This window comes from Bradyrhizobium sp. WSM4873 (assembly GCF_055811355.1).
Genome location: NZ_JBVVPS010000011.1, coordinates 57,672 through 107,841, shown reverse-complemented (window position 1 = coordinate 107,841; position 50,170 = coordinate 57,672). Strand labels below are relative to the sequence as shown.

Sequence of the window (50,170 nt, the reverse complement as noted above, 5' to 3'; positions counted from 1 at the left end):
TTTTTCAATCCCCCCAAGCACTTCCTTAACAACAGGCGGTTTTAAAATTCCTGGTTTAACCGCGGCTCTTAACTGAAAACCTACGCGCCCCCGTTTTTGCGGGGCGCGCTGTCGTGTCTTTTTTCGCCTCCGTCATTGCGAGGAGCTCTTGCGACGAAGCAATCCAGGCTGTCACCGCGGATGCACTTCTGGATTGCTTCGCTTCCGGCTTCGCTCTTCGAGCACGCCGGACAAGTCGCTCGCAACGATCGAGAGTATCCCTAGTTCCCCTTCACCAGCGGGCAGCCGCCCTTGTCGAGCGGGCGGAAGGCCTCGTCGCCGGGCACGGTGGCGATCAGCTTGTAGAGGTCCCACTCGCCCTTGGATTCCTCGGGCTTCTTGACCTCGAACAGATACATGTCGTGGACCATGCGGCCGTCGATGCGGATCTTGCCGTTCTTGGCGAAGAAGTCGTTGACCGGCGTCTTGCGCATCTGCTCCATCACTTTCGGTGCCTCGTCGGTCTTGATGGCGTCGATCGCCTTCAGATAGTGCATGGTCGCCGAATAGAGCCCCGCCTGGATCATGGTCGGCATGTGGCCGACCTTCTCGTTGAAGCGCTTGGAGAAGGCGCGCGTCTCCTCGTTGGTGTCCCAGTAGAACGCATCGGTGATGATCAGGCCTTGCGTCGACTTGATGCCGAGCGAATGAACGTCGGTGATCTCCATGAGCAAGGCGATCATCTTCTGGCCGCCCTGCGTCAGGCCGAACTCGGCCGCCTGTTTCAGCGCATTGGTAGTGTCGCCGCCGGCATTGGCCAGCGCGACCACCTTGGCTTTGGAGGCCTGGGCCTGGAGCAGGAAGGAGGAGAAGTCCGACGAGTTGAGCGGATGCCGGACCTCGCCGAGCACCTTGCCGCCGCTCTCCTTGACCACGTTGGCGGCGTCGCGCTGCAGCGCCATGCCGAAGGCGTAGTCGGCGGTGACGAAGAACCAGGTGTCCTCGCCGCGCTTGACCATCGCCTTGCCGGCGACGTTCGACAGCGCATAGGTGTCGTAGGTCCAGTGCACCGTGTTGGGCGAGCAGGCGACGCCCGTGATATCGGACGAGCCGCCGCCGGAATTGATGTGGATCTTGTTCTTCTCGCGCGTCAGCGCCGAGATCGGCAGCGCCACCGACGAGGTTGGCACGTCGAAGATCGCGTCGACCTTGTCGTTGTCGTACCAGTTGCGGGCGATGTTGACGCCGACGTCGGGCTTGTTCTGGTGGTCGGCGGAGACCACTGCGACAGGCTTGCCCGCGACCTTGGCGCCGTAATCGGCGACCGCCATCTCGACGGCGGCGAGCGAGCCCTTGCCGGTCGCGTCCGCATAGAGGCTCGACATGTCCGTGAGCACGCCGATCTTGACGACGTCGTCGGAAATCTGCGCCTGCGCGGCGCCTGACGTGGCGGCGAGAGCGAGGCCGGCCGCGATCGCGGCGATGAGTTTTTGCATTTGTTTTTCTCCCTCAGCATTGTTGTTTGGGGTTTTGTTGCGGGGACCGTTCTAACGACAATCGGTCGCGGGAGCAAAGCCCGGAATGCGCGAGGAGGGTTGAGAAATAAGCAGGGCGCTGCGGTGTTTTTGCCCCTCTCCCCTTGCGGGAGAGGGTGGCTAGCCGCGAAGCGGCGAGACGGGTGAGGGGTTCTCTCCGCGCGTACATCTCATGCATTTGAACTCGCTGAAGCAACCCCTCATCCGGCGCTTCGCGCCACCTTCTCCCGCAAGGGGAGAAGGAAGAAAGTCACGCGCTGCCCCTCAGCCGTTCATTGCGCCGGCGCAGGCCTTCCAGTGTGGCGAGCAGGATGACCGAGACCGTCGTCAGGATCACCGCCGCTGCCGTGATGGTCGGGCTGATGTTCTCGCGGATGCCGCTGAACATCTCGCGCGGCAGGGTGCGCTGCTCCGGACCTGCCATGAACAGCACGATCACCACCTCATCGAAGCTCGTCGCGAAGGCGAACAGGGCCCCCGACGCCACGCCGGGCAGGATCAGCGGCAGGATCACGCGGCGGAACGCCTCAAGCGGCGAAGCACCGAGCGAGGCGGCGGCGCGGGCCAGATTGGTGTCGAAGCTCTGCAGCGTTGCACCGACCGTGATCACCACGAAGGGCGTCGCCAGCGCGGTGTGGGCCAGAATCAAGCCGAGATAACTGCCGGTCAGCCCGATCGGCGCGAAGAAGAAATACAGACCGACTGCGGTGATGACCCCGGGCACGACAACCGGCGACAGCACGAAGGCCAGCACGAGCGGCTTGAACCGGCTCTTCCACTGCGCCAGCCCCAGCGCCGCCAGCGTGCCAAGCATCATCGACAGCAGGGTCGATGCCACACCGATGATCATGCTGTTCTTCAGCGAATTCATCCAGCGCGGCGAATTGACGAAGTCGTCGTACCAGCGGAGCGAGAGGCCCGGCAGCGGATAGGTGAGGTACGAGCCCGAGCTGAAGGACAGCGGCATGATCGCGAGGATCGGCGCGATCAGGAAGATGAACACCAGCGTGGAGATCACGATGGTCGCGGTCCACGCGATGCGCTGGCTCGGCGTGCGGATGGAGGAATTGTCGCTCAATTCTTCATCCCTCCCGTCACCTGCTGTCCCTGCACCAGCTTTCCGTAAACGAGCGCGAGCAGAACAGTGGCGAGCAGCAGCACCGCACCCAGTGCCGACGCAAGGCCCCAATTGGCGGTCTCGGTCGTGTAGAGCGCGATGAAGTAGCTGATCATCTGGTCGGCGGCGCCGCCGACGAGTGCTGGCGTGATGTAATAGCCGAGCGCCAGGATGAAGACGAGCAGGCTTCCCGCGCCGATGCCGGGCAGCGTCTGAGGCAGGTAGATCCGCAGGAAGGCGGTGAGGGGTGGCGCACCGAGCGAGGCGGCGGCACGCATGTAAGCCGGTGAGATCGCCTTCATGCTGCTGTACAGCGGCAGGATCATGAACGGCAGGAGAACGTGGGTCATGGCCACGCAGACACCGAAGCGATTGTAGATCAGGCGCAACGGCGCATCGATGATGCCAAGCCAGAGCAGGCTGTCGTTCACGACGCCTTTGCTCTGCAACAGAACGATCCAGGCGCAGGTGCGGACCAGCAGCGATGTCCAGAACGGCAGCAGGACGAAGATCATCAGCAGGTTCGACCGGCCGGGCGGCAGCGCGGCCAGCAAGTAAGCGACCGGGAAGCCGAGGATCAGGCAGAGTACCGTGACGCTGAAGCTGATGATGAAGGTGCGGGCGAAAACGTCGCGGTAGATGGCCTGATCCGGCGGGGCTGCGATAATCGCGCCGTCTGCGTTCCGCGTCAGATCGAGCGCCGACAAAAGATAGAAGCCGGTTATGGGACCGCTGGCGTCCTTGATCGTGGTCCAGGTGGCGCGCTCGCGCCAGGCCGGGTTGATCTTGCCCAGCGTCTCCTTCGCCGTGCCGGGCTCGGGCACGGTCTTCAGATTGCGTGCGGTGCTGGTCAGGATCGTGCGAAAGCCGTTCTGGGCGTAGTTGAGCCGCTTGGCCGCGATCGCGATCGTTCCGGAAGCGCGCGCGGCCAGGATGTCGCCCGCCAGCGCCGCGTAGGCCTTTTCGTCCGGCAGATTCCTGCCGTCCCAACTGGCGAGAGCCGCGATGGTCTGAGGCAGAACCAGACGCACCTCCCGGTCATCGACGGCACGCCACAGCATGCCGGCGATGGGCCCAGCGAAGGTGAAGAGCAGGAAGACGAGAAGCGGCAGAACCAGCGCCAATGCTTTGACCTGGCGTGCTCGCTCCGCCCGCCGCAATCGGCGCTTGAGCGGCACCTCGGTCGACGCATCGGCGCCGATCAAGAGCGCATCCGTCATTGGTGTTACCTTCGGTCGAGCCCTGCGGAGCGCGCTACTTCGCGGCCCATTTGTTGAAGCGCTCGGTCAGGCGGTCGATGTTCTCGAGCCAGAAGGCAACGTTGATCTCGACCGCATTCTTGATGTTGTCGGGCGCTGTCGGCAGGTCCTTCAGAACGGCAGGCGCGAGCAGGGCGGCTGCGTCCTTGTTCGAGGTGCCATAAGCAATGTTCTCCGACAGTTTCGATTGGTTCTCCGCCTTGCCCGCGAAGTCCAGGAACTTGTAGGCCGCGTCCTTGTTCGGGCTACCTTTCAGGATCACCCAGGTGTCGAGGGTGAAGAGGGCTCCGTCCCACACCATGCCGAAATTCTTCTTCTCGTTCTTGTTCGCGGTGTCGATGCGGCCATTGTAGACCGAGGTCATCGCCACCTCGCCCGAGGCGAGCAATTGCGGCGGCTGAGCGCCGGCCTTCCACCAGACGATGTCGCCCTTGATGGTGTCCAGCTTCTTGAACGCGCGCTCGACGCCTTCGTCGGTCGCCAGCACCTTGTAGACGTCCTTTGGCGCGACGCCGTCGGCCATGAGGGCGATCTCGAGCGTGGTCTTCGGTCCCTGACGCAAGGCACGCTTGCCCGGGATCTTTTTGGTGTCGAAGAAGTCGGCCCAGCCCTTCGGGGCCTCCTTGAGCTTGTCCTTGTCGTAGCCGAGAACGAAATCGTAGAGGATGGCGCCAACGCCGCAAGCGTTGACCGACGGTGGGATATAGGCGGCCTCGCCGCCGATCTTCGAATAATCCAGCTTCTCGAACAGGCCTTCTTCGCAGCCGACCGCCAGTTCGTCGCTCTCGACCTGGACGACGTCCCAGGTGGCGGCGCCACCCTGCACCTTGGCGCGCAGCACGCCGACTCCGCCGTCCCAGGACTCGTCGTTCATGGGCACACCGGCCGCTTTCTTGAACGGCTCGAAATAGACCTTCTTCTGGGCATCCTGATACGCGCCGCCCCACGACACGACGGTGAGGTCACGCGCCTGCGCGACCGTGGCCAGCGCCGCGCTGGCGGTGAGTGCCGCGGCGAAACCCAGGACAATCTTGCGCTTCAGCATGGTCTTTGTTCCTTCTTCTTCACGTGACTTGCGTTGAGCTTGGTCGGTGCAGGTCCGCCCGCGTTGGAGCGATGCTGCATGGTTGGTTCAGACGGGATCGAGGGCCAGGCAGTCCTCCGGGCGGAAGGTGATGAACACGTCATCGCCAGGTGTTAGGCTGCCAGCTCTCAGGCTGCCATGTGTCAGGCTGTCATGCGCCCCCGGCTGAAGCTTGACCATGAACTCCTTGTTGTCGGCGACATCGAGCACGGCCAGCGCGTGGTCGCCGAGATAGATGGTGTTCTGCACCTTTGCCGGCAGTCGGTTCGGTTCGTCGCCGGAGGTGCCATCCGGGATAATGGCGATCCGCTCCGGCCGCACCGACAGCGAGGTCGATGCGCCCGCGCCTGATACGTTGACCGCTCGTGCGGTCACGGCGCCGCCGCCAGCCAGCGCAACGCGGCAATATTCATTTTCAACCGTCTCGACGGTGCCGGACAAAACATTGTTCTCGCCGATGAAATGGGCGACGAAGCTGTTCACCGGATGCTCATACAGCGCGTCGGGCCTGTCGATCTGCTGCACGATGCCGTCGTTGAATACGGCGATGCGGTCCGACATGGTGAGCGCTTCACTCTGATCGTGGGTGACGTAGACGACGGTGATGCCCATCGTCTCGTGCAGTTGCTTGATCTCCAGCTGCATCTGCTCCCGAAGGCGCTTGTCCAGGGCGCCGAGCGGCTCGTCCATCAGCACGAGTTGTGGATTGAAAACCAGGGCGCGGGCCAGCGCCACGCGTTGCTGCTGACCGCCGGACAGTTGCCCGGGCCGGCGCTGCGCCAGGGTTTCCATCTTGATCATGCGCAATGCCGCTTTGACGCGATCCTGCGCTTCGGCCTTGTTCGTGTTGCGAACCGAGAGCGGGAAGGCGATATTTTCCGCAATCGTCAGGTGCTGAAACAGGGCATAGTTCTGGAACACCATGCCGATGTCGCGCTTGTGTGGCGGCACGTTCTTGATCGGCCGGTCCGCGAGGTAGATCTCGCCATGGGTCGGAACCTCGAAGCCGGCCAGCATCATCAGCGTAGTCGTCTTGCCGGAGCCCGACGGACCAAGCAGGGTGACGAACTCACCCTTCCTGATGTCGAGATCGAGGTTCTTCACCACGAGGTGCTCGCCATCGTAGGTCTTCTGAATGCCGGAAAAGCGCACCAGCGCCGGCGCAGGCGTGACCATGCCGGCTTCCATGTCGTCCTCGCGTTGTCAGCACCAGTGCTGTCAGCACCTCGTCCCCGGGGTGCGAGGAATAGCTTAGCATCCTCCGACCAGATTGCCAGCGGCGCAAACGACGACGCGCACGGAGCCGTCGGGAAAAGGCGCGCGCTACATTCCCGACAATTTCGTCACGGACACATTCAGCGAGCCCCCGGCTTCCGCGATCACGCGCAGCGTCTTGGAGTCGAAGGCGATGTCGGCCAGCGTCAGGCTGTCGATCTTTGCATCGACCCTGACGCCGTCCTCGCTCTTCTGGAAGTCGGCGATCGCGGCGGCGATTTTCTCGCGTGCATTGGCGGCAATCGGCTTTAGATCGATTGTCGCTTTCTGCACCAGCGCCTGCTGCATCTGCGGCACCACCGCGCGCGCCGCGGCACCCAGCAGGCCGAAGGCCGCCTCGGACTCTACCGCGAGCTGGATGTCGGCGAGCCGCAGCGTCTGCTGCGCCTGGTCGAGCATCGGCCGGCCCCAGATGTGCACGGTCGCTTCGGCGCCGAGACCAAGCCAGCTCTTCTTCTCCTTGGCGCGCACCAGCAGCGAGATCAGGAGGCGCTCGCCCGACGGGATCACGTTGACGCTCTTGACGGTGACGTCCACGGGACCGGAGCCGTCCTCGGGATAGGTGTGGCCGACCATCTGCGCGGCGATCAGCTTGTTGATCTCGGTGAAAGGCACGTCGATCGGGACGCCGATGTTCACACCGGTGCCGGTCGGCGGCACGATCGAGATCTTGTCGGGGAACGGGCAGTCGGGCTTGGTCGGCGTGGAGGTGACGCGCGTCTCCGCTTCCAGGCCCATCAGCAGGGTCACGGCCTGCGCGTCGACGCGCGGCTGCGCCGCGATGGCGCGGATCGGCTTCATCTCCAGCCAGAGCGGCGGCAGCGCGGCCGAGGAGCCCGAGCCTTGCAGCGGGATCGAGCGGCAGGCCTTGGCCCATTGCAGCTTCGCGTTCTCCCGCAAGGTCGGATCGTTGCGCATCCGTTCGGAAACGGCGTTGATCTGTTCGCCGACGGTCTTGTCGATCAGCGGCTTCACCTGTGCAGGTACGTTGACCTTGGCGCCGGAGATGTTGAGGTTGGTATCGCCGAGATTGACCTGGGCGCCGAGATTGGGCTCGAGATGCCAGTTGGCCGCGAGCTTCGGCCGCGAGGTGACGACGACGTTGCCCTTGATCTCGGCGCTGGCGTTCAGATTCTTGATGTTGACCGCGCCGATCTGTTTCGCGGCATTGCCGCCGAGCACGCTACCGAGCGCCTCGCCGAGCGCGCCGGTGGCTTTCGACGACAGCGAGCCCGTCACGTTCAGCTTGCCCGTGAGCGGCGTCGAGATCGTCAGCACGTCCTTGTCGCCGGCAGCTGCCATCGGCCCGCGCACGGCGGACCAGCCGATGTCGGCGTTCTCCAGGATTTGCGAAATCGGGTTCTCGGCCTTGCCGGCGAAATTGCGCGGGGCGGCCTTCTCGGCCTGCTCGCGAATCGCCGACAGCGCGATGGCGACCGGCGCCACCACGATCGAGCTCTTCGCGACCGGCGGCAGCGGCGGCAGTTGCGCGACCGGCGGTGCGGAATTCGTAGCCCGCGGCGACAGCCAGTCCATCGCCTTCAGGCTGATGAAAAACGACGCCGCGAGCACCGCGACGGCGATCAGGACAGTTTTCAAGTTCAGCGTCAGTCGCATCAATCCCCCAGGCCGCCCGGGCAGAAGTCTACAGGGCAGGCGAGGAGGGCGCTAGAGCCCACCGATGGGGTGGAATTGGGGCAAACATATTAACGGCCGCGAACGCACCGTTACCGCGCATTTGTCCTTGCGTACCTAGCCGCGCTTCGGACGGCGCACCGCTCTCACATTGCCGCGATCTCCGCCCCCGCAGAAGAAGCGGTCGCCGCCATCGGACTCCAATCCTGACACCATGGTCCCGGCGGGCAGGTCGAGCTGCTCCAGCACCTTGCCCGTCTCGGGATCGATCCGCCTGATGTCGCTGTCCTCGCCTTCCCAGGTGCCGTGCCAGAGCTCGCCGTCGACCCACGTCACCCCGGTGACGAAGCGCTTGCTTTCGATGGTGCGGAGAATTTTTCCCGTCTGGGGATCGACCTGATGGATCTTGCGCTCCCGATATTGTCCGACCCAGAGCGAGCCCTCGGCCCAGGCCAATCCAGAGTCGCCGCCGCCGCCGGGCGCGGGGATGGTGGCGAGCACCTCGCCGGTCGCAGCGTCAATCTTCTGGATGCGGTCCTCGGCGATCTGGAACAGGTGGCGGCCGTCGAACGCCGTTCCCGCATGCGCGGCGACATCGATGGAGCGAGCGATCTTGCCATCGGTCGGATCGACCGCGTTCAATTTGTCGCCGGACGCGAACCACACATGGGCGCCGTCATAGGTGACGCCGTGCACGGCTTCGACGCCTGCAAAGGGCCCGTATTCCCTGACGATCTCGGCGGCTGAACGTTTCATCTGCTCGGTCCCTGTGGTGTGAATCCCATCTTAGGTCTTCATGAGCGGTCCGGGGAGTAACAAGCCTGTCGGGAAACCCGGCACGGGCGGCGTCATCCAGCGCCGCGCCCGTCCGTGTCCGAAGGACTGCACCTTGTTCGATCGCGCCAGCTCTTCGAGGGCCCGCTGCACGGTGCGCGCGCTCGTTCCCAGCGCCAGCGCGAGCGCCGAGCTCGACCAGGGCTCGCCGTCGGAGAGGAAGGCCAGCACATTGGCGTGCTTCTCCTCGACGGGCCGCGCCAGCACGAGAACCTGCCGCGTGTTGCGCGGCGTCAGCGCAAAACCTTGCCGGGTCGCGCGGATATCGGTGAGAGGCTCGAGCTTGGTGCGGAGCCGTCCGATTTCGACGCGCAGCCGGGCGCGATGCGATTCATCGACGTGCCTTGCCTGAAACGCGCCGGTGATCAACGCTTCGCGCGAGACATCGGCGGGCCAGGCCTGCGCCAGGATGCGGGCGAGCGCGAACAGCACCGGCCGCCTTCCGAGCGGCACGAGGATGCCTCGCCTGCGAACCGCGTGATGGAACGTGTCCACCACGAGCGCCTCCGATGTCGCGAGGTCCTCGACCTCCTCGAGCAGCAACGGCCGTTCGTGCCCGCGCGTGATCAGGCGCGCTGCGGGCGTGTCGAGCACGCGGCTCGTGCCTTCGACCTCGGCCGCAAGCGCGGCAATGCCGGCCTGCCGTGCTGCGCTCGCCGCGCGCCCGAGCGCCGCGCGCGCCTCTTTCGTTCTGAGCCGCCTGATGGCAATGCCGGCAATCACGAGCTCGCGGGCGACCTGCGCAGCAGGGGGCAATGGCGTGGTCTTGGTCTCGGCCAGCGTGCGCTCGGCCTCGTCGAGGCATCCGAGCAGGAGAAGTCGGCGCGCCTCAATGTGACCCGCATGGGCGGCGTTGGCGAGGTCACCGTGGCTTGCGAGCGTCGCCCGCGCGGCCGCGAGCGTGTTGGCCGGCCAGTTCAGGTCGCGCGAGACGAGTGCGATCTCGGCTTCCGCCACCACGCATCTTGCGCGCGCGACTGCCTCTCTCGGACCGAAGGCGCGTGCGGCGCTGCGCAGCAATGTCTTCGCCTTGGCGAGATCGCCGAGCTGCGCCATCGCGATGCCGCGCAGCGCCAGCGAAGGTGCATCGTTGCGCAGCGCAACGCGGTTTAGCGCGCCGAGCGGATCGCCGGCTTGGAGCGCGCGGGCCGCGGCCGTGATCAGCGACTCCATTCAAATCCCGCCACACTTGTTACTCCCACTACGCAACCGTCCGGTGCGAGAGATCGTTGACGGCCGACAATGTGCGGCGAGGGACGAGCGGTTCCGCATCTTCCATCGCGAGATCCGGAACGGCCGCCCGGGAAAAGTTGGAGACCCATGATGACATCAGCTGACAACGCAGGGAATAACGGACAGGCCGCCATGCAAACACCGCCGGTGGTGTCGCCGCAGGACTGGGAGGCCGCCCGTCAGCAACTGCTCGTGAAGGAAAAGGCGCATACCCGTGCCCGCGACGCGCTGGCCGCCGAGCGCCGGCGCATGCCGTGGATGGAAGTCACCAAAACCTATGCGTTCGAGGGGCCCTGCGGCAAGGTCAGTCTGCACGACCTGTTCCAGGGCCGGCGGCAGCTGATCGTCTACCGCGCCTTCTTCGAGCCGGGCGTGTTCGGCTGGCCCGATCATGCCTGCCGGGGCTGCTCCATGGTCGCCGACCAGATCGCCCATGTCGCGCATCTCAATGCCCGCGACACCACACTGGTGTTCGCCTCGCGCGCGCCGCAGGCCGATATCAGCAGGCTGAAGCAGCGGATGGGCTGGACCATGCCGTGGGTCACCGTCACCGACAGTTTCGATGCGGATTTCGGCGTCGACGAGTGGCACGGGACCAACGTGTTCTACCGGGACGGGACGCGCATCTTCCGCACCTACTTCGTCAAGAGCCGCGGCGACGAGCAGATGGGCGGCACCTGGAATTACCTCGACATCACGCCGCTGGGACGGCAGGAGGTCTGGGAGGATTCGCCGAAGGGTTATCCGCAAACGCCGACCTACAAATGGTGGAATTGGCACGACAGCTACACCGAAGGTGCCGCGCCCGACCAGAAATGGGTCGAGATCTCGACCGCCGGCGAGAAGGCTTTTCGCGAGGAGGCCGCTGAAGGACGTGACTAGTCCCATGAGCGCAACTGCCGGCGCGAGCCGCAACGGTATGGCGGCCGCGCGCCACCTCGCCAGATGGCTGGCGTTGGCGGCGACGCCGACCTTCGCGATCATGGCCGTGCTGACGGTCGCGCTCGATGGCCCCGCGGACATGCTGTGCGGCGCCGGACATGGGGCGATGCTCGAAGGGATGGTGCCGATGTATCTCTTAATGAGCGCGTTTCATTCGGCGGCGTGGCTGAGGTTGATTGCGGAGCGGTGAAGTCGGTAGCTCTACCGCGAAGCCGCCTGCAAATAAGCAACGATCTTGCCCGCTTCCTCCGCCGAGACGCCGCCATAGGGCTGCATCTTGTTGCCGGATACGATTTCGTCCGGCTTGACCATGAAGCGGGTGAGTTTGTCCTGGTCCCAGACGAAGCCGGCTTCTTTCATCGAGGAGGAATAATTGTAGTTCGGCAGCGAGCCGGCCTTGCGTCCGACGATTTTATTGAGGTTGGGGCCCAGACGATTGTCGCCCTCTTTCACCGAGTGGCAGGTGCGGCAGGAATTGTTGAAGGCCTGTTGGGCTGCGTCGTCGCTCGGCGGCTGCTGTGCGAGCGAGGCGGGCGCGGTCAACAGCAGTGCCAATGCGCCGGCTCCGGCGATCGCGCGCAGCCATGTGCCTTGCGGCGTTTGCGGACGTGATTGCATTCGCGCCTCCATCGGGGATCGCGCCGCAGCACGCGCGCGTCGGGATGCCGAGGGCAAACGAAAACGGCCCCGGTGGGTTCCGGGGCCGTTTGCGTCACAATGTCCTGTCGCTTACCGCGTCGCGGCGCCGAGGTCGGCGCGGCGTTCCGTCATCGGCAGCACGATGACCTTCGTGCCGACGTTGACGCGGGAGTAGAGGTCCGCGACATCGTCGTTGGTCAGGCGGATGCAGCCGGAGGAGACGTGCTTGCCGATGGTGTCGGGGGCGTTGGTGCCATGGATGCGGTAGATGGTGCCGCCGAGATACATGGCGCGCGCGCCGAGCGGGTTGCCGGGGCCGCCGGCCATGTGGCGCGGCAGATAAGGCTGGCGGGCGATCATTTCCGGCGGCGGGGTCCAATCCGGCCACTCCGCCTTCTTGGTCACCGACTGGGTGCCGGACCAGGTGAAGCCGTCGCGGCCGACGCCGATGCCGTAGCGCATCGCCTGGCCGTTGCCGAGCACGAGATAGAGGTAGGTGTTGGGCGTATCGATGATGATGGTGCCCGGCGCCTCACGCGTCGCATAGGTGACGGTCTGGCGACGGAAGCGGGCCGGGGTTTCGACGGCGTCCTGATCCTCGGACGGCGCGGCCTGATAGGGCGTGGCTTGATAAGGCTGATACGGCTGCGGCGCCGCGATCGGCGGCTGGAAGAAGGGGAAGAGCTGCACGGGCGCGGCTTTCACCGGACCGGCGAACGCGATCGCGGTGACAGCCACTGCGCCAAACGCAACGGCGCGCGAATAAGTCCTCAACGTCTCCAGATTGATCATTGGTCGCCCCTGTTGCGCGGTGTTTCTTGGTCACCCCGGCACCGTTTCGGTGCTCTGTTGGCTAGATCACTAACGGAAAGAAGTTTCGGGACGTTTGCGCGGAAAACCGAAAACGGCTTCATGGCGGCAAGGATTGTTTCATGACGGTTTCGTGGCTGCGCGGACCCGTTAACGAACAAAACAGCGGGCCGACACTTCCATGACGTCACACGCCTGAAATATCCGTGGTTGATGGTCCAAAGCCGAGAATCATAAAAATCTCGGGATTTCCCCATGCGGGTATTAATCGCGACTGACGCCTGGCATCCTCAGGTCAACGGTGTGGTGCGGACGTTGACCTCGCTGGCCGGCGCTGCCAAGACGTTGGATGTCGAGATCGACTTCCTGACGCCGGACGGTTTTCGGTCGTGGCCGTTGCCGACCTATCCGGGGCTGCGCATTGCGCTGCCGAGCGGCAAGGAGATTGCGCGGCGGATCGAGAGGGCGGCGCCGGAAGCGCTGCACATCGCGACCGAAGGGCCGATCGGCTGGGCGGCGCGGGCCTATTGCCGTCGCAACCGGCTCGCCTTCACCACCTCCTACACCACGCGCTTTCCCGAATACGTTTCGGTGCGGACCGGCATTCCCGCGAGCGTCGGCTATGCCGTGCTGCGCCACTTCCACGATGCCGCCGCCATGACGATGGTCGCAACGCCCTCGCTGCGGCAGGAGCTCTCCGAGCGCGGCTTCAAGCGGCTCGGCTTCTGGACCCGCGGCGTCAATACCGAGCTGTTCCATCCGGACTCTCCGGCCAAGCTCGATCTGCCCGGGCCGATCTTCATGACGATGGGCCGCGTGGCGGTGGAGAAGAACCTCGAAGCGTTCCTCTCACTCGACCTGCCCGGCACCAAGGTCGTCATCGGGGACGGCCCGCAGAAAGCTGCGCTCGAAAAGAAATATCCCGACGCCGTCTTCCTTGGCGAGAAGAAGGGCGCCGATCTCACCGCGCATCTTGCCGCCGCCGACGTGTTCGTGTTTCCGAGCCTGACCGATACGTTCGGCGTGGTGCAGCTCGAGGCGCTCGCCTGCGGCACCCCGGTTGCGGCGTTTCCGGTGACGGGTCCGAAGGACGTCATCGCCGACCATCCGATCGGCGCGATCGACCACGATCTGCGCGCCGCGTGTCTGCGCGCGCTCACCATGTCGCGCCAGACCTGCCGCAACTTCGCGCTGGAGCGCTCCTGGGAAAACAGCGCGCGCCAGTTCGTCGGCAACCTCACCTCACTTCAGCCCAGCCGTGCCTTGCGCGCCTCGCCTCGCATGGCGCGGCGGCCGGTGCGTGGTTGACCCAATGTTTCGAACCACAGCGAGAACCTCATCGATGGCTAAGATCATGAACCTTGACGGCACCCAGCAGCTCGACCTCACTCGTGGCACGGTCGAGCAGGCCTATGACCGCTGGGCACCAGTCTACGACCTCGTGTTCGGAGGCGTGTTCGCCAAGGGCCGGCGGGCCGCGATCGCGGCCACCAACAAGATCGGCGGCCGGGTGCTCGAGGTCGGCGTCGGCACCGGCATTTCGCTGCCGCTCTACGCGCCGCATCTGCGCATCTTCGGCACCGACATCTCGGAGGCGATGCTCGACAAGGCGCGCCAGCGCGTCACCGAGGGCAAGCTGAACAACGTCGAAGGCCTCGCGGTGATGGATGCCGAGAAGCTCGAATTCCCCGACGACTCCTTCGACGTCGTGATGGCGCAATACGTCGTCACCGCCGTGCCGAATCCGGAAGTCGCGCTGGACGAATTCGCCCGCGTGCTGCGCCCGGGCGGCGAGCTCATCATCCTCACCCGCGTCAGCGCCGATACCGGCATGCGCCGCTTCATCGAGCAGAAGCTGCAGCCGGTGGTGCGTCCGCTCGGCTTCCGCACCGCCGAGTTCGCTTGGTCGCGCTATGCCAAATGGCTCGCCGGCGCCAACGGCATCGAGCTTGCCGAGCGCCGCCTGATTCCGCCGCTCGGTCATTTCTCGCTGGTGCGCTTCCGCAAGGTCGACGTCGCCAAGGCAGCGTAACCCAAGCTCACGCGTCGCGTGCGTCACCGCGCCGCTGCACATCGTCACATGACAAAATGATGATGTCACACGGCCTACATCGAATCTCTGTAAATCCTGAACCCGAAAGCATTTGGGGGAGAGCATGATCAAGAATTATCTCGAGCAGCTGCGGATCCAGCGCTGGGACGACCATCGCTACTATCACCACAGCCGCATCAATCAGAGCCTGCACTTCGTCAGCGCGCTGAGCTTCCTGTTCGCCTATGTCTGGCTGTTCGTCGACCCCATGATCTCGGCGCTGGTCGGCTGGCTGGTCTCGATGACCTCGCGCCAGGCGGGCCACTTCTTCTTCGAGCCGCACGGCTACGACCAGATCAACCAGGCGACGCACGAGCACAAGGAAGAGATCAAGGTCGGCTACAATCTTCAGCGCAAGGTCGTGCTGATGTCGATCTGGGCGCTGTCGCCACTGGTGCTGTTGGTCGATCCCACGCTGTTTGGACTGTTCACGCCCTGGGCGGGCGCGACCGACTTCATGCGGCAGGTCGCCAAGATCTGGCTCGTGGTCGGCGGCGGCGGTCTCATGTTCCGCACGGTGCACCTGTTCTTCATCCGCGACGTCGAGACCGGCCTCGTCTGGATGACGAAGATCCTGACCGACCCCTTCCACGATCTGATGCTCTACCGCAACGCGCCGCTGGCGCTGATGCGCGGCGAGCTGATGGACCCCGGCCTGCACCTCAACCCCGAGCACACCCTGGGCCTCATCGGCGAGCCCACGCTCGAAGAGCAGCACGCCTGAGCGCGCCGTTCTCACAAGATACTCCGATGTCGATTGGCTACGTCATGCCCGGGCTTGTCCCGGGCATCCACGTCTTGGGAGCCGCGAACGCGGTGCTTCCTTCACCTCTCCCCGCGTGCGGGGAGAGGTCGGATTTGCGTGTCGCGCAAATCCGGGTGAGGGGGGCTCTCCGCGAGTCCAGCTCTCACCGTGATTGCGGAAGCAGCCCCTCACCCCAACCCTCTCCCCGCGAAGAGCGGGGAGAGGGAGAGGAGAGGCTGTGCCCCGGACTGACCGTGGTGGAAGGAAGAACCTCAGCGCCCGAAGCGCTTGGCCAGCATCTCTTTCAGGATCTGCCGCTTGATGGTCTTGTTGGTGAGGACGCCATCGTGCCACCAGAAGCCGTCGGCCTTCATTTTCTCGGCGGCGCGAACGAAACGCTCGGCGACCTCGGTGAAATCGGCGTCGGTGTAGTTCAGGCTGAAGATCAGCCGGCCGGTGCCGACCCAGCTCAGGGACAGGCCTTCGGCGCGCAGATAGTACTGCAGCATCCAGTTGTAGCGGGACGGTGTGGTGTATTTCACCGTCCAGATCGACGAGAAGTTCGCGAACCGCACCGGCAGGTCGGCGTCGGTCATCATCCCGTTGAGCCTTTCCGCGCGCTCATTCCAAGTCTCGTCCAGTCCGTCATAGACGGCGCGGAAGTTCGGGCTGGCGAGCCGGCTCAGGAACTCGTCCATCGCCGTCATGACATAGGGGTGCGAGTTGAAGGTGCCGCGGGCGAAGCAGACGTCGGCGGGACGATCGTCGCGGAAGCGGCGCATCAGCTCGCGTTTGCCGCAGACCACGCCGACCGGCAGGCCGCCGGCGAGGCTCTTGCCGTAGGTCACCATGTCGGCCTTGATGCCAAAGTATTCCTGGGCGCCGCCGGCAGCGAGACGGAAGCCGACGAAGACCTCGTCGAAGATCAGCACGATGCCCCGCTCCGTGCAGACGTCGCGCAGCTTCTTGAGCCATTCGGTGTAGGCCGCGCGGTCGAAATTGCCGCCGCGGGAGGAATCAACCAACGAGGAGTCGCCGGGCGCGTTGCTATTCGGATGCAGCCCCTGCAGCGGATTGACCAGCACGCAGGCGATGTCCTTGCGCGTCCGCAGCACGTGCAGCGTCTTCTCCGACATCTCGGCGAGGGTGTAGGTCTCGTGCGCGGTGATCGGATTGCCGACGCCGGGCTGCACGTCGCCCCACCAGCCGTGATAGGCGCCGGCGAAGCGGACCAGATGGGTGCGCCTGGTGTGGTAGCGCGCGAGCCGCACCGCCTGCATCACGGCTTCGGTGCCGGACATGTGAAAGGACACTTCGTCGAGGCCCGAGATCTGGCACAGCCGCGCTACGTTATCGAGGATGACGGGGTGGTAGGGGCCGAGCACCGGTCCGAGCAAGTGCGCCCGCTTCTCGGAGCCCTCGATGCACTCCTTGTAGAAGTCGTTGCCGAAGATGTTGACGCCGTAGGACCCCGTGAGGTCGTAGGAGGTGTTGCCGTCGACATCGGTGACGGTGACGGCGCGCGACGACTCCACGAAGGTCGAGGTGCCCAAATGCTCGCGAACGAGACGCGAGAACTGGAACGGCACGCGGTAAGTTTCGGTGAAGTGCAGGTCGGAGATCTTTTCCGCCGCTTCCTTCGTCATCGCGCGGCCCTTGGGGTAGCGCTCGGCGTAGAGACGCGCGAGACGGAAGAAGCCGTCCTTGCGCTGGGCCACGATGTTTGGGGGCGCGCCGTCGCAGGCGAAGTATGCATCGCCTTCGAATTCGTAGAACGGGAGCAGCCTCGCCACCCGGCGGGACATCTTGGAATGTCCGGCGAGCGAGCGGTGCTTGGCGCGGGACAATTCGATCCGCGCCTTGATCTTCGGGAAGGCGGCGGCAGCGGACGCTGCGGCGGCCACGGACAAAGAAAGAATCGGGAGTGTCGTTTCCATGACAACAAGCGCTAATACTGCGAGCTGACAGATTCATGACAGTCAAAGCCCTCATCGCCTCTTTCACCCAGCAGGAAGACCTCAACTTCCTGTTGACCAACCGCATCCCCCGCGCCGCGCTAACCCGCTTCATGGGCTGGTTCTCCAAGATCGAGAACCCGCTGGTCCGGGACGGCTCCGTCGCGCTGTGGAAGCTGTTCTCCGACCTCGATCTGTCGGAGGCGCGCAAGACTCATTTCAGGAGTCTGCACGAGTGCTTCACCCGGGAGCTCAAGCCGGGCCTGCGGCCCTTTGATCCGGACCCCTCCATTGTCGCAAGTCCGTCCGACGGCATCGTCGGCGCTCATGGCCGGATCGCGGACACCGAGCTGTTCCAGGTCAAGGGCGCGCCGTACTCGCTGCTCGATTTGCTCGGCGATTCCGTGCTGGTCGACCAGCACCGCAACGGCTCCTTCGTCACGCTGCGGCTGACCTCGAGCATGTATCATCGCTTCCATGCGCCCTTTGACGCGCATATCGAGCGCGTCACGCTGATCCATGGCGATGTCTGGAACGTCAACCCGATCGCGCTGAAGCGGGTCGAGCGTCTGTTTTGCAAGAACGAGCGCGCGGTGATCCGCACGCGTTTGCCGACGGGCGAAGCCGTGACGCTGGTGCCGGTGGCCGCGATCCTGGTCGCGAGCATCCGTCTGCATTTCCTCGATATGGTGCTGAATGCGCAGACGAGGGGGCCGGTCAATTTTCCCTGCGACGTCAACGTGAGCAAGGGCGAGGAGCTCGGCTGGTTCGAGCATGGCTCGACCATCATCATTCTCGCGCCCGGCGATTTCACTTTCTGCGACGGCATCGCCGAAGGCACGCGCATTCGCGCGGGTCAAGCGCTGCTGAGAAAAAACTAGCCTTCAATCAGCCGCGTCGGCCGCCTATATCGTCCCTGGGGACGTTTCTGCGACGACGGATTTGGTGATGGCACGGGCGCCGGTCATGGCGGCGGGTGGTATTGTGCTGCGGCGAGGTGCGCCGCCGCTGGTTGCCGTCGTGCGCCAGCGCAAGCGCAACGAATGGGTTTTGCCCAAGGGCAAGCTCGACGACGGCGAAACGCCGAAGCAGGCCGCGCATCGCGAAGTGCTGGAAGAGACCGGCCACGACGTCGCCATCCACGAATTTCTGGGCACGCTCGTCTATCAGTCCGGCGGGCGCTCCAAGGTCGTGCATTTCTGGCGCATGGAGGCAGGGGACGGTCCGGTCCGCAAGCTGATGAACGACATCAAGGCGGTCGACTGGCTGACGCTGGAAGACGCGCTCGCGCGCCTGTCGCGCGAGTACGAGCGCGTGTTTCTGACCCAGGTCGGCCCGATCGCGCTTGCGGCGGCGGGGCTTGCATCGTCGTCTGCGCCCGAGCCGACGCTGGCAACCGACGACGTCGATGCAGCTTTGCAGACACTGACACCGGCTGAAGCGGCCTCGGTGGGCGAGTTGCGGCACGGTCTGTTGCAGAAGATGAAAGCCTGGCTGCGCGGCGAGGTGTGAGTTCTCTTCACCTCGCCCCGCTTGCGGGGAGAGGTCGGAATTCAAGCACAGCTTGAATTCCGGGTGAGGGGGATTCTCCGCGAGTCTCTCTGTCACTATTTTCGCGGAGGCAGCCCCTCACCCCAACCCTCTCCCCGCAAGGGCGGGGCGAGGGAGCGCACGGACATCGTCGGCGCACTTTGCGTTCTATCGCCGCTCCTTATCCTTCGGAGCCGGCGCCGGCCTTCGCGGCGCTGTGGGGCGTTGCGTGGCGGGGAGGCGCTGCTGGAATCCGCTCGGTCGCTGCATGCCTGGCTGTTGAGCGGCGGGCGGCTGGCCGGGCTGCATGCCGGTGCGCGGAAGTTGCGGCTGCACGTGGGGCTGCTGCTGCGTTCCGCCCGGCTGCGGCGGTACGACTCCGCCGGGCTGCGTCGGAATCTGTCCACCGCGCTGCGGCTGGTTTTGTGGCCTGCCGTTAGGCTGCGTGCCTTGACCGGCGCGCGGTAGGCCTGCCGGACGTCCCGCGCCTTGCTTCTGGCCTTGTTGCTGCTGATCCTGACCCGCGCGCGGCGCGGGCTGCACGGCGCCGCCTTGGCCCGGCGCTTGACCCTGCCGCTGCGGCGGCTGCGCGCCTTGGCGACCTGGCGCGCCCGGCTGCTGCTGGCCTGGACGGTTGTTCTGACCGGGCTGTCCGTTCGGCCGCTGCGGCTGTTGCGGCTGTTGTCCTGGCGCCGTGTTCGGCCGCAATTGTTGCTGTTGCGGCGGCTGGAACGGCCGCGGAATGCGCGGGCTCGCGGTCGGATTGGCCCGGCGGAAGTCGCGCTGCTCGGTGACGATCTGCCGGCCCGTGGTCTGCGCCAAATGCACCTGGCTGACGAAGCCGCGGTCGCGCGCGATCTGTTGTGGTGCCATCGTGATCGGCACCGCGGCAAACCGCATGACGCCGGCAGCGGCTGCGCCCGGGCGGATCGCAAAACCGCTCGCGCCTTGCGTCAGAGCGCCGAGCCGCGTCCCGCTCGTGCGGTCGTCGACGTCGATGTGTCCGACCCGGCCGTCGGCGTCGGGATAGAGCTTGATGTTGACATTGTTGGCGTTGTTCGCGGCCGCGCCTTCCGGCACGTCGACGACGCCCGTGGTGCCGCGGATGCCTAGCGTTGCCGTCGGCGTCGTGATCTTCATGTCGCCGGTCTTTGCCACCGCCGCCGCAACGAAGGCGACCGTGCCCTTGCCGATGTCGAAGATTCCTGCGTTGTGCTTGCCGCCGTCTTCATAGACGTAAGTGTCGATAGTGATCTTCGTGCTGGCGGAGAGATTGAACGTGGTCGCGTCGTCAAAGGTGATGCCGAGCGAGGAGTTCGACGAAGTCTGCACGACGTCGTTGAGATAGATGTCGTCGCGCACCCGCAGCGGATAGGAATTTTTGTCCCGGATCACGGTCGCGATGCCCGTCACCGTCGCGACGTTGCCGATCGGCTCGACGGCGGCGGGCTGCGCCTCGGCCGCAGGAGCGGGTGAAGTCGATGGCGTCGGAGAGGGGGCGGGCGACGGCTGCGCTTGTGGCTGCGCCTGCGCAAACTCGATCGCATCGGATGCGAACGCAACGCTCGCGCCAGCCGGCGGCAACGCCAGCAGCACAAGCGCGAACATGAAGCGGCGCCAGGCCACGATAAATGTCACGAAGAGTCCCGGTGAGAAAGGCGAGGTGAGATCGACCGATATCATCCTGATACAGGTGAATGGCGGATGAATGTCTATCGCACGGCGGCGGTGAACGTTCAAACGGTACGCGATGCTAGCTCATGGCCAAGCCTCTCCACCGTCATGGCCGGGCTTGTCCCGGCCATCCACGCCTTGAAGCGCGGGACCAAGAACGTGGATGCCCGGGACAAGCCCGGGCATGACGAAGAGTGGTGTATACTGTGTGACTGCGTCAGCTTCAGCTCACGCGCTTCCAGGTCTGGCCGCCGCAGAACATGCCGCCGAAGGCGCAACCCTGCACGCGCATCGCATTCGGGCCCTTCATCGCGATCGTCGAGTCGTAGTTGCGGCCGGAGTCGGGATCGTGGATGCGGCCGCTCCACTTCGCGCCGTCGGGCTTCATGTTGATCAGGATGCGCTCGTTGGTCTTCGCGGCGTAGCCGCAGAGATTGACGCCGCACTGTTCGACGCGAACATTGCCCTTGTTCTCTTCGGTGGCCCAGACGCCGATCGGCGTGTTGGCAGCCGCGACAGGCGCGGCGGGCACCGGGGCCGGAGCAACCGCGACGGGCGCGGGCGCAGCAGCGGGAGCGGGAGCCGCAACGGGCGCGGTCTGCGTCGTGGCGTCGTAGCCGGCGGACGGAGCAGCGGCAACCGTCGTTGCTGGAGCCGTGATGGCGGGCGCTGCCGGTGCGGTCGCCTGCACGGGGGCCTGCTGCACGGGCTGCTGCTGCTGCACCGGAGCCGGCGCGGGCTGCGCGGTCGTGGCCGGAGCCGGGGTGGTGTCGATGTCATCGTCTTTGGAGCCAAGGCCCTTGAGGTTGATGTTGTTCAGCTTGATCGGCTTGTCCGACAGGCCCGGCGCCACGATGGTCACGCAATTGAGCGAGGCGCAGTTGCGCGGCGTCTCGATGCGGATGTGCTGGCCTTCGATCTGGAACGAGAGCGAATTGCCGGCATGCGCGGCGGCGGTGGACGCGAGGAAGAGGGCGGTGGCGGCGATGGTGAGCTTGTTCATGACAACCTCCGAAAGATGTTGCGGTCCCGATATGGACTGAAGTCGCGGGTGGATGAAGCGTGGTTCGACCCTACGCCGGCCTGGTCGGACCTTCTGTGATAGACGTCACAACGGCTCGCCGCCGCTCGGTGACGCAGCGCACATTCAGCCGCGATTGCATCTGCGTAACGTCGTCGCCACAGAGAGGGAGGCGCCGATGATGCGGCTTGTGACTTCGCTTGGCACATTGATCGCGCTGATGGCGATTGCGCCCGCAGCGGAAGCCGGCTCGTACGCGTTCTCGATCGGCGGTCATCGATTCCGGGTCGAGTCGCCCAGGAATTGCCGATCGGCTTCCTGTGTCTCGGTTTCCTCCCATCGCAGCTTTCGGCCGGACGGCGATACGACACCGGCGCCGGTGCTTCCGCCGCCGCAACCGCTCTATCCCGTGGCTCCGGTCAGGCCGGCGCCAGCCATTGCGGTCGCGCCTGCGCCTGTGCCGATGGCTCCTGTCCTTGCCTCGACGACGTCGCAACCTGTTATTCTGCCGCCGGCGCCAAGCTCCAATCCGCCTCGGGTCGAGCTACCGCGGACGGGTCCGCCGAAGACCGTCGCGCTCGATCCGCCGCGCATGGAGGCACCCGTCGTCGCGCCGAGGCCGGAGCTCGAGCAGGCCGTGACCAGCCCAGAGCGCGGCGACGACGAACTCGCCTATTTACCGCTCGGCGAGTGGGAGAGCGCAGGCGCCAAGGGCACGGTCCGCATCGAACGCTGTGGACCGGCCCTGTGCGGCTTCGCGCTGACGGAAGCATCGACCCGGGGCGAGAGCGTGCTCGTCAACATGAAGCCGAAAACGCACGACGTCTGGACCGGCAACATCTACAGCCGCTCCAGCGGCAGCACCTATTATGCGACGATGACGCTGAAGAGCTCCGGCAAGCTTCACGTTGAAGCCTGCGCAGTCGGCCATTTCTGGTGTTCCGGAAACGACTGGACGCGAGCCGAAGAGCGGCCGGAGAAGCTGATCACGACGTCGCGGCAGTGGAGCGCGCGGTCGTAGGGGAAGCGTTCGATAGCTTCGACTGAAGCCGCTAGATCATGCCGAGCACGATGGCACCAACAAAGGCCATGGCGAGGTACGCGGTGATAACGCTCAGTCTCCCGGCGAAAGTCATGATGTCGCTCCCGCTGTCGCGCCGCCTTGCGCGAGAGCGTCATGGTTAACAGAAAGTCGCTTTTCGAAAAAGTCAGCCTTGCTGTCACTCGTCACCGGCAGGGGCTCCTGCTGGCGCGGGCTGACATGGTTAAAGAACACTGAAATCAACACGTTGAAGAGTCTTTAAGTAAATTCACCGAACGTGCGTGCATGACGCGCGGAGTTCGTTTGTATCTCGTCGGCTCCATCGTCCTTGTTTCGTTAGCGGGTTGCGGACGCGGCGTCTTCCAGGCCGAACGTGAACCGTGGCGGGCCGAGGCCGAAGCCGCATGCCTGAAATCAGGCGCGGTGAAAGAGGGGCCGGATCTCGTCCGCATCGACCCGATCTCCGGGCCGGGCATGTGCGGAGCCGAGTTTCCGCTCAAGGTCGCCGCCCTCGGCGAAGCCTCGAGCAGTTACGGCTTTGCCGACGAGGAATTGCGTCCGCCCGGGAGCATCGGCAGTCAGCCGCGCTGGCCGGTGACGCAGCCGCGATCGAATTACCCGCAAGGCCAGAACTACCCGGCATCTTCCTATCCGCAACGCTCAAACTATCCCGAGACCGCGGTGCGCCAGCCGTCCGGCTATGGCGCTCCGCCCGGCCCAATGCCGTTGAATGCGCCCGGCGTGGCGCAACAGGAAGACGAGATCGACCTGCCGCCCGAGGGCACCGATGCCGCGGGCGCCTCGCGCTACATGAATGCGCCGAGCTATCCGGCACGGCCGGCGCCCTACTCGCAGGCGCCCGCGCAGCAACCGCTGCCGCGGCTCGGTCCGGCGCAGGGCAATCCCGTCACCGCCGTCGGCCCCGTTGCGATCAAGCCGGTTGCGACGCTGGCCTGTCCGATCGTCTCCGAACTCGACCGCTGGCTCGCCGACACCGTGCAGCCCTCGGCGATGCGCTGGTTCGGCACCCGCGTCGCGGAGATCAAGCAGATCTCGGCCTATTCCTGCCGCGGCATGAACGGCAATTCGCATGCCCATATCTCCGAGCACGCCTTCGGCAATGCGCTCGACATCGCCGCCTTCGTGCTCGCCGACGGCCGCCGCGTCACCGTGAAGGATGGCTGGCGCGGCATGCCGGAAGAGCAGGGGTTCCTGCGCGACGTGCAGTCGGGCGCGTGTGTGCATTTCACCACGGTGCTGGCGCCGGGCTCGAACGTCTATCATTACGATCACATCCACGTCGATCTGATGCGCCGCGCCAGCCGTCGCCTGATCTGCCAGCCCGCCGCCGTCTCCGGCGAAGAGGTCGCCGCGCGGGCGGGCGGGCGCAATCCCTATGCGAATGCACGCGATCCCTCCGTGACCGGCTCGCTGGGTACGCGCAAGAGCATGGCGCGCAAACACGAAGAGGACGAGTACGCCGACGATTGAGGATTGCGCATGATCCGTAGCCTGGATGGAGCGAAGCGCAGTCCCGGAAAGGCGTTCCCGCATTCCGCTTCGCTCCATGCGGGCTACGACCCCACGCCGGCCGGGCTCGCGCTGAGCCTTACCTGTTCAGCTGACACCGCGTCTTCGGCAGAGCGCATCTCGGGCGCAAAAATTTGCGCACGCGCAAATCTCACCTAAGTCATTGAAGTCAGAAAGACAATTGTGCTGCCGCGGGCTTTTTCGGCGGTTGGCACGGTCGCTGCAATGAGGAGGCTGCCACGAAGCGGCGCTGCCGGCGCCGTGAGCCAGCGGATCCCGTCATGCAGATGCCTGTCACCCCTCCTTATTCGGATCTCGAACAGCGCGTGCTGTCGCGCATCACGGAGGAGCGCTGGCTTGAACTCGCATCCGAGCTGATCCGCACCGGCCAGCCCCGTTCCGGCAATCCGCTGGATCCCGATTTGCCCCCTGCCGAGGAAGAGGCGATCTCGATGCTGGTCGCGGGCAAGCTCGAGGCGCTCGGCATGGAGGTCACCAAGCACAGCGCGCAGCCGCACCGGCCGAACGTGCTCGGCGTGCTCAAGGGACGCGACGGCGCGCCCTCGCTCATTCTCAACGATCACCTCGACACCTATCCGGCCGTCGAGCCCGAGAAATGGCACATGACGGATTTCGATCCGTTCAAGGCGACGCGCCACGGCGATCTGCTCTATGCGCGCGGCACGTCCGACACGCGCGGAAACCTCGCTGCATCGTTGCTCGCAGTGCAGGCCCTGACCGAAGCGGGTGTGAAGTTCGATGGCACCTTGATGTGCTGCTACACCGTCGATGAGGAGCGGAATGGCACCGAAGGCTCCATCTACATGCTGAACAAGGTCGGCCTGACCGCCGACTACGAGATCACCGCCGAGCCGACCGCCTGGGGTGACGTCAACACGGACTGGGGCATGAACCTGTCGGTGGCCAATTCCGGCCACTGCCTGATCGAGCTCTCCGTTCACGGGATCAAGTCGCACATCTGGCGACCGGACATCAGCGTCAACGCCATCATGGAAGCGGCAAAGCTGTTGCCGAAACTGAAGGACATGGCGTTCACGCATGTCCCCAGCAAGTTCATGGGACATACGCCGCCCTGCTGCGCCGTGGTGCGGATTCGGTCCGGCCTGCCCGGCGAGATGCAGTTCTCGCCGGATGCCTGCACCATCACGCTCGCCGTGGTCGGCATCGTGCCCGGCATGACGCTATCGAGCGTGATTGCGGATATCGAGCGCCTCGGACGGGACACTTTTGCGGGCGTGAACGACGTCAGGGTCGAGGTGCGCCAGGTGCCGGGCTCGCTGTTCGTCAACGCGACCGAACCGGTGCCGGTCGAGGAGGAGCCCTGCCGCTCCTTGCGCGCGGTTTACCGGCGTCTGATGGGCCGCGAGCCCGGGGTCAACCGCAAGAACGCCTTCAACGACACGATCCGCTTCCGCGAAGCCGGCATCAATGCGGTGACCTTCGGTCCCGGAGAAGACGGCTGGGCCGTCGACAATGAGAACATCTCGATCACCAAGTCGGTGATGGCGACGCGGATCTACGCGCTGACCATCATGCAGATCCTGGGAGTGCGGACATGAGCGTCGAGGCGACCCACATGACGATTCCAATCTCGCCGGATCGCACGCGACGCGGCAGCTTGCGGCTGCGGCTTCCGAAGGTCTCGCGATCGGTGCTGCTCTCGACGCTGACCGTGGCCATGCTGCTGGCCGGCTGGGCCATCGTCACGGAGATGGGCTGGGCCAACGAGCTGTTCCTGCCGAAGCCGCAGGCAGTCTGGGCCGCGTTCGTGAAGACGATGACGAAGGGATATCAGGGCGCGACCCTGCTTCAGCATCTCGGCGCAAGCCTCTATCGTATCCTCACCGCCTTTACGCTGGCCTGCCTGATCGGCATCCCGCTCGGCGTCCTCATGGGCGTGTCGCGCAACGCTCGCGCGCTGCTCAATCCGTTGATCGAGTTCTACCGGCCGCTGCCGCCGCTCGGCCTTTATACGCTGCTGGTGATGTGGCTCGGCATCGGTGAGAGCTCGAAGCTGTCGCTGCTGTTTCTTGCCGGTCTGCCGGGCATCGTCATCTCGACGATCCAGGCCGTCACCAGCGTGGACCCGGTCTATGTGCGCGCCGCCCAGTCGCTCGGCGCGACCCGGCGACACCTGCTGTTTCACGTCTATTTGCCGGCGGCGGGACCACTGATTCTCGCCGGCATGCGCATCTCGCTCGGATTCACCTACACCGTTCTCGTCGCCGCCGAAATCGTCGCGGCATCCGCCGGCATCGGCTGGATGATCTGGGACGCCGCGAAATTCCTGCTCTCCGACGTCGTGATCATGGGGCTGATCGTGCTCGGCCTCACCGGCGTCGTGCTCGATCTCATGATGCGCGGCATCGCCAAACTGATGATGCCGTGGGCCTGAATCCAATCCTGATCCTAGGGGAGACCTCCATGATGAAGAGACTGATTGCGACGCTCGCGGTTACCACGTTGGCGCTCACGGCCGCAGTCCGCGCCGAGGACAAGCCGGCGAAGGTGACCGTCGGCTATCTGAACCTCGTCAACGCGCAGCTGGTCACCAAGCATCTTGGCCTGCTTGCCAAGGAGATGCCGGGCGTCGACATCAAATACGTCAAAATCGGCGGGGGTGGCGACATGCTGCGCGCGATCGCCGGCAACGACGTCGATTTCGGCGGCCTCGGCAACCCGCCGACCGCGATCGGCGCGACGCGCGCCCTGCCGATCAAGGGCATCCTGGTGATCAACATGCTCGACTACGTCGAGTCGATGGTGGTTCGCGCCGACAAGAACATCACCTCGCTCAAGGACCTCAAGGGCAAGACAGTGGCGGCGCCGTTCGGCTCCACGACACACTACCTCCTGCTCCAGGCGCTCAAGGACGAGGGTGTCGATCCCGCCTCGATGAAGATTCTGGACCTCGCGCCGTCGGACATCGCGGCGGCCTGGCTTCGCGGCGACATCGACGCGGCCTGGTTCTGGGAGCCGAATCTCGGCAAGGCCGTGAAGAACGGCGGCAAGATCCTCGTCACCTCGGGCGAGATGGCCAAGCGCGGCTACCCGACCTGGGACATCGGCGTCGTCATGAACGCGTTCGCGGAGAAATATCCGTCCTATGTCGACAAGTTCATCAAGGCCGAATGCGAAGGCATCGATTTCTGGCTGAAGAACCCGGAGAAGACCGCGGAGATCATCGCGGAAGAGCTTTCGCTGCCGATCGAGGACGCGCAGCGAATGATGAAGGGCACCGGGATGATTCCCTGCAACAAGCAGCTCACGGAGGAATATCTCGGCACATCCGCGAAAAAAGGCAAATTCGTCGACACGCTGATCTCGACCGCCGATTTCCTGGTGAAGCAGGAGCGCCTGCCGAAGCTGCTGCCGCGCGCCGACTTCGAAGCCTTCATCCAGCCCGCCTATCTGGAGAAGGTGATCGGCCGCTAGGATCGGTGCCGGCGGGCTTGTCTCGCCGGCACATCGCCAATTCCCGCAAGCACGTGACCGACATGAATCTCGCACCTCGCCACCTCCGCGCCGCCTATCGCCGCGGTGAGTTCAAGCCGTCCGATGTCGCCGCTTATGTGTTGTCGCGCCTTGATCACGCCGACCAGAGCGGCGTCTGGATCTCGACGGCAGATCCCGAAAGCGTCATGGCAAAGGCGCGCGCGCTCGATGCCCGCATTGGCGAGATCGGCGAGCTGCCGCTCTACGGCCTCGTGTTCTCGGTCAAGGATTGTATCGACGTGGCCGGTGAGCAGACCACCTCGGCCTGCCCGGAATTCGCCTACACCGCCAAAGACACGAGCCCGGTTGTCGCCGACGCCATCGCGGCCGGCGCGATCTATCTCGGCAAGACCAATATGGATCAGTTCGCGACCGGCCTCGTCGGCGTGCGCTCGCCCTATGGGATCGCCCGCAACCCGCACAATCCGGACTACATCCCCGGCGGCTCCAGTTCGGGCGCCGCGGTATCGGTCGCGACGGGCACATCGTCCTTTGCGTTCGGCACCGATACCGGCGGATCGGGCAGGGTGCCGGCGTCCTATTGCGGCGTGACCGGCTTCAAGCCGGCGCCCGGCGCCTTCAGTCAGCGCGGCATGGTCTACGCGTGCCGTAGTTTTGATACCATCTCGCTCTACACGCGCGACCCCCGCGATGGCCACGAGATCTATCGCGTGTTGGCGCGGCGCGATGTCGAGGACTGTTTTTCGCCGGAAGCTTTCGCCGGATGGACGGAGCAGGCTCCTCCAGCGCGGCCGCTCAACATCGCGACGCCGCGTCCGGATCAGCTCAGGTTCTTTGGCAATGCGGAGACCGAGGCGCTGTTCGGCGTTGGGCTGCGCAAGCTGCGGCAACTCGATCTGTCGGTCGCATCGGTCGATTTCTCGCCCTTCATTTCGGTCAACGATCTGATGTTTTTCGGACCGTTCCTCGCCGAGCGGGACGTCTCGGTCGGCGCATTCCTCGACGCCAAGCCGGACGCGGGTGTGAAGATCGTCCGCGACCTCGTCATCGGCAGCCGGAAGTTCACGGCTGCCGACGCCTATCGTGCGCTCTACAAGGTCAAGGAGGTCCAGCGATCGCTGCGCGATTTCTGGCAAGATCACGATGCGCTGGTCGTGCCGACGGTCGGCACCGTGCTGAGCATCGATGACGTCGCGCGCGATCCGCTGACGGCCAACTTCAACAACGGCTATTATACCAACTATGCCAACCCGCTGGGCCTGGCCGCGATCGCCGTTCCGAACGCCGTCACCGCAGCCGGCGTGCCCTATGGCGTCACGTTCCTGGCGCCGGCCGGCCGGGAACGCCTGCTCACCGATCTGGCCTGCGCTTTCGTGGAGGCTTCAGCCGAGACCGAACTTCTGCGCCGCGTTGCAATCTGAGCGGAGACCTCCTAGCCTTCGAGCCGTCACTCGAAGGGAGACCGATCGTGGAGCGCAGCGATGCGCATGAGGTGGCCGATCCAGCTGAGCCGCGCGCCGAACTGCCACGGCCCGGGACCGGACGTTATGTGCTGAAGGCGTTGGACAAGCCCGATCTGGAGCTGGTGATGCGAACCGGCAGGCTCGCGACCTACCAGAACCGCGAATATCTGCTGCGGGAGGGCGAGCCCGCAAATGGCGTCCACATCATCCTGAACGGGATCGTCGAAAGCACCCATGCCGGCACGCAGGGGCGCGAATTGATGCTGTCCACCTGGGAGACCGGCGATTTCGTCGGCGCGCCCTATATCCTCGGCGATCACCGCCACAGCTGGTCGGCCCGCGCGCTCGGGCGGGTCGAAGCACTGCATCTCGACCAGGATGCGGTCCGCCGGTTGATCGCGCAGTCGCCGTCGTTCGCAGTCGCGCTGATCGAGTGTCTCGGCTTCAAGGGCGAGACCTATTCGATGCTGGCGCAGACGCTGGCGGGACAGAAGGCGGCGGAACGGTTGGTGCTGCTCCTGGTCAAGCTGTGCGAGAACGCGGCCCAGGACGAGAGCGGCCCGATCTCGCTCGGCCGCATCACGCAGGCCAATCTCGCGCGCATGATCGGCGCGACGCGCCAGTCGATCAGCCTGATCCTCAGCCGCCTCCAGGACGACGGCATCATCTGGACCGGCCCGACCAAGATGGTCGTCAACGATCTCGCCGCGCTCCGCAAGCAGGTGACCGACTAGGCGTGTACTCATACGATACCAGGCCGGCGCAATCGGCTAGATCGGCGCCAGGCTTTTGCTCGGCACTTGCGACAGTGCTGCATCAATGGCGGTTTGCAACTCTGCCAACAAGCAAGGCTTTGTCACAACTGGAGTGCCCCTGAATGCATCCGGCACTCCCGACGATCCGTATCCGCTCACGAAGAAAAAGGGCTTGCCTCGTCCCGCAAGTGCCGAGGCGATTGGCTCGATGGTGTCGCCGCCGAGATTGATGTCCAGGATCGCGAGATCGAACTCAGCATCCGTCGCTAGAACGGCACCTTTGGTGACGTTACCCGCTTCCGCAACAACTGAATGACCCGCCTCTTCAATCATCTCAACCAACATCATTCGGATGAGGGCTTCATCTTCGATGAGGAGAACTGAAGCAGACACCGATCTCGCCGTCTCTCAGGCGGGGCCCGTCTGCTGCGAGGCCGCGTTCAGGAGCTGAGAAACAGCCGAAACGACTTGCGCAGGCGCAAATGGTTTCTGAAGCAGAATGCTGTTTGGTACACCGAGTACCGGCCACTTATCGGCCGCGCCGCCTGTCATGTAAACCACGGGAAAGTGCGGGTCGATCTCACGGGCGGCTCTCGCGACTTCCCAGCCGTCAAGGCGACCCAGCAGATTGACGTCGGTGACGAGAGCTCGGTAAGGCTGACCACCCTTCAGAAGCGTGACGGCTTCCTCGCCCGTTTTCACGGTCGCGATTTGAAAGCCTCCCTCCGAGAGAGCCTCTTCGACGATAAGTTGGATCGTATCCTCGTCTTCGATCAACAGAATGGATGGAAGTTCCGTGGTGTTCACATCTTCCCCCTGCTTCACCCGCAACGTTACAAAGTGCACACAAGGGTCTTTGTTCCATTCACGGAACGCGAAAAGCGAACCAATTCAAGCGACACCCGGCACTCAGACTAGTACGTGCCATTCCGCCTGCGGCACCAATTCCTCTTCGAAATTTAATGCAGGAACATTCCTGCCATTGCCAAGTTTTCCCGATACCCTTCCCCAAGGGTGACCCCAATGGCCCCAGCTCATGCCCCCCAAGCCCCCCCGCGAGCTGGGGCCTATTTTTCCCTGCACTTGAGCTGATGCCGGGAAGAGCAGCCACTTCTTAAGTTGAGGATTATTCGCGCCCACGCCTCGACGACGTGTTGCCGACACACGGAGGACCTCAGCTGGTCTAGCCCCGAGTTGTGGTCCTTTTATCAGGCTCGTGCACTGTTATACCGAACTCGGAACGAATATTCGGCGCTTGAATCATTCCAAGTCAGCTAAGTGTCGGATGCCCCATCGTGTCGCGCTTCAACCAGCAGCTCACTGAGTGCACGCCCAAGCGCCGGGCACCGTAGCAAATCATTCTCACGCCGACTTGGACGGTGCTGGCACCAGCCCCATGCACAGCTGCACCTCGGCCGGGACATTGTAGGTTCGCATGATGTGCCGGCTGTCGCGCAGGCCGGTCGCCTCACGTTGCACCACGAACATCCAGAGCGCGTGGCCGGCTTCCATCACCAGCTTGCGCCTGGCTGGCTGCATCGAGGCCGGCACCTCGGGGAGGGCGTGGGCGGCGTCGAACTCGCGCAGGCGCGTCAGCGCCTGTTCGAGCGTGCGGCCCATCCGTCCGAGCGCGGAGGCCTGTTCCTGGACAATCTCGTAATGGAGGATATCGACCGGCGGGCGGAGATCACGGGACATGAGCTCAAATATAATGCTGCCGGAACGGCCTGCAACGCAGGCCCGGCTTGCCGCTACTTCGCCCGATACGCCGCCAGGAACATCCGCGTCGCGCTGTCGACGACTTCGCTCATGCGCTCTTCTGACGGCGCAGGTGCGGCTTGGAAGACGAAGGGCAGGAACAGCGAGGCCTTGCAAAGTTCCATGAACTGCGAGGCCGCCAGATCGCAATCGTCGATCGCGAGATCGCCGGAGGCGACGTGGGCTTTGAGATAGTCGGAGAGGCGGTTGATGGACTTGTCCAGCACGCGCGCATAGTAGCGGCGGCCGAGATCGGGCATGCGCTCGGCGATCGCCATTACGGTGCGGATCGCCGATCCGCCGCCGGGCCGGCACAGCAGACGGTTGTAGGCCCGGCCGAAATCCTTCAGCGTGGTTTCAACATCACGCGCGGGATCGAAATTGAACGCGACCTGCCCGTGCTGGAGCGCCTCCTGCTCGAGGATGGCTTCGAACAGAGCGCATTTGTCCGCGAAGTAGACGTAAAGCGTCCCCTTCGAGACCTGCGCCGCCCGGGCGATCTCGCCCATGCTGGCACCGTCAAACCCGAGATCCATGAACACCTTGCGGGCCCCGTCCAGGATCTGGCGGCGTTTGGAGCTGTCCTCCTCCTGGATGACGTGCACATGTTCGCGGCCGGCTACAACCATTGGTTCAGTGTCTCGGAAGGTTTTTGCATCGGTCCAGGATCATGAAACCGAAATAAAGGATTCGGGCCAGTAGGGTCCAACCGGGAATATTATCTATATTGACCGAACCGTTCGGTCAATGATATTTGGGATAGGGGAGAGGGAACCGGCCGTACGGCGGTTGTCCCTCTTCGCGCTTTTTTTGGGGAGGCCTTCATGGCCGTAGTGAGAGACCAGGCTGCGCGCGTCCTTCGCCCGGACGCCGTGGAGACGCCGACGCCCGCGGGTGGTGACGTTGCCACCGAGACGTCTGTAGCTCTCGCCGAGCAGTTGCGCTCTCATGTGGTCGAGGAAGCCAAGCGCCTTCCCAGCGAGGCGCCGGAGAAGCCCGTGACCGACAAGCCGGCCGCAGCCCCAGACGCGCCCGCCGCCGCCGGCGCGCCGAAGTCCGGCAAGCGCAAATTCGTGATGATGGGAGTAGGCCTCGTGCTGGCGCTCGCGGCCGCGAGCTATGCCGGCTACTACACGCTGGTCGGCCGCTTCTACGTCGCGACCGACGATGCCTATGTCCGCGCCAACAACACCATGCTGGGCGCGCGCGTTGCCGGCCACGTCTCCTCGATCCTCGCCGGCGACAACACGACGGTGCGCGCCGGCGACATCGTCTTTCGTATCGACGACGGCGACTACAAGATCGCGGTCGACGCCGCCGCGACCAGGATCGCGACCCAGCAAGCCACCATCGATCGCATCGGCCGCCAGGTCGCGGCGCTCGACAGCCAGGTCGCACAGGCCAAGGCGCAGCTCGTCTCCGCCGAAGCCGGCCTCAAGCGCGCCGACCTCGATTATGAGCGCCAGCAGGCGTTGAGCAACAAGGGTTTCGCCTCGCGCGCCACCTTCGAGAGCTCCGAAGCCGGACGCGACCAGGGCGCCGCCGCGGTCAAGGCTGCGCAGGCCGCCTACGATGTCGCGCTCAGCAATGTCGACGTCGCCAAGGCGCAGCAGGCCGAAGCGCAGGCGCAGCTCGCCGAGCTCAAGACCACGCTGGCCAAGGCCGAGCGCGATCTCGCCTTCACCGCGGTGCGCGCGCCGATCGACGGCACGTTCTCGAACCGCCTCGTCAGTGCCGGCGATTTCGTCGCGGTTGGCCAGCGGCTCGGCAACGTCGTGCCGCTCGACAACGTCTATATCGACGCCAATTTCAAGGAGACCCAGCTCAAGCGCATCCGCCCCGGCCAACCGGTGACGATCAAGGTCGACGCCTACGGCATGCGCAAGTTCTCCGGCGTCGTCGACAGCATCGCGGCGGGCGCGGGCTCGGTATTCACGCTGCTGCCGCCCGACAACGCCACCGGCAACTTCACCAAGATCGTGCAGCGCGTGCCGGTCCGCATCCGCGTGCCGAAGTCGGTCGCGAAGCAAAACCTGCTCCGTGCCGGAATGTCGGTCACTGCGACCGTCGACACCAACAAGGGCGCGGCCGACGCCGACAGCGAGGTCGATCTCGACGACGCCACCATGATCCATCCGCAGTAGCGCGCCTGCGCCGCGAGGTCAGACCATGGCGAACGCCACGACCGCTTCACCTGCCATGATGGCGGATCCCGCTTCGGAGCGCATCGCGCCGAAGCGGCTGTTCGCTTTCATTATCATGGTGTTCGGGATGTTCATGTCGATCCTGGACATCCAGATCGTCTCGGCATCCCTGAGTGAAATCCAGGCCGGCCTGTCGGCAAGCTCCAGTGAAGTCTCCTGGGTCCAGACCGCCTATCTGATTGCCGAAGTGATCGCGATTCCGCTGTCGGGATTCTTGTCGCGCGCCTTTGGCACGCGGCTGTTGTTCGCAATCTCGGCGGCCGGCTTTACCGCATCGAGCCTGCTCTGCGGCTTCGCCACCACCATCGAGGAGATGATCCTCTGGCGCGCGCTGCAAGGCTTTCTTGGCGCCGGCATGATCCCGACGGTGTTCGCCTCGGCCTACACCGTTTTCCCGCGCACCAAATTCCACATCGTCGGTCCCATCATCGGGCTCGTCGCGACGTTGGCCCCGACCATCGGGCCGACCGTCGGCGGCTACATCACTGACCTGATGTCCTGGAACTGGCTGTTCTTCATCAACATCGTGCCCGGCATCGGCATCACCATCGGCGTGCTGGCGCTGGTCGATTTCGACGAGCCGCATTTCGAATTGCTCGATCGTTTCGACTGGTGGGGGCTGCTGTTCATGGCCGGCTTCCTCGGCACGCTCGAATACGTGCTGGAGGAAGGGCCGCAATATGAATGGATGCAGGACCCCTCGGTCGCGATCTGCGCCTGGATCTGCGGCATCTCGGCGATCGCCTTCTTCTGGCGCGTCTTCACCGCGGCCGAGCCGATCGTCAATTTGCGCACCTTTTCCAACCGCAATTTCGCGATCGGCTGCGTCCTTCAGTTCTGCATCGGCATCGGCCTCTACGGCCTGACCTACATCTATCCGCGCTATCTCGCCGAAGTGCGCGGCTACAGCGCGCTGATGATCGGCGAGACCATGTTCGTCTCGGGCATCACCATGTTCCTGGTCGCGCCGGTGGTCGGGCGTCTCATGGCGAAGTACGACATGCGCTACATGATCGCGTTCGGGCTCGTCGTGTTCGCGCTCGGCTCCTACCAGATGACCTGGATCACGCGCGACTACGATTTCTACGAGCTGCTGATTCCGCAGATCTTGCGCGGCATCGGCATGATGTTCGCGATGGTGCCGACCAACAACATCGCGCTCGGCACGCTCGCGCCCGACCGGGTGAAGAACGCCTCGGGCCTCTTCAACCTGATGCGCAATCTCGGCGGCGCGGTGGGGCTTGCCGTCATCAACACCGTGCTCAACGACCGCACGGACCTGCACATCACGCGCCTGCAGGAGCGCGTGACCTGGGGCAACGCGACCGCGACCGAAACCCTGACCATGTTCATGCAGAAGTTCCAGGGGCTCGGCGATTCCACCCTGATGGCGATGAAGCAGCTCAGCCAGCTCGTGCATCGCCAGGCCGTGGTGATGGGCTTCGGCGATGCATTCTTCATCCTGACGCTGTTCTATCTCGGACTGACCCTGCTGGTCACGCTGTTGAAGAAGCCAGCCTCACCGTTCGGCGCCAGCGGTGACGCGCACTAATTTGCAACACTCGTGCGTGATCTTGCGCGAGCCCCGTTGCAAATCACCAATGACACATCTATAAAGCGCACCTCATTCCATCGAACCGGGAGGATTTGCATGATTTCGTCGCATTCGCAGATCGCATGCCCGCGCTCGATGATGTTCTGGCTCGGTATCTGCTCGGCCTCCTAGAGGCCTCTTCCGCCAGCTTCGATTGGGCTTCCAGTCCCGATCGCTCCGCTCCCCAAGTTAAAGCCAATTTCAAGTGACGCCGTCTCGGCCCTCGCGGCTGGCCTGCGTCCATCAATGGAGCCGGCCCGCGCCATAAGCGGCCGGATGACGTCATGACCGCTCTGTCAAAAAGGCCCGCGGCGATACGCGTGGTGCTGCCCTTCGTGTTTCGGCACTGGCTGAAGCAGCCGGGGCGTACCCTCATCGTGGCCGGCGGCTTGCTGGGTGCGACCATCGCCGACCTGTTCATGCCAGTCTTCTCCGGGCATCTGGTCGACGCCCTGACGCGCGGCCCATCCGATCCCGCCGCGCGGCACGCGGCGCTGATGGCATTGGGCGGTATCGTGGCGCTCGGCGCAGCGTCCATGGTGCTGCGGCTGACCGGCCTCCAGGCCATCGTGCCGTTCTCCCTGAAGATCATGTCCGAGGTCGCGCAGGAAGCCTTCATGCGCGTGCAACGCTTCTCGACCGACTGGCACGCCAACTCCTTCGCGGGATCCACGGTGCGCAAGGTCACCCGCGGCATGTGGGCGCTCGACCTGTTGAACGACACGATCTTGATGGCGCTGGCGCCGTCGCTGCTGGTGCTGATCGGGTCGATGATCCTGCTCGGCGTGCACTGGGCCTCGCTCGGCGCGGTGATCGCGCTGGGCGCGCTGGCCTATGTCACGATGACGGTGCTGTTCTCGACGCGCTACATCGCGCCGGCCGCGCGCATCTCCAATGCCTGGGACACCAAGGTCGGCGGCACGCTGGCGGATGCGCTGACCTGCAACGCGGTGGTGAAATCCTTCGGCGCGGAAGCGCGCGAGGATGCGCGGCTTGCCCGTGTCGTCAACCGTTGGCGCGTGCGCGTGCGGCGGACCTGGCTGCGCTACAACTACACCAATCTGGCGCAGCTCTCGGTGCTGCTGGCCCTGCGCGCCTCCGTGATCGGCGGCGCCGTGCTGCTGTGGATGTCGGGGCGGGCCTCGCCCGGCGATGTCACCTATGTGCTGACGAGCTACTACGTCATCCATGCCTATTTGCGCGACGTCGGAATGCACATCAACAATCTTCAGCGCTCGGTCAACGACATGGAGGAGCTGGTGGCGATTCACGACGAGCCGATCGGGATTGCGGATGCGACGGACGCGCGGCCGATCGCGATCGAGCGCGGCGAACTCGTGTTCGACGACGTCACGTTCCACTATGGCGGCCATCCCGTGCCGCTCTATGACGGACTGTCGGTCACGATCCGCGCCGGCGAACGCGTCGGTCTCGTCGGCCGCTCCGGCTCCGGCAAGACCACCTTCGTCAAGCTGGTGCAGCGGCTCTACGACGTGACCGGCGGCCGCGTTCTGATCGATGGGCAAGACATCGCCAAGGCCACGCAGCATTCGCTGCGCAGTCAGATCGCGATCGTGCAGCAGGACCCGATCCTGTTCCACCGCTCGCTCGCCGAGAACATCGCCTATGGACGGCCCGGCGCCGGCCTGGAGGCGATCGAGCAGGCGGCACGGCTGGCCAACGCGCACGACTTCATCGTGCGGCTGCCCAAGGGCTACGGCACGCTGGTCGGCGAGCGCGGCGTCAAGCTCTCCGGCGGCGAGCGGCAGCGGGTGGCGCTGGCGCGCGCCTTCCTGGCCGATGCGCCGGTGCTGATCCTGGACGAAGCGACCTCGAGCCTCGATTCGGAATCCGAGGCGCTGATCCAGCAGGCGATGGAGCGGCTGATGCGAGGTCGTACCTCGATTGTGATCGCGCACCGGCTGTCGACGGTGCGCAGCCTCGATCGCATCCTGGTGTTCGACCACGGCGAGATCGTCGAGCAAGGCACGCATGCCAGGCTCGCGGCCAAGCCCGGCGGCATCTATCGCGGCCTGTTCGAGCGCCAGGTGGTGGAGCTCGGACAGATCGCAGCGGCGGAATGAGCGGCGCGGCCGACGGGACGAAAGTCCGCCGTCGCGCCGCCAGAGGATGGATGACATGAAGGACCTGACACGCGGCTCCATCGTGGGCCACATCCTGAGCATGGCGCCCCCGATCGTGGTTGGCATGATCACGATCATGATCTGCCAGCTCGTCGACCTGTATTTCGTGTCGGGACTGGGCGATGCGGCGATCGCGGGCGTCGCCGCGGCCGGCAATGCCGGCTTTCTCGTCAATGCACTGATGCAGGTGCTCGGCGTCGGCACGGTGGCGCTGATGGCGCACGCCGTGGGGCGCAAGGACCGGGGCGACGCCAACCTCGTCTTCAACCAATCGGTCGTCCTATCGGTGCTGTTCGGGCTCCTGACCCTGGTCGCAGGCTTCGCATTATCGCGCCCATATATGCGCACGATCGCAGCCGATGAGGCCACGGTCGAAGCCGGCGCGATTTATCTGCTCTGGTTCATGCCGGCTTTGGCGCTGCAGTTTGCGTCGCAAATCATGGCATCTGCGTTGCGGGCAACGGGCATCGTGCGACCGAGCATGGTGGTTCAAGCGCTTGCAGTGGCCATCAACATCGCGCTGGCGCCGGTCCTGATCTCGGGGTGGGGCACCGGGCACGCGCTCGGTGTTGCCGGAGCGGGCCTCGCAAGCTCGATTGCCGTCTTCATCGGTGTGCTCATGCTGCTGGTGTATTTCCTGAAACTGGAACGCTATGTCGCCCTTGATCCCGCGCAATGGCGGCCGCAGCTTCGACAGTGGAAGAGGATCCTCAATGTCGGCCTGCCTGCAGGCGGCGAGTTCGCGATGGTCTTCATCATCATGGCCGTGGGCTATTACGTGCTGAGCGTTTTCGGCTCGGCGGCACAGGCCGGATTTGGCATCGGGACGCGTCTCCTCGGTCTGATGCAGATGCCGGCGCTCGCTATCGCCCTTGCGGCAGGGCCGATCGCCGGCCAGAACTTCGGCGCCGGCAATGGAGCGCGCGTGAGGGAGACCTTTGTCAAGGCGGCGCTTGTCGCGACCGCCGTGATGATTGTTTTCCTGATCCCGGCGCAGCTCGTGCCTGGTCTGTTGCTTACCGGCTTCTCGAAGGATCAGGAGACGATGGCGGTTGCGTCGCTTTTTCTGCGTATCGTCTCGCTCAACATGGTGGCGCAGGGACTGATCTTCACTTGCTCAAGCCTGTTTCAGGGGCTCGGCAATACCAAGCCGGTATTGTTGACCTCGGCAACGCGGGTCCTCACCTATTCCCTGCCGTCGATCTGGATCTCGACGTGGCCGGGCTTTCGGATGGAGCATGTCTGGTATTTGTCGATCGCCACGACCACGCTGCAGGCTGCCCTGAGCGTGTGGCTGTTGCGCCGCGAGTTCGGAAAGCGCCTTGTGGTGCTCCGGGACGAGGAATCCCCGGAGCAGGCTGCGCCCGAGCCCGTGGCGTCTCCTGTACGCGCGCCCGCGTAGCGATCGCTTATCTGCGTGCTTGGGGTCGGGGTTGCCGGCGGCGTGGCGCTCACCGTGAAGAAAACACGGAGTTAGTGCGTGCCCAAACTGTTCCAGACGAGGCCGAGGCCCGACAGGAACAACAGACCGAGCACGACATCGCCGAAATGCTTGTCGCTCAGCGCGTGATAGACGCGCGCGCCGGCCCATGCGCCGATCAGCGTGCCCGGAAATGCGACCACCGCGAGCCACACCACCTTGAACGCGACGAGGCCCGAGGCGGTCTGCAACACCAAAGCGGTGGCGAGCACGGTGAAATTGAAGAGCTGGAAGATGCCGCGCCGCTCGTGCTTGTTCCAGCCGCGGATGTTGGCCCACAGGATCGGCAGCGGCCCCGACAATCCGGCAAGGCCACCAAGAATGCCGCCGGCGAAGCCGATCGCGCCGTCGGCAATGCGGCCGCCGAAGGTGATGGCGAGCGGCTTCTTGTTGAGGTACAGCGCGGTCGAGAAGATCAGCAGCAGCACGCCGACGCTCAGCTTGAACACTTTTGGATCGGCGGAGGCGACCAGCATGGTGCCCAGCGGCACGCCGATCAGTCCTCCAATCAGGAACGGCCAGACCAGCGAGAGATCAAAACTCTTCCACATCGACGGCAGCGTCGAGCTCTGCGCGATCACCGAGCAGATTAGCACCAGCGGCACCGCGAGCGAGGGCGGCAGCACGTAGAGCCAGATGCCGAGTGCCATCAGCGCCGTGCCGAAGCCGGCAAGGCCAGAGACGAAGCCTCCGGCGAGTGCGCCGAGCAGCAGCAGCGCGTAGGTGAGTATTTCCAACAGATCGTCCTTGTCGCCTGGGCGATCCCGAACTGTTGATCGCCATCGCTCGCATAGCACAGCTGCGGCCGTGCAGGTCAATTTCAAAACCGCACGCAAGCGTGATCCCCAATGGCGGGCGTTCGCGAAAGACAGGCCTACATGATGCTCGTACTTCAAACTGGGGTCCGCTCGACGCCATCATGCGGTTCGATCGGCCAGTCTCCCGACTGAACATATGGAGAAGGACGATGACCCGCACGAAGATTGCCGTGGCAGCCGCGCTGGTCTCGGCGGCGGCCTTGATGCCGACAATGGCGCAGGCTCAGTTTTCCGAGCCCGCGGCCTATCAGGCCGCCCATCCGGACCGCGACGTTCTGAATGGCGGCCAGCTCACGCCCGCCGCGCGCGGGGCCCGCGGCCAGCAGGGAACGCCTGCTGATGCCTATGCATCGCAAGCTTATCCATCGGCTGTCGCGCCAGTCGTGCGCTCGCGGCATCGCCGTCAGCATCGATAGGTATTTGCTAGACGATCTGCCGGGTGTCGGCGGGCCTGTGCAGCGCGCTCACGAGGATGCGCAGCGCTTCCGTCAATTCCGCCCTGTTGCGCGCCGCGCCAAGCGAGACGCGTGCCGCGTGTGGCGGTGGTCCGTCCACGGTGAAGGCCTCGCCGGCGACGAGTGCGAGTCCATTCCGCAGGAGATGCGCCGCTAGGTCGGGTCGGCCCTCCGGCAGCCGCAGCCATAGATGATGAGCTGCGGGCTTGGCCTGGAACTCGAACCCTTTGAGCGCCCGTTGCGCAAGCTGCTGCCGGCCGATCGCCTCGCTCCTGATGCCGGTGATGATGCGGTCGGCGATGCCGGTCTCAATCCAATGCGTCACCAGCGCGACCATCAGCGGCGCCGGCATCTGCACGGTCGCCTGCAAAGAGCTGCGCATCTCCCGCTGCGAGCTGCTGTCGGGCGTCACCAGATAGGCAACCCGCAGCGCGGGCGCGATGCATTTTGACAGCGTGGTCGCGAGATATGTCCGTTCCTGAATGAGATTGGCGATCGGCGATGCCGAGCGATCGAGCAGTCCGTAGGCGTCGTCCTCGATCAGAATCGTATTGGCATCGTTGATGATCTTCGCGATGGCGCTGCGGCGCTCGGGGGCAAGCGTCGCGGTGGTCGGATTGTGCAGCGTCGGAATGAGATAGACGGCTTTCGGCTTATGCGTGCGGCAAGCCTTTGCCAGCGCGCCGGGCAGGATGCCGCCGTCGTCCATGGCGACGCCGACGAGCTTGACGCCGAGGCGCGCGGCGGCGGCCTTGATTCCGGGAAAGGTGAGGGCCTCCGTGAGGATCACGTCGCCGGGGCGTGCGAGATGGGCGAGCAGGTTGAACAGGATCGTCTGCGCGCCGGGAAAGATCACGAGCCTGTCGGCGTGCGCATGCGGCACGCGTGCGCGCATCCAGCGCGCCGCGACCTCGCGCTCGTGTGCGCTGCCGCCGGGCGGCTGGTAGTTGAGATGCGCCGTCAGGCCCGATTGCGCGCGGATGGCTTCCATCCCGGCGATGATGCGCTCGTCGAGCTGCGCTTCGAGTGGCTGCGGCGGCACGTTCATCGAGAGGTCGATCGCGACGGGATGCGGCAGATCGCGCGCTGGTCTCCGACACGAACGAGCCCTGGCCGACCCGGGCTTCCATGATGCCGCGGCGCCGCGCCTCGGTGTAGGCGCGCGTCACCGTGGTGAGGTCGATGCCGAGCGCCTTTGCCAGCGCCCGCTGCGTCGGCAGTTGCTGCCCGCGCACCAGCCGGCCGGCGGCGATATCGGCCTCCATGGCCTCGACGATGCGCTGATAGCGCGGCCCGCTCAGCTCTGAGATTGTAGGGGTCCAATCCATGCAATTAGCGCCCATATCCTTTGAATGTATGGATGCAAGATAGTATTGTATGGATCGGTGAAAAGGAAGAGGTGGGGTCATGGCGACGGGTTCAGTCTCTCTGGCAAAGGCAATGTGGCGCGGTTTCTTGGGCAAATGCCCGAACTGCGGCGAAGGGCATGCATTCGGCCGTTTCCTGAAGGTGGCGGATACCTGCGACCATTGCGGCGAGGAGCTGTTCCACCAGCGCGCCGACGATTTTCCGGCCTATCTCGTGATGGTCGTCGTCGGTCATCTCGTGGTGCCGGCAATCCTTGCCGTCGAAACCGCCTATGCGCCGGCCGTCTGGCTGCAACTGGCGGTGTGGCTGCCGGTGACCTTGTTCGCTTCGCTCGCGCTGCTGCAGCCGACCAAGGGTGCCATCGTCGGGCTGCAATGGCAGATCGGCATGCACGGTTTTGAGCCGGGCAAGCTGCGGCGCGAAGCTGGTCGGCCTGCACCCGCCCTCGTGAAGGTGAACGCGCGCGCGGCTTAAGGAGCCATAGCGTTTACATCGCGCGGTCGCCCGCTACACTCCATCGTACAAACAAGAACGACGGAAACGCCGATGGCCGCACGCTCAAAAACCTTCCTGCTTTGTCACGGCGCGTGGTCCGGCGGGTGGGCCTGGAAGAAGATGCATCCGCTGATGGCGCAGGCCGGCCACCGCCTGATTGCGCCGACCTATACCGGGCTCGGCGAGCGCGCGCATCTGGCCAGTCCCGCGATCGATCTCGACACGCACATCCAGGACATTTTCAACGTCATCAGGTTCGAGGATCTCGAGGACATCGTGCTCCTCGGCCACAGCTATGGCGGCATGGTCGCCACCGGCGTCGCCGATCGCGCGCGCGAGCGGGTGACGCAATTGATCTATCTCGACGCCTTCGTGCCGCGTGACGGCCAGTCGCTGTTCGATCTCAATGAGGGCGGGCGCGAGCCGATGCGCAAGGCTGCAAGCTCAGGCGACGGCTACCGCATCCCGCCGAACCCGCCGCCGCCGGATACGCCGCAGGCCGATCTCGACTGGCTCAACGCGCGCCGGATCAACATGCCGATCAATGTTTCGAGACGAAGCTGAAGCTCGAACATGGCGAGCCGGCGATGCCGCGCAGCTACATCTATTGCACGCGCATTCCGCCGGGCGACGTGTTCGGGCAGTTCGCCAGGCGCACCAAAAGCGAAGATGGCTGGCGCACTTTCGAGCTCGATGCGAGCCATGCGCCGAACGTGACGGCGCCGGAGGCGTTGATGGGTGTGTTGGAGGAGATCGTCGGATAACTCACAGTGGTCATTCCGGGCCGTGCGCAGCACGAGCCCGGAATCATTTCTCCAGAAACTTTGTGGCTTGATGGATTCCGGGTTCTCGCTTCGCGAGCCCCGGAATGACGAGAGCCCAAATGGTGAGGGGCTCGATGCGGTCAGCATCGAACCCCTCGTCACTTCTTGGTAAGACGCGTTTTCTTCACGCGAACCGGAAAGCCCACTTCGCTCGAAAACGCTTTAGGATATCAGCCGGCCTGTAAGCCGGGTTCTGTAAGGCACCGTCCGCTTGCGCGAACGATACGTGACGGCCATTCCTCTGGGACCATGTTTGCACATGGCCTCGAGCAACCTACCCGGACGGCGGGCCTGACATCGCCCCGCGGCGTTATCGCTTTCGCGAACAGCCCGCTACGCCGTCCCTATTCGGTTTTGCTCCCGGTGGGGTTTACCATGCCGGCTCCGTTGCCGGAGCCGCGGTGCGCTCTTACCGCACCTTTTCACCCTTACCCGTCTACGCAGCTGACGCTGCTACGACGTGGCAAGCCTTGCGGGCCTGCCTCGCCGAAGCCCCGAAGGGGCGAAGGCGGGCGGTTCGTTCTCTGTGGCACTTTCCCTGGGGTCGCCCCCGCCGGACGTTATCCGGCACCGTATGTCAAGGGAGCCCGGACTTTCCTCCCCGGCGGCCTTTCGGCACTTGCCGGAGCGGCCGTCCGGCCGACTGACGGCTTACGCATGAAGCATTTGTGTCGGTTCCGCAAGCTGATAACGCCATGCACGGTTCGCACGAAATAATTTATCCTGAAGATGTCGTTGGAAGCGTGGCCCGTTCGACTGGTTGTCGGTGATCCCAAGTGCAACAGGAGTTGAGCGATGCAGTATTTGCTGATGATCTACCAGAACGAAGCCGAGTACGCGAATATGCGTCCGGCTGCCGGCCAACAGATGACGGCGGAATATCAGACCTTCACGCAAGACATCATCCAGAGCGGCAATTTCAAGGCCGGCGACCGTTTGCAGCCGACCACGACCGCGACGACGGTTCGCGTGCGCGATGGCAAGACCCTGACGACCGACGGCCCGTTCGCCGAAACGCGCGAGCAGCTCGGCGGCTATTACCTCGTGGAGGCCAAGGATCTCGACACTGCGATCGAGATCGCGGCGCGGATTCCGTCGGCGCGCATCGGCTCGATCGAGGTGCGGCCGATCTGGGTCTACGACAAGTGATGGCGCAGCCGCACACCGTCACATGACACTGTCCGAGATCGACAAGATCTTCCGCGACGAGGCGGGGCGGGCGCTGGCCACGCTGATCCGCCTCGTCGGCGATTTCGATCTCGCCGAGGACGCGCTCCAGGACGCGTTTGCGGTGGCACTGGCGCGTTGGCCGGCGTGCGAGGTCCCCGACAATCCGCGTGCCTGGCTGGTCAATGTCGCCAGGCACAAGGCGATCGACCGTATCAGGCGCCAGGCCGTCTTCCGCGGCAAGGAGCAGGCGCTCGTGCACGAGCTCGAGCTGAACGCGCAAGCGCCCAACGAGCCGCCGGCCATGCTCGACGACGACATGCTGCGGCTGATCTTCACCTGCTGCCATCCTGCATTTGCGCCCGAAGTCCAGGTCGCGCTGACGTTGCGCACCGTCTGCGGGCTCTCCACGGCGCAAGTCGCGCGCGCCTTCCTGGTCAGCGAGGAGGCGATGGCGCAGCGTCTGGTCCGCGCCAAGCAGAAGATCAGGCTCGCCGGCATTCCCTATGAGGTTCCCGAGCGCGACACACTGGTGCCGCGGCTCGATGGTGTGCTTGCCGTGATCTATCTGGTCTTCACCGAAGGCTATGTGGCGACGTCGGGTGCGGATTTGATGCGGCCCGATCTTGTGGCCGAGGCGATCCGGCTTGGCCGCTTGCTCGACCGGCTGGTACCCGATCGCGCGGGGATCAAGGGCCTGCTGGCGCTGATGCTGCTGCACGATGCGCGCCGCGCAGGGCGCCAGACCGCCGCCGGCGACATCGTGCTGCTGGAAGAGCAGGATCGTTCGCGGTGGGAGCATGCGCAGATCGAGGAGGGGCTGCGTCTGGTGGACGACGCACTGCGCGTGCCCGGCCGGCCGCAGCCCTACGCGGTGCAGGCCGCGATCGCTGCGCTGCATGCGCGCGCGCCGAGCTATGAGCAGACGGACTGGCCGCAGATCGCCGGACTCTACGAGGTGCTATTGCGCATCAACCCGTCGCCGGTGATCGAGCTGAATCACGCAGCGGCAATGTCGATGGTCGATGGTCCCGCACGTGCGCTCGATCTCGTGGATGCGATCACGGCGCGCGGCGGGCTTCATGGTTACGAGCTGCTGCCAGCGGTGCGGGCGGATTTGTTGCGGCGGCTCGGCCGGAACGAGGAGGCGCGCGAGGCCTATCGCTCGGCGACGGAGGCGACGCAGTTGGAGCCGCTGCGCCGGCTGTACGCGCGAAGGATGAGGGAGATGGAGTAGCTAGTTCCTCATACTCCGTCATTGCGAGGAGCACTTGCGACGAAGCAATCCAGACTGCTTCCGCGGAGGCAGTCTGGATTGCTTCGCTTCGCTCGCAATGACGGGGGTGGCAGTCGCCGTCACTTCGTCGCGACGGTCGTTGCCTCCTGAGGGAGACTCCCCAACAGCGCCTGCAAGGTCGACAGCGTCGAGTGATCCGCGACTCCATCCAGTCGCGCCGGGCGGAAATGGCGCTGGAAAGCGGTCACGACTTCCATGGTCGCGGCGTCGTATTTTCCGGTGAGGGGAACGCCGTAGCCGTATCTGGCGAGCGCCTGCTGCAGGCTCAGCACTTCGTCGCTGATGGTGCCGAGCATCAGGCTCTCGCCGCGCACCACCGGCGCCGGCGTGACCCAGTGGCCGACACCGGAATTCGCCAGCGAATGCCACGGAAATTTTTCGCCGGGATCTTTCTTGCGCGCCGGCGCCACGTCGGAATGGCCGAGCACCCGGTGCGCGGGCACCTTGCGGCGGAGCATGATGCCGCGGCACAGCGCGATCACGGCGGCGATCTGGCGCAGCGGAAACTCCGGATAGCCCCAGTCGTGGCCGCGATTGACGATCTCGATGCCGATCGAGCAGGAGTTGATATCGTCCTCGCCGGCCCAGGCGGACACGCCGGCATGCCAGGCACGCCTGGCCTCCGGCACGCATTGCACGATGCGGCCGTCTTCCAGCACGACATAATGTGCCGACACCTCGGTGCCCGCGGAGCAGAGCCGCGCCAGCGCACCTTCGACGTCGGGCATGCCGGTGTAGTGCAGCACGATCATGTCGGGCTGCCGGCCCTTGTTGCGGTCGCCGTGGTTCGGTGAGGGGATGATGTCGGAGACGATCGAGGAGTCCGGCTCGAACGTCCGCATGCTCGCGGCGGCCTTGGGAACCGGGAGAACACGTTGACGCTTCGAATCAGATCCAGACGGCGTGGACGAACCGGACGACATAGACAGCTCGAGATAGAGAGAGTGTGTGGGCCAAGCCCTTCTCTTTACTATTCCTTTACCCTCGACCGTGCGCAATCGCGCGACGCGGTTAACGGATGCATTTTGGCGCATGTGTGTGGATGAAGCATCACCGCCGCGTCAGCTTTTCGACTTGTCGCGAGCCGATCAACGCTTTCTTAACGCTAAGGGCCGTTACTGAGAGATGAAGAGCCGACCCGCGTCCGGAGGCGGCCAAAGCGTATTTTGGCTCGAAATCCCATGGCTGCCCGACAAGTTCCAAGGGGAATACTGGGTTGGTGGCCCGGGGCGACCGGGCTCGGTAACCATGCTGGACGGGGATTGGGTCGTGGAACCGCCGCGACGCGGAATCATTCGAGGCGTTATGAGCTTGTTCGTCCCCGATCTCATTTGGGAGTCCGGCGGGGCGATCGGCAGGCTTGGCGCATGAGCTCGGCTCCGCATATCCCCGTTCTTGGCCGTGAGGCCATCGACCACCTCGCCCCACGCGAGGGCGGCCTCTATATCGACGCGACCTTTGGTGCCGGTGGCTACAGCCGTGCGATTCTCGACGTGCCGGGAACCCGGGTGATTGCCATTGATCGCGACCGTACTGCGATCGAGGGTGGCGCCGAGCTGGTCGCCCGCTCCGCGGGCAGGCTGACCCTCGTTGAAGATCGTTTCTCCAACCTCGCCGAAATCTGCGCGGCTCAAGGCGTCGATGGCGTCGACGGCGTCGTGATGGACGTCGGCGTGTCCTCGATGCAGCTCGACCAGGCCGGCCGCGGCTTCTCGTTCCGCCTCGATGGTCCGCTCGACATGCGGATGGGGCAGGCAGGCCCGACTGCGGCCGATGTCGTGGCGCGCGCGTCGGAAGGCGATCTCGCCGACATCATCTATCTCCTCGGCGAAGAGCGGCAGTCGCGCCGCATCGCCCGCGCCGTCGTCGCGGACCGTCAGGAGACGCCGTTCACGACCACGCGCGCGCTAGCCGATCTCGTCGGCAGGGTGGTTCGTTCCAAGCCCGGCGATATTCATCCGGCGACGCGGACGTTCCAGGCCCTGCGCATCTTCGTCAACGAAGAGCTCGAGGAACTCCAGAACGCACTCATCGCTGCCGAGCTTGTGCTCAAGCCCGGTGGTCGCCTCGTGGTCGTCTCCTTCCATTCGCTGGAAGACCGCATCGTCAAGAATTTCCTCGCCGAGCGCAGCAAGACGGGTGGCGGCTCGCGCCATCTGCCGGAAATGTCGCAGGCGGTGCCGAGCTTCCAGCTCCTGACGCGGCGGCCGGTGATCGCAGGCGAGGACGAAGTCGGCCATAACCCGCGCGCGCGCTCTGCAAAACTGCGCGCCGCCGAGCGCACCTCGGCGCCTGCACATGACGATCGCGAGCAATCTAACTGGCCAAAACTCTCCGACGTCATGAGAGGTGGCTAGCGCATGCGCTTCATCCACCTCCTCGTCATCGGCGCGCTGATCTTCGCGGCGGCCCATGTCTACCGGATCAAGATGGACTCCACGGCGCGGACCGAAAAGGTGCTGCGGCTGCATGCGGAGATCCGCGAGCAGCGCGATGCAATCGCGGCGCTGCGCTCCGAATGGGCCAAGCTCGATGCGCCCCTGCGCCTGCAAGGCCTGTCCGACCGGCATCTGCAGCTCAAGCCGGTCAACGGCACGCAATATGATTCACTGAAGAATTTGCCCGAGCGTCCGCCGCGGATGTTCAGGCCGGGCGAGCCGGATCCGATCGGGGCCATGCTCAACACCATCGAAGCCGCGAGCGATCCCGATAATGTGACGGGCTCCGTGCCTCAGCCCGAGGACAAGCCATGAGTGCTGTGACCCCGGCCAAACCGGCAGAAAAGCCGACCGAGCCTTGGCGGCAACGGCTGATCCGCAGCCTGCTTTATGGGCGCAACGTCGATCGCGCGGCCAAGGCGCGGGCGCGCGTCGGCCTGGCGATGCTGGCCTTCGGCGCGGTCTACGCCTTGATCGGCGGCCGGCTCGTGATGTTCGCGATCGGCGCCGACGCCCACGGTGCGCGCCGCGCCGCGGCGCAGGAGGTGGTCGCGACCGCGCGGCCCGACATCGTCGATCGCAACGGCGCGATCCTCGCGACCGACGTCAAGGCGTCGAGCCTGTTCGGCGAGCCGCGCCGCATCATCGACAAGGACGAGGCAATCGAACTTCTGACCGCCACCGTGCCCGACCTCGACGAGGCCGAGGTGCGCGAGCGCCTGAAGACGCGCAAGGGCTTCGTCTGGCTCAAGCGCGAGATTACGGCGAAGCAGCAGCAGGACATCCACAAGCTCGGCATTCCCGGCATCGGCTTCCTGCGCGAGAACAAGCGCGTCTATCCGACCGGCAACGAGGTCGCCCACCTCATCGGTCTCGTCAACATCGACAACCAGGGCATCGCCGGCATGGAGAAGTGGCTCGACAATCAGGGGCTCGCCGATCTCCACCGCGCGGGCTTTGCCACCGACCGGCTGCAAAAGCCGATCGAGCTCTCGGTCGATCTGCGCGTCGAGCACGCCCTGCGTGACGAGCTGCTGAAGGCCAAGGAGAAATACCACACCAAGGCCGCCTCCGGCATCGTCTCCAACGTCAAGACCGGCGAGATCGTGGCGATGGTCTCGCTTCCGGATTTCGACCCCAACAATCCGAAGGAAGCGCACGACCCCGACCGCATCAATCGCCTGACCACCGGCGTCTACGAGATGGGCTCGACCTTCAAGGCGTTCACGCTGGCGATGGCACTGGATTCCGGCAAGATCAATTTGAACTCGATGTGGGATGCACGGGGAAACCTGCACTACGGCAAGTTCACCATTCACGACAGCCACGCGCTTGGACGCTTCATCAACACCAAAGAAGTGTTCACCTATTCGTCCAACATCGGCGCGGCGCGGATCGCGCTCAGCCAGGGCGTCGAGGCGCACAAGGCATTCCTCGCCAAGATGGGCCAGTTGACGCGGCTGCGCACTGAACTGCCGGAAAGCGCGGCTCCGCTGATACCGCGCCGCTGGGGCGAACTGAACACGGTGACCATCGCGTTCGGCCAAGGCATGTCGGTGGCGCCGCTGCAGGCTGTGATGGGCATCAACGCGCTGGTGAACGGCGGCTATTTGATTCCGCCGACCTTCATGAAGCGCACCGAATCCGAAGCGGCGGCGATGGCCAAGCGCGTCATCAAGACGGAGACCAGCGACAAGATGCGGTTCCTGATGCGGCTCAATGCCGAAATCGGCACCGCCAAGACCGCCGACGTCAAGGGTTACTATGTCGGCGGCAAGACCGGCACGTCCGAGAAAGTCATCAACGGCCGCTATGCCAAGAAGCGGGTGCTCAACTCCTTCACCGCGATCATGCCCTGCGACGATCCGAAATATCAGATCCTGATCATGCTGGACGAGCCCCAGGCGATTCCCGAGACGAAGGGTTTCATCACCTCGGGTTGGAACGCGGTGCCGACCGGCGGCAAGGTGATCGAGCGGATCGCGCCGCTTCTGGGTGTCGAGCCGCGGTTTGACCTGCCGCCGTCCGAGCGCCTTATTCTTGCAGCATCCAGGACAACCCAGTAATCAACCGGGTGGGCCGTTGCCGCTGCTGAGTCGGGATTTCCCGGCAGATTCGGCGATCCGGTCCGGCATGTCGACTGGAAGACCATGAAGCTGCGCGACCTCCTCGATCAGGACGTTCAGGGCAACGACGCCGCAATCGAGCCCGCGGTCGCGGCGCTCGACGTAACCGGCGTTGCCCTCGACAGCCGCGCGGTCAAGCCGGGTCATCTCTTTTTCGCACTTGCGGGCAGCAAGACCGACGGTGCGCGCTTCATCGATGCGGCGATTGCCGCCGGCGCGGTGGCGGTTCTCGGCGACCATGCGCCTGATGGCTGCAAGGTGCCGTTCATCACAGTCGCCAATCCGCGCCGCGCGCTGGCGCTGGCCGCGGCAAAATTCTACCCCGCGCAGCCTGCGACCATCGCGGCGGTGACCGGCACCAGCGGCAAGACCTCGG

Annotated in this window: 45 protein-coding genes, 1 other RNA gene and 2 pseudogenes (1 of these 48 running past the window's edge); 27 read left to right on the top strand and 21 right to left on the bottom strand. The window is 64.8% G+C overall.

Going from position 1 to position 50,170, the window contains the following annotated elements:
• Positions 1-260: 260 nt before the first annotated feature.
• From AC0L21_RS17015 to AC0L21_RS16980, 8 genes are all read right to left on the bottom strand, one after another.
• Complete coding sequence (locus AC0L21_RS17015; RefSeq protein WP_473262972.1) at positions 261-1,475, bottom strand: ABC transporter substrate-binding protein; 1,215 nt, start codon at positions 1,473-1,475, stop codon at positions 261-263.
• 289 nt (positions 1,476-1,764) lie between these two features.
• Positions 1,765-2,592 carry an ABC transporter permease gene (locus tag AC0L21_RS17010; RefSeq protein ID WP_473262970.1) on the bottom strand — a complete coding sequence of 276 codons (828 nt, stop codon included), beginning with the start codon at positions 2,590-2,592 and terminating at the stop codon, positions 1,765-1,767.
• The gene (locus tag AC0L21_RS17005; RefSeq protein ID WP_473262969.1) at positions 2,589-3,851 is read right to left on the bottom strand and encodes an ABC transporter permease; all 1,263 of its coding nucleotides are present in this window, start codon (positions 3,849-3,851) and stop codon (positions 2,589-2,591) included. The genes AC0L21_RS17010 and AC0L21_RS17005 overlap by 4 nt, the downstream gene beginning before the upstream one ends.
• 34 nt (positions 3,852-3,885) lie before the next feature.
• Positions 3,886-4,935 carry an ABC transporter substrate-binding protein gene (locus tag AC0L21_RS17000; protein ID WP_473262968.1) on the bottom strand — a complete coding sequence of 350 codons (1,050 nt, stop codon included), beginning with the start codon at positions 4,933-4,935 and terminating at the stop codon, positions 3,886-3,888.
• An 87-nt stretch (positions 4,936-5,022) separates the two neighbouring features.
• Positions 5,023-6,162: an ABC transporter ATP-binding protein gene (locus AC0L21_RS16995; protein ID WP_473262967.1), complete on the bottom strand. Its 1,140-nt coding sequence runs from the start codon at positions 6,160-6,162 to the stop codon at positions 5,023-5,025.
• Between the two features lie 135 nt (positions 6,163-6,297).
• A complete protein-coding gene (locus tag AC0L21_RS16990; RefSeq protein WP_473262966.1) occupies positions 6,298-7,866 on the bottom strand; it encodes a DUF4403 family protein in 1,569 nt (522 codons plus the stop codon).
• 135 nt (positions 7,867-8,001) lie between these two features.
• Positions 8,002-8,640 carry a Vgb family protein gene (locus AC0L21_RS16985; RefSeq protein WP_473262965.1) on the bottom strand — a complete coding sequence of 213 codons (639 nt, stop codon included), beginning with the start codon at positions 8,638-8,640 and terminating at the stop codon, positions 8,002-8,004.
• 30 nt (positions 8,641-8,670) lie between these two features.
• Entirely contained in the window at positions 8,671-9,891 is a 1,221-nt protein-coding gene (locus AC0L21_RS16980) for a helix-turn-helix domain-containing protein (RefSeq protein ID WP_473262964.1), read from the bottom strand.
• Positions 9,892-10,038: 147 nt separating this feature from the next.
• Here AC0L21_RS16980 and AC0L21_RS16975 point away from each other — a divergent pair, with 147 nt between their 5' ends.
• Together AC0L21_RS16975 and AC0L21_RS16970 are read left to right on the top strand one after the other, a co-directional pair.
• Positions 10,039-10,833, top strand: a complete 795-nt coding sequence (locus AC0L21_RS16975; protein ID WP_473262962.1) for a DUF899 domain-containing protein — start codon at positions 10,039-10,041, stop codon at positions 10,831-10,833.
• A 4-nt stretch (positions 10,834-10,837) separates the two neighbouring features.
• A complete protein-coding gene (locus tag AC0L21_RS16970; protein WP_473262961.1) occupies positions 10,838-11,083 on the top strand; it encodes a hypothetical protein in 246 nt (81 codons plus the stop codon).
• Positions 11,084-11,094: 11 nt separating this feature from the next.
• Here the strand turns inward: AC0L21_RS16970 and AC0L21_RS16965 are convergent, their stop codons facing one another.
• Positions 11,095-11,511, bottom strand: a complete 417-nt coding sequence (locus AC0L21_RS16965; protein WP_473262960.1) for a c-type cytochrome — start codon at positions 11,509-11,511, stop codon at positions 11,095-11,097.
• A 111-nt stretch (positions 11,512-11,622) separates the two neighbouring features.
• On the bottom strand, positions 11,623-12,324 hold the full coding sequence (locus AC0L21_RS16960) for a L,D-transpeptidase (RefSeq protein ID WP_473262959.1): 702 nt from the start codon (positions 12,322-12,324) through the stop codon (positions 11,623-11,625).
• 273 nt (positions 12,325-12,597) lie between these two features.
• Between AC0L21_RS16960 and AC0L21_RS16955 the strand changes: the two genes are divergently transcribed.
• The 3 genes from AC0L21_RS16955 (at position 12,598) to AC0L21_RS16945 (ending at position 15,158) form a co-directional block, all read left to right on the top strand.
• Positions 12,598-13,650, top strand: coding sequence for a glycosyltransferase family 4 protein (locus AC0L21_RS16955; RefSeq protein WP_473262958.1), 1,053 nt, complete (start codon positions 12,598-12,600; stop codon positions 13,648-13,650).
• Between the two features lie 34 nt (positions 13,651-13,684).
• Positions 13,685-14,374 carry a class I SAM-dependent methyltransferase gene (locus AC0L21_RS16950; protein ID WP_473262957.1) on the top strand — a complete coding sequence of 230 codons (690 nt, stop codon included), beginning with the start codon at positions 13,685-13,687 and terminating at the stop codon, positions 14,372-14,374.
• A 124-nt stretch (positions 14,375-14,498) separates the two neighbouring features.
• Entirely contained in the window at positions 14,499-15,158 is a 660-nt protein-coding gene (locus tag AC0L21_RS16945) for a hypothetical protein (RefSeq protein WP_473262956.1), read from the top strand.
• A gap of 293 nt (positions 15,159-15,451) precedes the next feature.
• Here AC0L21_RS16945 and AC0L21_RS16940 read toward each other — a convergent pair whose 3' ends face one another.
• Positions 15,452-17,116 (bottom strand): aminotransferase class III-fold pyridoxal phosphate-dependent enzyme, encoded by a 1,665-nt coding sequence (locus AC0L21_RS16940; protein ID WP_473262955.1) that lies wholly within the window; start codon positions 17,114-17,116, stop codon positions 15,452-15,454.
• Between the two features lie 35 nt (positions 17,117-17,151).
• Here AC0L21_RS16940 and asd point away from each other — a divergent pair, with 35 nt between their 5' ends.
• Together asd and AC0L21_RS16930 are read left to right on the top strand one after the other, a co-directional pair.
• Positions 17,152-18,015, top strand: coding sequence for an archaetidylserine decarboxylase (gene asd / locus AC0L21_RS16935; RefSeq protein ID WP_473262954.1), 864 nt, complete (start codon positions 17,152-17,154; stop codon positions 18,013-18,015).
• A gap of 67 nt (positions 18,016-18,082) precedes the next feature.
• Positions 18,083-18,646 carry an NUDIX hydrolase gene (locus tag AC0L21_RS16930; protein ID WP_473262953.1) on the top strand — a complete coding sequence of 188 codons (564 nt, stop codon included), beginning with the start codon at positions 18,083-18,085 and terminating at the stop codon, positions 18,644-18,646.
• 186 nt (positions 18,647-18,832) lie between these two features.
• Here the strand turns inward: AC0L21_RS16930 and AC0L21_RS16925 are convergent, their stop codons facing one another.
• Together AC0L21_RS16925 and AC0L21_RS16920 are read right to left on the bottom strand one after the other, a co-directional pair.
• A complete protein-coding gene (locus AC0L21_RS16925) occupies positions 18,833-20,347 on the bottom strand; it encodes a FecR domain-containing protein (RefSeq protein WP_473262952.1) in 1,515 nt (504 codons plus the stop codon).
• Between the two features lie 214 nt (positions 20,348-20,561).
• Positions 20,562-21,341 carry a DUF2147 domain-containing protein gene (locus tag AC0L21_RS16920; protein WP_473262951.1) on the bottom strand — a complete coding sequence of 260 codons (780 nt, stop codon included), beginning with the start codon at positions 21,339-21,341 and terminating at the stop codon, positions 20,562-20,564.
• Positions 21,342-21,537: 196 nt separating this feature from the next.
• Between AC0L21_RS16920 and AC0L21_RS16915 the strand changes: the two genes are divergently transcribed.
• From AC0L21_RS16915 to AC0L21_RS16885, 7 genes are all read left to right on the top strand, one after another.
• On the top strand, positions 21,538-22,380 hold the full coding sequence (locus tag AC0L21_RS16915; protein WP_473262950.1) for a DUF2147 domain-containing protein: 843 nt from the start codon (positions 21,538-21,540) through the stop codon (positions 22,378-22,380).
• 306 nt (positions 22,381-22,686) lie between these two features.
• Positions 22,687-23,892 carry an extensin-like domain-containing protein gene (locus AC0L21_RS16910; protein WP_473262949.1) on the top strand — a complete coding sequence of 402 codons (1,206 nt, stop codon included), beginning with the start codon at positions 22,687-22,689 and terminating at the stop codon, positions 23,890-23,892.
• Between the two features lie 320 nt (positions 23,893-24,212).
• Positions 24,213-25,511 (top strand): M20 family metallopeptidase, encoded by a 1,299-nt coding sequence (locus AC0L21_RS16905; RefSeq protein ID WP_473262948.1) that lies wholly within the window; start codon positions 24,213-24,215, stop codon positions 25,509-25,511.
• Positions 25,508-26,347, top strand: a complete 840-nt coding sequence (locus AC0L21_RS16900; RefSeq protein WP_473262947.1) for an ABC transporter permease — start codon at positions 25,508-25,510, stop codon at positions 26,345-26,347. Before AC0L21_RS16905 ends, AC0L21_RS16900 begins: the two co-directional genes overlap by 4 nt.
• A gap of 29 nt (positions 26,348-26,376) precedes the next feature.
• The gene (locus tag AC0L21_RS16895; RefSeq protein WP_473262946.1) at positions 26,377-27,387 is read left to right on the top strand and encodes a taurine ABC transporter substrate-binding protein; all 1,011 of its coding nucleotides are present in this window, start codon (positions 26,377-26,379) and stop codon (positions 27,385-27,387) included.
• Between the two features lie 62 nt (positions 27,388-27,449).
• A complete protein-coding gene (locus AC0L21_RS16890; protein ID WP_473262945.1) occupies positions 27,450-28,829 on the top strand; it encodes an amidase family protein in 1,380 nt (459 codons plus the stop codon).
• A gap of 47 nt (positions 28,830-28,876) precedes the next feature.
• Positions 28,877-29,605, top strand: a complete 729-nt coding sequence (locus AC0L21_RS16885) for a Crp/Fnr family transcriptional regulator (protein ID WP_473262944.1) — start codon at positions 28,877-28,879, stop codon at positions 29,603-29,605.
• A 36-nt stretch (positions 29,606-29,641) separates the two neighbouring features.
• On the opposite strand, the gene AC0L21_RS16880 is transcribed toward AC0L21_RS16885, so the two are convergent.
• The 4 genes from AC0L21_RS16880 to AC0L21_RS16865 all read right to left on the bottom strand — a co-directional run bounded on the left by AC0L21_RS16880 (position 29,642) and on the right by AC0L21_RS16865 (position 32,013).
• Entirely contained in the window at positions 29,642-30,019 is a 378-nt protein-coding gene (locus tag AC0L21_RS16880; RefSeq protein ID WP_473262943.1) for a response regulator, read from the bottom strand.
• Between the two features lie 15 nt (positions 30,020-30,034).
• A complete protein-coding gene (locus AC0L21_RS16875) occupies positions 30,035-30,433 on the bottom strand; it encodes a response regulator (protein ID WP_063996857.1) in 399 nt (132 codons plus the stop codon).
• A 555-nt stretch (positions 30,434-30,988) separates the two neighbouring features.
• On the bottom strand, positions 30,989-31,324 hold the full coding sequence (locus AC0L21_RS16870) for a DUF6665 family protein (RefSeq protein ID WP_473262942.1): 336 nt from the start codon (positions 31,322-31,324) through the stop codon (positions 30,989-30,991).
• Positions 31,325-31,377: 53 nt separating this feature from the next.
• Positions 31,378-32,013 (bottom strand): TetR/AcrR family transcriptional regulator, encoded by a 636-nt coding sequence (locus AC0L21_RS16865; RefSeq protein WP_473262941.1) that lies wholly within the window; start codon positions 32,011-32,013, stop codon positions 31,378-31,380.
• 195 nt (positions 32,014-32,208) lie between these two features.
• Between AC0L21_RS16865 and AC0L21_RS16860 the strand changes: the two genes are divergently transcribed.
• The 4 genes from AC0L21_RS16860 to AC0L21_RS16845 all read left to right on the top strand — a co-directional run bounded on the left by AC0L21_RS16860 (position 32,209) and on the right by AC0L21_RS16845 (position 38,728).
• Positions 32,209-33,528: an HlyD family secretion protein gene (locus AC0L21_RS16860; protein WP_473262940.1), complete on the top strand. Its 1,320-nt coding sequence runs from the start codon at positions 32,209-32,211 to the stop codon at positions 33,526-33,528.
• Positions 33,529-33,553: 25 nt separating this feature from the next.
• Positions 33,554-35,140, top strand: a complete 1,587-nt coding sequence (locus AC0L21_RS16855) for a DHA2 family efflux MFS transporter permease subunit (protein ID WP_473262939.1) — start codon at positions 33,554-33,556, stop codon at positions 35,138-35,140.
• Between the two features lie 326 nt (positions 35,141-35,466).
• A complete protein-coding gene (locus AC0L21_RS16850; RefSeq protein WP_473262938.1) occupies positions 35,467-37,266 on the top strand; it encodes an ABC transporter ATP-binding protein in 1,800 nt (599 codons plus the stop codon).
• A gap of 55 nt (positions 37,267-37,321) precedes the next feature.
• Complete coding sequence (locus tag AC0L21_RS16845) at positions 37,322-38,728, top strand: MATE family efflux transporter (protein ID WP_473262937.1); 1,407 nt, start codon at positions 37,322-37,324, stop codon at positions 38,726-38,728.
• A 71-nt stretch (positions 38,729-38,799) separates the two neighbouring features.
• Here AC0L21_RS16845 and AC0L21_RS16840 read toward each other — a convergent pair whose 3' ends face one another.
• Complete coding sequence (locus AC0L21_RS16840) at positions 38,800-39,543, bottom strand: sulfite exporter TauE/SafE family protein (protein WP_007600830.1); 744 nt, start codon at positions 39,541-39,543, stop codon at positions 38,800-38,802.
• A gap of 230 nt (positions 39,544-39,773) precedes the next feature.
• On the opposite strand from AC0L21_RS16840, the gene AC0L21_RS16835 reads away from it, so the two are divergent.
• Positions 39,774-40,040: a hypothetical protein gene (locus AC0L21_RS16835; protein WP_473262936.1), complete on the top strand. Its 267-nt coding sequence runs from the start codon at positions 39,774-39,776 to the stop codon at positions 40,038-40,040.
• 7 nt (positions 40,041-40,047) lie between these two features.
• On the opposite strand, the pseudogene AC0L21_RS16830 reads toward AC0L21_RS16835, so the two are convergent.
• Positions 40,048-41,407 (bottom strand): annotated as a pseudogene (locus tag AC0L21_RS16830) (aminotransferase-like domain-containing protein).
• Positions 41,408-41,486: 79 nt separating this feature from the next.
• Here AC0L21_RS16830 and AC0L21_RS16825 point away from each other — a divergent pair.
• Together AC0L21_RS16825 and AC0L21_RS16820 are read left to right on the top strand one after the other, a co-directional pair.
• Complete coding sequence (locus AC0L21_RS16825; protein WP_473262935.1) at positions 41,487-41,921, top strand: DUF983 domain-containing protein; 435 nt, start codon at positions 41,487-41,489, stop codon at positions 41,919-41,921.
• Between the two features lie 72 nt (positions 41,922-41,993).
• Positions 41,994-42,706 (top strand): annotated as a pseudogene (locus tag AC0L21_RS16820) (alpha/beta fold hydrolase).
• A gap of 226 nt (positions 42,707-42,932) precedes the next feature.
• Here the strand turns inward: AC0L21_RS16820 and rnpB are convergent.
• Positions 42,933-43,413: RNase P RNA component class A (gene rnpB / locus AC0L21_RS16815), an RNA gene on the bottom strand.
• Positions 43,414-43,561: 148 nt separating this feature from the next.
• On the opposite strand from rnpB, the gene AC0L21_RS16810 reads away from it, so the two are divergent.
• Together AC0L21_RS16810 and AC0L21_RS16805 are read left to right on the top strand one after the other, a co-directional pair.
• Positions 43,562-43,915 carry a YciI family protein gene (locus AC0L21_RS16810; protein ID WP_473262934.1) on the top strand — a complete coding sequence of 118 codons (354 nt, stop codon included), beginning with the start codon at positions 43,562-43,564 and terminating at the stop codon, positions 43,913-43,915.
• A 22-nt stretch (positions 43,916-43,937) separates the two neighbouring features.
• Positions 43,938-45,170 (top strand): RNA polymerase sigma factor, encoded by a 1,233-nt coding sequence (locus AC0L21_RS16805; RefSeq protein ID WP_473262933.1) that lies wholly within the window; start codon positions 43,938-43,940, stop codon positions 45,168-45,170.
• 119 nt (positions 45,171-45,289) lie between these two features.
• Here the strand turns inward: AC0L21_RS16805 and AC0L21_RS16800 are convergent, their stop codons facing one another.
• On the bottom strand, positions 45,290-46,072 hold the full coding sequence (locus tag AC0L21_RS16800; RefSeq protein WP_247358645.1) for an N-acetylmuramoyl-L-alanine amidase: 783 nt from the start codon (positions 46,070-46,072) through the stop codon (positions 45,290-45,292).
• A gap of 525 nt (positions 46,073-46,597) precedes the next feature.
• On the opposite strand from AC0L21_RS16800, the gene rsmH reads away from it, so the two are divergent.
• The 4 genes from rsmH to AC0L21_RS16780 form a co-directional block, all read left to right on the top strand.
• Entirely contained in the window at positions 46,598-47,587 is a 990-nt protein-coding gene (gene rsmH / locus AC0L21_RS16795) for a 16S rRNA (cytosine(1402)-N(4))-methyltransferase RsmH (RefSeq protein WP_473262932.1), read from the top strand.
• Between the two features lie 3 nt (positions 47,588-47,590).
• Positions 47,591-47,983: a cell division protein FtsL gene (gene ftsL / locus AC0L21_RS16790; RefSeq protein WP_027570696.1), complete on the top strand. Its 393-nt coding sequence runs from the start codon at positions 47,591-47,593 to the stop codon at positions 47,981-47,983.
• Positions 47,980-49,734, top strand: coding sequence for a peptidoglycan D,D-transpeptidase FtsI family protein (locus AC0L21_RS16785; RefSeq protein WP_473262931.1), 1,755 nt, complete (start codon positions 47,980-47,982; stop codon positions 49,732-49,734). Before ftsL ends, AC0L21_RS16785 begins: the two co-directional genes overlap by 4 nt.
• An 84-nt stretch (positions 49,735-49,818) precedes the next feature.
• Positions 49,819-50,170, top strand: partial view of a UDP-N-acetylmuramoyl-L-alanyl-D-glutamate--2,6-diaminopimelate ligase gene (locus AC0L21_RS16780; protein ID WP_473262930.1) — the 5' portion only. Its footprint extends 1,121 nt past the window's final position; only the first 352 of its 1,473 coding nucleotides appear in the window; its start codon is at positions 49,819-49,821; its stop codon lies off the right edge, out of view.

Excerpts from the sequence above, each read along its gene's own strand:
- AC0L21_RS17015 (WP_473262972.1), bottom strand. The coding sequence starts at position 1,475 with ATGCAAAAACTCATCGCCGCGATCGCGGCCGGCCTCGCTCTCGCCGCC.
- AC0L21_RS17005 (WP_473262969.1), bottom strand. The coding sequence starts at position 3,851 with ATGACGGATGCGCTCTTGATCGGCGCCGATGCGTCGACCGAGGTGCCG.
- AC0L21_RS17000 (WP_473262968.1), bottom strand. The coding sequence starts at position 4,935 with ATGCTGAAGCGCAAGATTGTCCTGGGTTTCGCCGCGGCACTCACCGCC.
- AC0L21_RS16995 (WP_473262967.1), bottom strand. The coding sequence starts at position 6,162 with ATGGAAGCCGGCATGGTCACGCCTGCGCCGGCGCTGGTGCGCTTTTCC.
- AC0L21_RS16990 (WP_473262966.1), bottom strand. The coding sequence starts at position 7,866 with ATGCGACTGACGCTGAACTTGAAAACTGTCCTGATCGCCGTCGCGGTG.
- AC0L21_RS16985 (WP_473262965.1), bottom strand. The coding sequence starts at position 8,640 with ATGAAACGTTCAGCCGCCGAGATCGTCAGGGAATACGGGCCCTTTGCA.
- AC0L21_RS16980 (WP_473262964.1), bottom strand. The coding sequence starts at position 9,891 with ATGGAGTCGCTGATCACGGCCGCGGCCCGCGCGCTCCAAGCCGGCGAT.
- AC0L21_RS16975 (WP_473262962.1), top strand. The coding sequence starts at position 10,039 with ATGATGACATCAGCTGACAACGCAGGGAATAACGGACAGGCCGCCATG.
- AC0L21_RS16970 (WP_473262961.1), top strand. The coding sequence starts at position 10,838 with ATGAGCGCAACTGCCGGCGCGAGCCGCAACGGTATGGCGGCCGCGCGC.
- AC0L21_RS16965 (WP_473262960.1), bottom strand. The coding sequence starts at position 11,511 with ATGCAATCACGTCCGCAAACGCCGCAAGGCACATGGCTGCGCGCGATC.
- AC0L21_RS16960 (WP_473262959.1), bottom strand. The coding sequence starts at position 12,324 with ATGATCAATCTGGAGACGTTGAGGACTTATTCGCGCGCCGTTGCGTTT.
- AC0L21_RS16955 (WP_473262958.1), top strand. The coding sequence starts at position 12,598 with ATGCGGGTATTAATCGCGACTGACGCCTGGCATCCTCAGGTCAACGGT.
- AC0L21_RS16950 (WP_473262957.1), top strand. The coding sequence starts at position 13,685 with ATGGCTAAGATCATGAACCTTGACGGCACCCAGCAGCTCGACCTCACT.
- AC0L21_RS16945 (WP_473262956.1), top strand. The coding sequence starts at position 14,499 with ATGATCAAGAATTATCTCGAGCAGCTGCGGATCCAGCGCTGGGACGAC.
- AC0L21_RS16940 (WP_473262955.1), bottom strand. The coding sequence starts at position 17,116 with ATGGAAACGACACTCCCGATTCTTTCTTTGTCCGTGGCCGCCGCAGCG.
- asd (WP_473262954.1), top strand. The coding sequence starts at position 17,152 with ATGACAGTCAAAGCCCTCATCGCCTCTTTCACCCAGCAGGAAGACCTC.
- AC0L21_RS16930 (WP_473262953.1), top strand. The coding sequence starts at position 18,083 with ATGGCACGGGCGCCGGTCATGGCGGCGGGTGGTATTGTGCTGCGGCGA.
- AC0L21_RS16925 (WP_473262952.1), bottom strand. The coding sequence starts at position 20,347 with ATGATATCGGTCGATCTCACCTCGCCTTTCTCACCGGGACTCTTCGTG.
- AC0L21_RS16920 (WP_473262951.1), bottom strand. The coding sequence starts at position 21,341 with ATGAACAAGCTCACCATCGCCGCCACCGCCCTCTTCCTCGCGTCCACC.
- AC0L21_RS16915 (WP_473262950.1), top strand. The coding sequence starts at position 21,538 with ATGATGCGGCTTGTGACTTCGCTTGGCACATTGATCGCGCTGATGGCG.
- AC0L21_RS16910 (WP_473262949.1), top strand. The coding sequence starts at position 22,687 with ATGACGCGCGGAGTTCGTTTGTATCTCGTCGGCTCCATCGTCCTTGTT.
- AC0L21_RS16905 (WP_473262948.1), top strand. The coding sequence starts at position 24,213 with ATGCAGATGCCTGTCACCCCTCCTTATTCGGATCTCGAACAGCGCGTG.
- AC0L21_RS16900 (WP_473262947.1), top strand. The coding sequence starts at position 25,508 with ATGAGCGTCGAGGCGACCCACATGACGATTCCAATCTCGCCGGATCGC.
- AC0L21_RS16895 (WP_473262946.1), top strand. The coding sequence starts at position 26,377 with ATGATGAAGAGACTGATTGCGACGCTCGCGGTTACCACGTTGGCGCTC.
- AC0L21_RS16890 (WP_473262945.1), top strand. The coding sequence starts at position 27,450 with ATGAATCTCGCACCTCGCCACCTCCGCGCCGCCTATCGCCGCGGTGAG.
- AC0L21_RS16870 (WP_473262942.1), bottom strand. The coding sequence starts at position 31,324 with ATGTCCCGTGATCTCCGCCCGCCGGTCGATATCCTCCATTACGAGATT.
- AC0L21_RS16865 (WP_473262941.1), bottom strand. The coding sequence starts at position 32,013 with ATGGTTGTAGCCGGCCGCGAACATGTGCACGTCATCCAGGAGGAGGAC.
- AC0L21_RS16860 (WP_473262940.1), top strand. The coding sequence starts at position 32,209 with ATGGCCGTAGTGAGAGACCAGGCTGCGCGCGTCCTTCGCCCGGACGCC.
- AC0L21_RS16855 (WP_473262939.1), top strand. The coding sequence starts at position 33,554 with ATGGCGAACGCCACGACCGCTTCACCTGCCATGATGGCGGATCCCGCT.
- AC0L21_RS16850 (WP_473262938.1), top strand. The coding sequence starts at position 35,467 with ATGACCGCTCTGTCAAAAAGGCCCGCGGCGATACGCGTGGTGCTGCCC.
- AC0L21_RS16845 (WP_473262937.1), top strand. The coding sequence starts at position 37,322 with ATGAAGGACCTGACACGCGGCTCCATCGTGGGCCACATCCTGAGCATG.
- AC0L21_RS16835 (WP_473262936.1), top strand. The coding sequence starts at position 39,774 with ATGACCCGCACGAAGATTGCCGTGGCAGCCGCGCTGGTCTCGGCGGCG.
- AC0L21_RS16825 (WP_473262935.1), top strand. The coding sequence starts at position 41,487 with ATGGCGACGGGTTCAGTCTCTCTGGCAAAGGCAATGTGGCGCGGTTTC.
- AC0L21_RS16810 (WP_473262934.1), top strand. The coding sequence starts at position 43,562 with ATGCAGTATTTGCTGATGATCTACCAGAACGAAGCCGAGTACGCGAAT.
- AC0L21_RS16805 (WP_473262933.1), top strand. The coding sequence starts at position 43,938 with ATGACACTGTCCGAGATCGACAAGATCTTCCGCGACGAGGCGGGGCGG.
- AC0L21_RS16800 (WP_247358645.1), bottom strand. The coding sequence starts at position 46,072 with ATGCGGACGTTCGAGCCGGACTCCTCGATCGTCTCCGACATCATCCCC.
- rsmH (WP_473262932.1), top strand. The coding sequence starts at position 46,598 with ATGAGCTCGGCTCCGCATATCCCCGTTCTTGGCCGTGAGGCCATCGAC.
- ftsL (WP_027570696.1), top strand. The coding sequence starts at position 47,591 with ATGCGCTTCATCCACCTCCTCGTCATCGGCGCGCTGATCTTCGCGGCG.
- AC0L21_RS16785 (WP_473262931.1), top strand. The coding sequence starts at position 47,980 with ATGAGTGCTGTGACCCCGGCCAAACCGGCAGAAAAGCCGACCGAGCCT.